A 57,671-nucleotide genomic window follows, 5' to 3' on the forward strand; every position below is an offset into this window, starting at 1 on the left:
AAATGGGGCTGACTAACGTGGAAATCATGATCCCGTTTGTTCGGACCGTGGCGCAGGCGGAAGCGGTGATTGAGGAACTGGCGAAACAGGGACTCAAACGCGGTGAGAATGGCCTGAAGGTGATCATGATGTGTGAGATCCCGTCGAATGCATTGCTGGCGGAACAGTTCCTGCAACATTTCGATGGATTCTCTATCGGTTCCAATGACATGACGCAACTGGCGCTGGGTCTGGATCGCGATTCCGGCGTGGTTTCCGCGCTGTTTGACGAGCGTAATGATGCGGTGAAAGCGTTGCTGTCGATGGCGATTCAGGCTGCGAAGAAACAGGGCAAGTATGTCGGGATTTGTGGCCAGGGCCCGTCTGATCATCAGGATTTCGCCGCCTGGCTGATGGAAGAGGGAATTGACAGCTTGTCGCTGAACCCGGATACCGTCGTGGAAACCTGGCTGAGTCTGGCAGAGCTGAACAAGGCTAAATAACGGTGTTAACCAGAGTCCCGGAAAGTGTCCGGGACTTATCTTTCCCACATCCATCTTCCCGGATATGTATTTTTCCCATCGTTGTTGTGATAACTCTCCTTATCACCTCCGTGCTTACCGTATTTACGACGCGCCAGTCAGAAGGTCGAAGTCACCCTGGACAAGTAAGGTGTGAGAGGCAATGAGGGGCTCATCGGACATTTAACCCGTGAATGGGCTGCTCTGAGGCAAAAAATCCCCAAAAAAAAGCCCATCACAGGGGATGGGCAAAGACTACACACAGCAATTCTTCACTTTACTCAGGGGAAAAAGGTTGTTTAAAAATCAGTGGTTTGATCTCAAACATAGGAAACATGTTATTCACAGCCGCTTCTGGCGTCTTTAAGAATCCTCTTATTAGTTTAAAGCTGATAATCTTTTAAACGTGTTTTTAGTGGATTTTGGCCGTCAATCAGTACAGAAAATAATCTTTCCGTTATCAAAACTGACTGGAATGGCGTGAAAATGCGGTTTTTCTTAAAAATCGCTTATGGAAATTTTCGTTAACAAAAGGGAATTGTGTGACGGTGGTTAACTGGCGTTAACCACCGTAAGGCAGGGTCAGGCAGTATGGTCGTCGTGCTCGGTGAGTTCTTCTACCACGGTTTCTGGATCGTCATCCGGTGCCGGAGCCTCATGCATCCATACTGATACCAGGCGATAGGATACCGCCAACACCACCGGTCCGATAAACAGGCCAATCATGCCAAAAGCCACCAGACCACCGATCACGCCGGAGAGGATCAAAATCATCGGCAAATCGGCACCCATGCGGATCAGCATCGGGCGCAGTACGTTGTCGAGTGTCCCGACCACGCAACTCCACACCAGCAGCACGGTGCCCCAGGTAGTATCACCACTCCAGTAGAGCCAGATAATCGCCGGAACCAACACAATCAAGGGGCCGAGTTGTACCAGGCAGGAAAGAATCATTACCACGGTAAGCAGGGTGGCATACGGGATACCCGAGATGGCTAAACCGATACCGCCTAATACGCCCTGCACCAGCGCTGTCACCACTACCCCCAGCGCGACGGCGCGGATGGCCTGACCAGCCAGTAACACCGCGGCATCGCCACGGCGTCCACCCATACGGTAAGCAAAATGCCGAATACCCAGCCCGACCTGCTCACCACGCCAGTACAGCAGCACGCTGAATAGCAGCATTAATCCCAGATGCAGCATAAAGCGGCCAAAATGACCCGCCTGGGCGACAAAGAAGCCGGTGGTGCGACCAATATAGGGCTGCAACTTGCTCATAATTGCTGAGCCACCGCCATCAACCAACTTGTGGTAGCTGACAAACAGTTTGTCACCGACCATCGGCACTTCTTTCAGCCAGTCAAGCTGTGGCACCGTCATATGGCCCTGTGTGGCCCAGGCAATAACCGGCGCGCTATTGTCGATCAGGCTATTTACCAGCACGGCGATGGGGATGATAAACAGCAGCAGCAACAGGATGGTCATGGCGATTACCGCCAGCGAGCGGCGTCCCCATAACAGGTGCTGCAACTTAATCATCAGCGGCCAGGTGGCGATTACCACCATACTGGCCCAGGCGAAACCCAGAATAAAAGGTTGAACTACCCAGAGGCAGGCGATGATCATCAGCAGGATGAACATCAGTGAGAACAGCATTTGCGGTAAGTCCAAACCGCCTTGCAGGTTTTTCATAACAGCCTTTTGACCTCAATTGAATCCTTCACAGTGGGGTTTACTGTCCCCAATCAATGATTACCTATTTCAGAAGGATTAAACAGAGAAATGCAGGCCGCTTTTTACGTTTCCTGAAAAAACAGCGAGCGACTGAAAAATGTGATAAAACGAATAATTCATAAGAATCGACTACGCAAACGTTTACAACATCTCGGTCACTCAATAATGATCCCACAGATTTCCCAGGCACCGGGCCTCGTTCAACTGGTGCTGACATTCCTGGCGTCCTTAAAAGAGCAAGGATTTACTGGCGATACCGCCACCAGTTACGCTGATCGTCTCTCACTTTCAACCGATAACAGCATTTATCAATTGCTGCCGGATGCGGCGCTCTTTCCCCGTTCCACCGCGGATGTCGCGCTGATTGCGCGTCTGGCAGGGGAAGAACGTTTTGCCAGCCTGGTGTTTACCCCACGCGGCGGCGGCACGGGCACCAACGGGCAGTCCCTGAATCAGGGGATTGTGGTTGATATGTCGCGCTACATGAACCGCATCCTCGAAATCAACACCGAGCAACGCTGGGTTCGCGTCGAAGCCGGGGTAGTGAAAGATCAGTTAAACGCCTGGCTGAAACCCTACGGTTTCTTTTTCTCCCCTGAGTTATCGACCAGTAACCGCGCCACCCTGGGCGGGATGATCAACACCGATGCTTCCGGGCAAGGGTCGCTGGTGTATGGCAAAACCTCCGACCATGTTCTGGGTCTGCGCGCGGTGCTGCTGGGCGGCGATATTCTTGATACCCGCGCGATGCCGACCGATTTAGCGGAGAAACTGGCGCAAACGCCAACCAAAGAAGGGCGCATTTATCAGCAGGTGATGACGCGTTGTCGTGAACAACGTGCGTTGATTCTGGAAAAATTCCCGAAACTGAACCGTTTTCTCACCGGTTATGATTTACGCCATGTGTTCAGTGACGATCTGCACACCTTTGATCTGACGCGCCTGCTGTGCGGTGCCGAGGGCACTCTGGCGTTTATCAGCGAAGCGCGACTCGATATCACGCCGATCCCGAAAGTGCGCCGGCTGGTAAATATCAAATATGACTCCTTCGACTCTGCACTGCGCAACGCCCCCTTTATGGTCGAAGCAAAAGCGTTATCGGTGGAAACCGTCGACTCAAAAGTATTGAATCTGGCGCGTGAAGATATCGTCTGGCATTCGGTTAAAGAGTTGATTACCGATGTGCCGGATAAAGAGATGCTGGGACTGAACATCGTCGAGTTCGCCGGAGATGACGGTGAACTGATTGAGCAGCAGGTATCGACCTTGTGCGCGCGTCTGGATGAACTGATGACGCAGCAGCAGGGTGGAGTGATCGGTTATCAGCTGTGTAACGACTTAGGCGGCATCGAGCGCATCTATAATATGCGCAAGAAAGCGGTAGGTCTGCTCGGAAATGCCAAAGGGCGCGCCAAGCCAATTCCGTTTGTTGAGGATACCGCTGTGCCGCCGGAGCATCTGGCGGATTATATCGTCGATTTCCGCGCTCTGCTTGATAGCCACGGCCTGAGCTATGGCATGTTTGGTCATGTCGACGCCGGTGTGCTGCACGTCCGTCCGGCGCTGGATATGTGCGATCCGCAGCAAGAGATGCTGATGAAACAGATCTCCGATGAAGTGGTGGCTTTGACCGCACGTTATGGCGGCCTGCTGTGGGGCGAGCATGGCAAAGGTTTCCGCGCGCAATACAGTCCGGCGTTTTTCGGTGAAACCCTGTTTAACGAATTGCGTCGCATCAAAGCGGCGTTTGACCCCGATAACCGCATGAACCCCGGCAAAATCTGTACGCCGCTGGGTAGCAACGAACCGATGATGCAGGTCGATGCGGTGAAGCGCGGTACATATGATCGCCAGATCCCGCTCACAGTGCGCAATGACTGGCGCGGCGCGATGGAGTGCAATGGTAACGGTCTGTGCTTTAACTTTGATACGCGCAGCCCGATGTGCCCGTCGATGAAAATCACCCGTAACCGCATCCACTCCCCCAAAGGCCGTGCCACGCTGACGCGTGAATGGTTGCGCCTGCTGTCCGAGCAGGGGGTGGATCCGGTGCTGCTGGAGAAATCCCTGCCAGAGCAACGCGCCAGCCTGCGTACCTTGATTCAGCGTACCCGTAACTCATGGCATGCGAAGCAAGGCGAGTATGATTTCTCTCATGAAGTAAAAGAAGCGATGGCGGGCTGCCTCGCCTGTAAAGCCTGTTCGACCCAGTGTCCGATTAAAATTGACGTACCGAACTTCCGCTCTCGCTTCCTACAACTGTATCACACGCGTTATCTGCGCCCGATGAGCGATCATCTGGTTGCCACGGTTGAAAGCTACGCGCCGCTGATGGCGAAAGCGCCAAAGGTATTTAACTTTTTCCTGAAACAGCCGTGGATGCGCGAGCTCAGCAAAAGCCATATCGGCATGGTCGATTTGCCGTTGCTCTCCTCACCGAGTCTGAAGCAGCAGCTGAGTGGCCATCCGGCGATGAACCTGACGCTGGAGCAACTGGAAGCGCTCGACAGCAACGCGCGCAAGGATTGTGTGCTGGTAGTACAGGATCCGTTTACCAGCTATTACGAAGCCCAACTGGTGACTGACTTTGTCAAACTGATTGAGAAACTCGGTTACCGCCCGGTGCTGCTGCCATTTTCACCGAACGGCAAGGCGCAACATGTCAAAGGCTTCCTGCAACGTTTTGCCCGCACGGCGGAAAAAACCGCGGACTTCCTCAATCGTGTGGCGCAGTTAGGCATGCCGATGGTCGGTGTCGATCCGGCTACCGTGTTGTGCTACCGGGATGAGTACAACCAGGTACTGGGCGAGAAGCGCGGTGATTTTAATGTGTTGTTGGTCCATGAATGGTTGCAGACTGCGGTGGCGGAACGTGCCGTGCAAAACACCGGGGGCGAGGCCTGGTATCTGTTTGCCCATTGCACTGAAGTGACCGCGCTACCCTCAACACCCAACCAGTGGCAGGACATCTTTGCCCGCTTTGGTGCGAAGCTGGAAAACATTAATGTCGGCTGCTGTGGTATGGCGGGCACCTATGGACACGAAAGCAAAAATCTGGAGAACTCGCTGGGGATTTACGCGTTGTCCTGGCATCCGCAGATGCAACAACTGCCGCGTCAACGCTGTCTCGCCACCGGTTTCTCGTGCCGTAGTCAGGTGAAACGCGCGGAAGGCAATGGCATGCGTCACCCGCTTCAGGCATTGCTGGAACTATTGTAAACAAATTGTAGAATTCCAGGAGACGTCAGGACGCAGCTGGATTAGAATATCCAGCCTGCGTGACGGACGAAATCACTTTGCAGGCTGGTGGCTTGATCCCACTCGCCGCTCAGCGCCAGTTGATGACACAAGCGAGTCAGCGACAGGCGCGCCAGTTGATAGGCCTGAATACGGAACAAACGGTCGCGATCGGCATTGCCCATCTCCTGCACTAAGCGGTGATGGAGTTTGCCCATGGCGTGTAGATAGCTTTGGTCATCGCCATTCAATTGGCAGATTTCCGCCATATCGAGACAGGTGTCATTAAAACGACGCAGTTGTTCGATTGTACAATCGGTGCGGTTGAGCTTTGCCTGAGCCATATAGAAGTCAACGGTGATATCACGTACCGAAAACTTATATTCATCGATTTTGTGTTGTAACCAGGCTGAGACGGAAAGCGTCATGTCGCCACCTTAATGGGTTAATGATAATCATTATCATATTCAACCACGTCAGGAATGCAATTCCCTAGAGAAATTTTATTGATTTACTTTGCCTGTTACTCAAATCGGCAATAACAATTTCTTCACATTAAGGAAAGGCGTAACCTATCAATCAGCGGAAAATCGTAAAGTGACAAAATGAAATTTTGCGATTTTTTAACAGGTTACAATTGTATCGGCGCGGCAGTTTTCCCCGCCGCAAAGCAGTGTGAAGCGACTATGCTTAACAAAGCAACAGTAAAAAATAGCACGAGATGATTATCCCTGCAAAACAAGAGGTTGAAGTGATATCTGATATCACTACCATAGGGGGATAGCCTGAAAAGGCCCAGACTTACGAGGTAGCACTATGTCATCAGTAAATGCAGCTTCTTTTTCACCCGATGATTTCGTCTGGAAGGGGCTGACGCTGACCGAATCGGCAGCAAAACAGATTCTTAACCTGGTCGCACAGGATCCTGAAGTCAAGGGTCTGCGGGTAGGAGTGAAACAGTCCGGCTGTGCCGGTTTTGGTTATGTCATGGACCTGGTGAAAGAACCTGCCGCTGACGACCTGCAGTTCCCATACTTCGGCGCAACCCTGTATGTGCCGCTACAGGCCATGCCGTTTGTCGATGGCACCGAAGTCGACTACGTCCGTGAAGGCCTGAACCAGATCTTTAAATTTAACAACCCTAAAGCTCAGCACGCCTGCGGGTGCGGTGAAAGCTTTGGCGTCGAGTAAGTGAAATATGTCACGACACAGCGAAACATCTGACGATGTACAAATGTGGGAAGGCAAGCTCAACTACAAAGAGGGCTTCTTTACCCAACTGCAAACCGAAGAATTTGCTCATGGCCTCAATGAGGACGTGGTACGGGCAATTTCGGCTAAGCGTAACGAGCCAGAGTGGATGCTGGAGTTTCGTCTAAAAGCCTTTCGTGCCTGGCTGGAAATGGAAGAGCCGCACTGGTTGAAAGCGCATTATGAGAAACTCGACTACCAGGATTACAGCTATTACTCCGCGCCCTCCTGTGGCAACTGCGATGACACCTGTGCTTCTGAGCCAGGTGCGACTCAGGCTTCCGGCAGCGCCCCTGCCAGTGAGTATCTGACGCAGGAAGTGGAAAATGCCTTTAACCAGTTGGGTGTACCGGTACGTGAAGGTAAAGAAGTGGCGGTTGATGCGATTTTCGACTCCGTTTCGGTTGCTACCACCTATCGTGGCAAACTGGCGGAGCAGGGCATCATTTTCTGCTCCTTCGGTGAAGCGATTCAGGAACACCCTGAGCTGGTGAAGAAGTATCTTGGTACCGTGGTTCCGGCCAACGATAACTTCTTTGCAGCGCTGAACTCTGCGGTAGCGTCGGACGGCACTTTCGTCTACATCCCTAAAGGCGTGCGCTGTCCGATGGAGCTGTCGACCTATTTCCGCATCAACGCGGCAAAAACCGGGCAGTTTGAACGTACCATTCTGGTGGCGGATGAAGACAGCTACGTGAGCTACATCGAAGGCTGTTCTGCACCCGTGCGTGATACCTATCAGCTGCATGCGGCGGTGGTGGAAGTGATTATCCACAAGAACGCCGAAGTAAAATATTCCACAGTGCAGAACTGGTTCCCGGGCGGAGAAGGTGAGGGCGGTATCCTCAACTTCGTCACCAAACGCGCCCTGTGTGAAGGCGACCACAGCAAAATGTCGTGGACGCAGTCAGAAACCGGTTCAGCCATCACCTGGAAATACCCGAGCTGCATTCTGCGCGGTGATTACTCCATCGGTGAGTTTTACTCCGTGGCGCTGACCAGTGGTCATCAGCAGGCCGATACCGGCACCAAGATGATCCACATCGGTAAGAACACCAAATCGACCATTATTTCGAAAGGCATCTCGGCCGGTAAGAGCCAGAATACCTATCGCGGTCTGGTGAAAATCATGCCGACCGCCACTAACGCGCGTAACTTTACCCAGTGTGATTCGATGCTGATTGGCCCGGATTGCGGTGCGCATACCTTCCCGTATGTGGAAGCGCGTAACAATACCGCGCAGCTGGAGCATGAAGCCACGACATCGCGTATCGGTGAAGATCAGATGTTCTACTGTCTGCAACGTGGCATCAGTGAAGAAGATGCGATCTCGATGATCGTTAACGGCTTCTGTAAAGATGTTTTCTCCGAGCTGCCACTGGAATTCGCCGTGGAAGCGCAAAAATTGTTAGCAATCAGCCTTGAGCACAGCGTGGGCTGATGGCCCGTTGCCGGAAGCAATGTGAAGGAAAGAGTATGTTAAGCATCAAAGATTTACAGGTTAGTGTTGAAGACAAAGAAATTTTGCGCGGCCTGAACCTCGAAGTGAAGCCGGGTGAAGTGCACGCCATTATGGGACCGAACGGTTCCGGTAAAAGTACCCTGTCTGCAACCCTGGCTGGCCGTGAAGATTATGAAATCACCGGCGGTTCCGTAACTTTCAAAGGCAAAGATCTGCTGGAGCTGGAGCCGGAAGAGCGTGCGGGCGAAGGCATCTTTATGGCGTTCCAGTATCCGGTTGAAATTCCGGGCGTCAGCAACCAATTTTTCCTCCAGACCTCTGTGAACGCGGTGCGTAAATACCGTGAGCAGGAAGAACTGGATCGTTTCGATTTCCAGGACTTTATCGAAGATAAAATCCATCTGCTGAAGATGCCGGAAGATTTGCTGACCCGTTCAGTTAACGTGGGCTTCTCCGGTGGTGAGAAAAAGCGTAACGATATTCTGCAAATGGCGGCACTGGAGCCGGATCTGTGCATTCTCGATGAAACCGACTCCGGTCTGGATATCGATGCATTGAAAATTGTGGCAAACGGCGTCAACAGCCTGCGTGACGGCAAGCGTTCATTCATTATCGTCACCCACTACCAGCGCATCCTCGACTACATCAAGCCTGATCATGTGCACGTTCTGTATCAGGGCAAAATTGTGAAGTCTGGTGACTTTACGCTGGTGAAACAGCTGGAGGAGCAAGGCTATGGCTGGCTTACCGACGAAGAGTGATAACGCGCTGCAACAGTGGCATCACCTGTTTGAGTCGCGCGGTGACGTGCGTTCTTTGCAGGCACAGCAGCACTGGCAGCAACTGATGCGTCTCGGCTTGCCGACGCGCAAGCATGAAAACTGGAAATACACCCCGCTGGAAGGTCTGCTGGGGCAGCAGTTTGTGCTGCCGCAACCGCAGGAAGTGACGGCGGAGCAGGTGGAAGCCCTGGCGCTGCCGATCGAAGCGGTACGTCTGGTGTATGTGGATGGTCGTTTCCAGGCTTCGCTCAGCAGCCGTGACACTGGCCTGTTTGAGATCCAGCATTCGCAGGCCGCTGAACGTCGTCCGTTGCCGGCCCCGATTCAGCCGGAAGTGTTCCTGCACCTGACGGAAAGCCTGGCAGAAGAAGCGACCAGCATCCGTCTGGCGCGTGGTAAAGCGGCGGCATTGCCGTTGTATTTGCTGCACATTACCAGCGGCCAGGACGCGGGTATGAATACCGTACATCACCGCCACCATCTGCAACTGGAAGCCAGCGCAGAGGCGGAAGTGATTGAGCATTACGTCACCCTGAATGATGTCGCCCATTTCACTGGCGCACGTTTCACCTTTGACGTGGCTGAGAATGCCAAACTGTCGCATATCAAACTGTCGTTTGAGAGCGATAAGAGCTACCACTTCGCGCATAACGACGTGGTGATCGGCCGTGATGCGCAGGTCAGTACTACCAGCTTCCTGCTGGGTGCCGGGTTGTCACGTCACAACACCAGCGCACAGTTGAACGGTGAGAACACCAACCTTGCTATGAATAGCCTGGCGTTGCCGATTAACCAGGAAGTGTGCGATACGCGCAGCTACCTGGAACACAACAAAGGCTACTGCATGAGCCGTCAGATGCACAAAACCATCGTGCGTGACAAAGGCCGTGCGGTGTTCAACGGCATGATTAAAGTGGCTCAGCATGCGCTGAAAACTGACGGACAGATGACCAACAACAACCTGTTGATGGGGCGTCTGGCGGAAGTGGACACCAAGCCGCAACTGGAAATCTATGCTGATGACGTCAAGTGCAGCCACGGTGCTACCGTAGGCCGTATTGATGATGAGCAGATGTTCTACCTGCGTTCGCGTGGTATTGAAGAGTCTGCGGCTCAGCGTATGATTATCCATGCCTTTGCCGCTGAGTTGACTGAAAAGTTAGAGAATCCGGTTCTACGTCAGGCGGTGTTGCAGCGCATTGCTGCGCGCATCCCGGGAGTTGAGTCATGAGTTTCGATCTCGAACGAATCAGAGCGGAATTTCCGATTCTGAAACGCGAGGTCAACGGTCATCCGCTGGCTTATCTGGATAGTGCGGCCAGCGCACAGCGTCCGCTGGCCGTCATTAATGCGGAAAGTCATTTCTACCAGCACGGCTATGCGGCCGTGCACCGCGGCATTCACTCGCTGAGTGCCCAGGCCACTACCGATATGGAAAACGTGCGCACTCAGGCCGCGCGTTTTCTTAATGCCTCCTCCCCGGAAGAGATTGTTTTCGTCAAAGGCACCACTGAGGGGATCAACCTGGTGGCTAACAGCTGGGGTGGCAGTCAGCTGCAACCGGGCGACAACATCATCATTACCGAGATGGAGCATCACGCCAACATCGTGCCCTGGCAGATGGTTGCTGCGCGTACCGGTGCGGAAATCCGTGTGCTACCCCTCAATGAGCAAGGTGAGCTGGCGCTGGAACAACTGGCAGGGCTGATCGACAGCCGTACCCGTTTGCTGGCGGTGACCCACGTTTCTAACGTATTGGGCACGGTCAACCCGGTGAAAGCCATTGTTGCCCAGGCGAAAGCGGCGGGTGTGGTGACGTTGGTGGATGGTGCCCAGGCGGTGATGCATCATGCGGTTGACGTGCAGGATATCGGTTGCGATTTCTACGTCTTCTCAGGGCATAAGATCTACGGTCCGACCGGGATTGGCGTGCTGTATGGCCGCAAAGCGCTGCTCGATATCATGCCTCCGTGGGAAGGTGGCGGTTCAATGATCGATCAGGTGCTGTTGCCCACCGGCACCACCTGGAATACCGCGCCCTGGCGTTTTGAGGCGGGGACTCCCAATACGGGTGGGATCATTGGTCTGGGTGCAGCCCTGAAATGGATCACCGATCTCGGGCTGGACACCATTCAGCAGCGTGAGTCGATGCTGATGCGTTATGCGCTGGATAAGCTGGCCTCGGTGCCGGATCTGACCATTTATGGTCCGGTCGAACGCAGCGGCGTGGTGGCGTTTAATCTTGGTAAGCACCATGCATTTGATGTGGGAAGCTTCCTTGACCAGTACGGCATCGCCATCCGCACTGGCCACCATTGCGCAATGCCGCTGATGCGTCATTATGCGGTACCCGCCATGTGCCGTGCCTCTTTTGCGCTGTATAACAGCGAAGAAGAAGCCGACCGTCTGGCGGCAGGTCTGACGCGAATTCATCGTCTGCTGGGCGGTTGAGCAGATTCAGGAGTATCAAATGGCAAATTTGCCAGATAAAGAGAGACTGGTGCGCAACTTCAACCGTTGCGCTAACTGGGAAGAGAAGTACCTCTACATCATTGAACTCGGGGCAAAATTACCAGAATCGTCCGAAAGCTTATATCAGCCGGAAAACGTGATTTCCGGGTGTCAAAGCCAGGTGTGGATCACCATGACTCCACAAACGGATGGTACTATTGCTTTTGAGGGCGACAGCGATGCCGCCATTGTTAAGGGCTTGATCGCCGTGGTATTTAGCCTGTATCAGGGGCTGAAAGCGGCAGAAATCCTGGACCTTGATGTGCGCTACTGGTTTGAACAATTAGCACTCACCCAACACCTTACCCCCTCACGTTCGCAGGGGCTGGAAGCGATGATTCGCGCTATCCGTCATAACGCTCAGACCCTCAGCTAAGATACACTCTCCAGACCCCGGCCAACCTGACCGGGGTCTGTTTCTTCCGACAAAGAGAAAATTGCATGAGACCAGCTTTACGTTTGGCCGGTGCATTGCTGTTGTCCTGCTGGGGACTCTCTGCACCTGCGCTTGCCACGGAATACCCTCTGCCCGAGGCGGGCAGCCGCTTAATTGGTGAAAATACCCTGACTGTGGTGCCGGATGATAAGCGGCCACTGGAAAGCATTGCCAGCCACTACAAGATTGGTTTGCTGGGGATGCTGGAAGCAAACCCTGGCGTTGATCCCTGGTTGCCGAAAGCCGGGACTCAGCTCACCGTCCCTTTGCAGATGCTGTTGCCAGACACGCCGCATGAAGGGATTGTGATAAACCTTGCTGAGTTACGTCTTTATTACTATCCCAAAGGGGAAGACCGGGTCATTGTCTATCCGATTGGCATTGGTCAGCTCGGCGCAGCGACGCCGGTAATGGTAACCAGCATCAGCCAAAAGATCCCCAATCCGACCTGGACACCCACACCCAATATCCGCAAACGCTACGCCAAAGAAGGCATCACCTTGCCGGGCGTGGTCCCTGCCGGCCCTGATAACCCTATGGGGCTGTTTGCCATGCGTCTGGCACGCGGTACCGGGCAATATCTGATTCACGGTACCAATGCGGATTTCGGTATTGGTATGCGCGTTAGCTCCGGCTGTATCCGCTTACGTCCGGAAGATATTGAAGCGTTGTTCGCCAGCGTGCCGAAGGGGACGCGTGTGCAGGTGATCAATCAGCCGGTGAAATATACCATCGAACCGGATGGTAAGCGCTATATCGAAGTGCATCAGCCGCTCTCTCGCACCGATAAAGACGATCCGCAGACTATGCCGATTGCCTTAACTGCGCCGATGAAGACCTTCATCAATAGCCCGCAAAGCGATACTGCGTTGATTAAGGCTGCGCTGGAACGACGTTCAGGGATGCCGGTGCTGGTAAGCAGTGGTGAACCGGTGACGCAGGATACGGCGATGCCGCAGGTGGTGCAGTCTCAGCAGGGGAATGAAGCGGGGCGTGCGACTATCAGTGAGGCCAGCGGAACGACAGTGACCAAACCCTGACGGTGAATTCAGTACAAAAAAAATGGCGCCATAATGGCGCCATTTTTAGTACCAGAACTCTTACTTACGGTAAGAGTGAGCCTGGTTGTCCAGACGCTGGTTAGCACGAGCTGCGTCATCTTTAGCAGCCTGAACGTCAGAACGGATTGCGTTCACGTCGTTGCTCAGCTGGTCAACTTTAGCGTTCAGAGTCTGAACGTCTGAAGACAGCTGGTCGATTTTAGCGTTGCTTGAGCAACCAGCCAGCAGAGTTGAACCCAGGATTACCGCGCCCAGTACCAGTTTAGTACGATTCATTATTAATACCCTCTAGATTGAGTTAATCTCCATGTAGCGTTACAAGTATTACACAAAGCTTTTTGAGTTGAGAATAAATTTTTGCTGAGAACACGCTTAAACTTGATCGTTCGCTCAAAGAAGCATCGTTTAGCAGAAGATGATAAAAATATTTAGCTAAAACAGAGATATTTAATCGGATTAGCCTTAATTTTCCGGGTTTTTGAATAGTTATTATCGATTGGTAATTTCGTGCTTTTGTATTAGACCCGGAATAAAAAAAGCGCCCGAAAAGGGCGCTTTTTAATAAACATTCAAGCGAAAATCAGAGTACGTGTACAGATGCCGTGTTGGTGGTGCCACTTGGAACCAGTGCACCAGAAACCATCACTACCACGTCGCCTTTTTGCGCATAACCGCTCTCGAGCGCCATTTCTTTGCCAATACGATAGAAATCGTCAGTTGAGGCAATTTCTTTAACCAGGTGGGTTTCAACGCCTTTGCTCAGAATCAACTGGCGTGCGGTGGTGGCATTGGTCGTCAAGGCCAGGATGGTCGCATCCGGGAAGTATTTTCTGATGGCTTTGGCTGATTTGCCGCCTTCAGTGGCGACGACGATCAGCGGAGCTTCCAGCTTTTCAGCGGTCTCAACGGCACCACGGCACACGGCTTCCGTGATACGCAGTTTGCGTGAGTCCTGGAGCGAATCAATGCGTGATTTCATCACACGGTCGGTACGTTCACAGATGGTCGCCATAATAGTGACCGATTCCAGCGGATACTTACCTTTGGCGCTTTCACCAGACAGCATCACCGCATCGGTACCATCGAGGATGGCGTTTGCCACGTCGCCAGCTTCAGCACGGGTTGGACGTGGGTTTTTGATCATGGAATCCAGCATCTGAGTGGCGGTAATCACCACTTTGCGTGCTTTGTTGCACTTCTTGATCATCATCTTCTGCGCGAAGATCACTTCTTCAACCGGGATCTCTACGCCGAGGTCGCCACGGGCCACCATGATGCCGTCAGACGCTTCGAGAATTTCGTCGAAGTTGTTCAAACCTTCCTGATTCTCGATTTTAGAGATGATTTGAATGTGTTCGCCGCCGTGTTGTTTCAGATGCTCGCGAATTTCCAGCACATCAGAACGTTTACGGATAAAGGACGCGGCAACGAAATCGACACCCTGCTCGCAACCGAAAATCAGGTCACGCTTGTCTTTTTCCGCCAGAGCCGGCAGCTGAATGGAGACACCTGGCAGGTTAACGCCTTTATTCTCGCCGAGGTCACCGTTGTTCAGCACTTTACATACCACGGTGTTTTCAGTGACTTCGATAACTTCCATGCCAATCAGGCCATCATCAACCAGCACGGTGTTACCGATTTTCAGATCTTCAGTGAAACCCGCATAGGTGACGGCGACGCGCTCGCTGTTGCCAATGACGGACTGGTCAGTGGTGAAGGTAAAGGTCTGGCCAGCTTTTAATGGGGCATCATTGCCGCCTTCCAGTTTCATGGTGCGGATTTCAGGACCTTTGGTGTCCAGCAGAATCGCAGCCTGACGACCGGTTTTTTCCATGACAGCACGCATGTTGGTAATGCGCTGACCATGTTCGGCATAATCCCCGTGAGAGAAGTTCAGGCGCATGACATTCATGCCTGCTTCCAGCAGTTGAGTCAGCATCTCTTCCGATTCGGTTTTCGGACCGATAGTACAAACGATCTTGGTCTTTTTCATGTCAGCTTATCTGTAAGTTGTGATGGATGATAAAGGTTGGGATTCGATGCGCAGGCACCGAAGTGGAAATTCGTTTGGTGTTGATAAGGGCAATACAGAGTAAGAATAGGAGACGATAGCTAAGCGTGCAGGGAAGTTATGCGGTTCGCGAGAGAACCGACCAGGCGGTGTTGCGCAAATAATTTGAGTTCTCGCCATTAACACGTTAGCGCTGAAACCTTTCAAGTGGGACAACGCGGCATAGTATAGTCGCTAAGTATGCGAAAACCAATATGAAAGCAGTAAGATAAAACGATACAGATCAAGGAAGAGAGAGTTGCGCAACAGGAAACTGAAAAAGAGTGGTGCGCTCTAATGGACTCGAACCATCGACCCCCACCATGTCAAGGTGGTGCTCTAACCAACTGAGCTAAGAGCGCATTGTACCCGTGATACTTCAGGGTGAAGAAATGGTGCGTCCGAGTGGACTCGAACCACCGACCCCCACCATGTCAAGGTGGTGCTCTAACCAACTGAGCTACGGACGCACTTGGTGCGCTCTAATGGACTCGAACCATCGACCCCCACCATGTCAAGGTGGTGCTCTAACCAACTGAGCTAAGAGCGCAACACGCTGTCAGGGCGACAGCGGGGACGAATATTAACGGCAGGCAGATGAGCTGGCAAGGGGAAAAAGCGATTTTTCATCATGACTGACCAGCATCTGTGCTATGCGTCGTTTTTTTAGGCGTTGCGGGCCTTTTCCGGCCCGCTCAGCGACTTAGCGTGCTGCTCGCGTAAGAATCACCTGCGCAGGGAGGCGTTGCAAACGGCGAATGCGCCATAGCATCATCACTGCCGCCGAAGTCAGTCCGACAATAAAGCCACACCAAAAACCGGCAGGGCCAAGTCTTGGTACGACCAGATCAGTCAACGCCAGAATATAACCCACCGGCAGCCCCAGTACCCAGTAAGCGACGAGGGTAATAAAGAAGATAGAACGCGTATCTTTATAACCACGCAGGATACCGCTGCCAATCACCTGAATCGAATCAGAGAACTGGTAGATGGCTGCCAACAGCATCAGTTGCGCCGCCAGGGTGATCACTTCCGGGTTCGCGGTATACAGCGCCGCGATATGATGGCGGAAGGTCACGGTAAACAACGCGGTGAGAGCTGCCATACTGATGCCGACCCCTTGCGCGGTCCAGGCCGCGACCCGCGCCTGTTCTGTGGAACCCTGACCCAGGCGATAACCGACGCGAATGGTGGTGGCTACCCCGAGCGACAGCGGCAGGACAAACATCAGTGAGCTGAAATTCAACGCGATCTGATGCCCGGCGACTTTGACAATACCGAGTGGCGAAACCAGCAGCGCGACCACGGCAAACAATGTGACCTCAAAAAACAGCGCCAGTGCGACCGGCAGGCCAAGGCCAAACAGGCGTGACAGAATGACCCGCGACGGGGTGGAGAAGGCGGTATTCATACGGATATCGCGCATGCTGCCCATACGTTTAAGCCAGAAGCGCATTACGATAAACATTACCCAATAGACGCTGGCGGTGGCGACGCCACAGCCCACGCCACCCAGCGCTGGCATGCCGAAATGACCATAAATGAACACATAGTTGAGTGGAATATTGGTCAACAAACCGAGGAAACCCAGCACCATACCGGGTTTGGTTTTCGACAAACCTTCACACTGGTTACGCGCCACCTGAAAAAACAGGTAGCCAGGCGCACCGAACAGCAGGGCATGGAGATAGCCTTCGGCTTTGGCGGCCAGCAGTGGATCAATATCATGCATGGCATGAATCAGATAGCCTGCGTTCCACAGTACCACCATGATCAGCAGCGCGACAAAAAACGCCAGCCAGTAACCCTGACGGACTTGTTCCGCGATGCGCTCACGTCGTCCCGACCCATTGAGTTGCGCAACGGTAGGCGTCAATGCCAGCAGCAAACCATGACCAAAAAGAATGGCGGGGAGCCAGATAGATGTGCCCACCGCAACGGCGGCCATATCCGTGGCGCTTACCGCACCGGCCATAATGGTATCCACGAAACCCATTGCGGTCTGAGCAACCTGAGCAAGGATGACCGGGATCGCAAGGGCCAGCAATTGACGCGCTTCTGTTAAATACTTCTGCACGTATCACCTGCATTTTAATAATAAGAAGAGAACGGGGAGAAATCCCCAAAGAATGCGCGGCCTAGTGTACCGGTCTGTTGACGCTTAGCCAAACTTTGTTCGCATTTTGTTAAAACGATTGTGTAAATTTCACGCGCCGCCAAATTAAACCCGAACGGGGCAGCTGTGATAAACTAGCGCAAACTTCGCAGAGGCTGAGATTATGTTTACTGGAATTGTACAAGGTACGGCAGAGATTGTTGCAATCGAAGAAAAAGAGTTGTTTCGCACCCATGTCGTGAAACTGCCGGAAGAGTTATTGCCGGGGCTGGCGCTGGGCGCATCAGTGGCGAATAACGGCTGCTGCCTGACGGTAACAGCGATTGACGGTGACCAGGTGAGCTTTGACTTAATCAAAGAAACCTTACGGATTACCAACCTGGGTGAATTGCAGGTGGGTGATGTGGTGAATATTGAGCGCGCTGCAAAATTCAGCGACGAAATTGGCGGTCATTTAATGTCCGGCCATATTATGACCACCGCAGAAATCTGCAAAATTATTCAGTCAGAAAACAACCGTGAGGTGTGGTTTAAATTACAGGACCCGGCGCAGATGAAATATATTCTGCATAAAGGGTTTGTCGGTATTGATGGTATCAGCCTGACGGTGGGTGATGTGACCAGGAGTAAATTCTGTGTGCACCTGATCCCGGAAACGCTGGAGCGCACCACGCTTGGCGCGAAGAAGTTAGGTCACAAGGTGAATATCGAGATTGATCCGCATACCCAGGCTATTGTCGAAACCGTTGAGCGCGTGTTGGCACAACGTGAAGCAGCCGCTCTGGCGCAGCAGCAGTCCGACGAGAGTGAATAACCTGGCATTCGTAGCGGCGCGATTTATCGCGCTGTTTTAAAAGCGCGTGATTAGTCACGCCGCTACAAAAGGGAGGTTAACGCGCGACGCGCAGGCCGCCCTCAGCCCCACGGCTGAAAACCACTTGCCACAGCTGAATATCACGCGCGCGGAATGCACCAGCGCAGGCATTGAGATAATAGCTGAACATGCGTTTAAAACGATCACCGTATTTTTCTGCCAGCTGCGGCCAGGCGTCAAGAAAACGCGCATGCCAGGCCATTAGCGTGGTGTCATAATCCGCGCCGAAATTGTGCCAATCTTCCATCACAAAATGTGACTCACTGGCATTAGCAATCTGGCGTACGGAGGGCAGGCAACCATTCGGGAAGATATATTTATCGATCCAGGGGTCAACATTCATATCGGTTTTAATTGCCCCAATGGTATGCAGCAGAAAAATACCGTCCGGCTTCAAATTACGATCCGCCACCTCAAAATAGGTCGCGTAATTTTTGGGACCGACATGTTCGAACATGCCGACTGAAACGATACGGTCAACTTGCAGATTCAGGTCGCGATAATCCTGCAACAGAATGGTGACGTCCAGACCGGCACAACGCTCCTGTGCCATCTTCTGTTGCTCTGCCGAAATGGTGACACCATGCACTTTCACGCCATAATTGCGTGCGGCAAACTCTGCCAGTCCACCCCAACCACAACCAATATCAAGCAATGTCATGCCGGGTTTCAGTTGCAGCTTGCGGCAAATCATATCGAGTTTGTCTTGTTGCGCCTGTTCCAGCGTCTCGGCCTCTTTCCAGTAACCACAGGAGTACTGCATAAAGGGATCAAGCATCAGAGAAAACAGGTCGTTTCCAAGATCGTAATGCTCTTTACCGACAATCCAGGCGCGTTTTTTCGATTGTAAATTGGTCAGACGCGCGGCTGCGATACGCAACGTGTCTTTAAAATGATGCGGTAATTGTTGATCCAGGTGGTGCTTCAGTACGCGGTGGAAAAACATGTCGAGATTTTCACAGTCCCACCAACCGTCCATATAGCTTTCACCTAAGCCCAATGAACCTTCTTGCAGGACCCGTTTAAAAAAATCCGGATGCTTAACCTGAATATCCCAGGGGCGAGTGCCATTAATGGCAATATCAGCCCGTTCCAGTAATTCATGGGCGATACGAAACCAGTGGTTTTCTTCAAGGCTCACTTCTTCTATACACGATGAACTCATAGCTTCTCCATCACCTTTCCGATTTCAACCTGAGAAAAGAATAGTCAATTTCTCCAGGCTTGTGAGAGAACTCACGGAAAATCCGTGCGCCAGATATCCGACGTTTTACAGAGGTATGAATCTGAATAGAAATGTCTGGCACAACACAGGGGAGAATATCGTGCAGACGCCATCCCAGCGACAGAGTCGCTTAATAGTAATACATTTATGTTATTGATTTGTTACAGAATTGCTGACCCACGCAGTATATGCTTACGTGGGTCAATATTCAACGACTTATCGTTAGGATGCTAACTAAAGTTGTTGCGTCAGTGATTATCTTCGCAGGCTAAGGAGTTGTGAGCAACATCACTTTGTGCGTTTGCCGTACGTTGCCAACCGAAACCGGCCCAGGCGAGTGCAACGGTAGCGAGCATCACGAGGCTGGTGCTATGCAGCGCTTGTTGTAATCCAGCGGAAACGACCAGGCTGGCGACAAAACATAATCCGAGTTGTAGCAAATTTTGCAATGAAGCAGCTTTGCCTGTTGCCTGGGGGAAGGGCAGCAGGGCACTGGCGACCACAATCGGATAGATAGCCCCATTTGCCAGCGCCATACCACAGAACGGCAACAGCAATGCCCACAGCGCGGGGGCGGAAAGCTGCGCAACCGCAAACAGGCTAAGAATGCTCAGGCTGTAGATCACCAGTAACCACGGCAGCAGTTGTTTCCCCTGAAAACGATTCAGCAGCGCGCGGCAGCCAAATCCACCGATCAGGAAGGCGATAGTTTGCGGCACATAACTCAGGCCAATATCTGCCGGTGATAAACCGGCATCGGCGAGGATAAAGGGCGAGCCGGTCAACCAGGCAAAAAAGCTGGCGGAACAGGCAGAGTAGATCAATACGTTGCCGCTATAAGTACGCGATACCAGCAGCGTCAGCCAGCCAGGCTGCGGCGCTCGCATGGTGTCGGCTCGTACGGGATTCGCCAGACGCAGGGTGCCAATAAGCAACACCAGGGTTATCAGTGTCAGCAGCAGAAAGATACTACGCCAGTGAAAATGGCCCATCAGCCAGGCACCGAGTAACGGGGCGAGCGCCGGAGACAAGGCGACCAGCGGCATAATGGTTGCAAAAACTTTGTTGGCCTGGTTTTGCGGATAACGATCCACCACCAGCGCCTGCCAGCTAACAGCGGCAGCGCAAACACCCAGCGCCTGCACAAAGCGCAGCGCCAGCATCAAACGGACGTCGCTCACCCACAGCATGCCCAGACAACCCAGGGCAAAAATCGCTAATCCCGCCAGCAGAACCGGTTTACGTCCGAAGCGATCTGACAGCGGTCCCCAGAAGACCTGCGCACAGGCAAAACCACCAAGGAACAGACTCAGACTGGCGCTGATGGTACCGGGGGCGGTAGCAAAATCCTGCTGCATGGCACCGAATGCCGGCAGGTACATATCCGTAGCAAGAAAGCCCAGCATGCTGAGTAAAGCAAGATAAGGCAGAAATCCTTTTGATGACAACATGGTAATTCTCTTTAGACAGGAAAACGCGGAGGAGTGTAAAAGCGTGCGCCAGGTTTTGTGAAACGCTAATATTTGCGCGGTGCTATCAAAAAATTTGCAGGCAAAAATATGTGGTCTGAATATGCGCTTGAAGTGGTAGATGCGGTGGCCCGCAGCGGTAGTTTTAGTGCGGCAGCACAAGAGTTACATCGGGTGCCTTCTGCCATCAGCTACACGGTACGGCAGCTCGAAACCTGGCTGGCGGTGCCGTTGTTCGAACGTCAGCATCGGGAAGTGGTGCTGACGGCAGCCGGGGAGCATTTTGTCCGGGAAGGGCGTAGTGTTATCAAAAAAATGCTGGCGACGCGGCGGCAGTGCCAGCAGTTGGCAAATGGCTGGCGTGGTCAGCTGAGTATCGCGGTGGATTGCATCGTTAAACCTCATCGCACCCGACAACTGGTGAAGGATTTCTACCGCCACTTTCCCGACATGGAGCTGATTATCAGTTATGAAGTGTTTAATGGTGTCTGGGATGCACTGGCCGATGGGCGGGTCGATGTAGCGATTGGGGCCACTCAGGCGATCCCGGTCGGTGGGCGTTTTGCCTTTCAGGATATGGGCGCGTTGAACTGGCGCTGCGTGGTCAGCCCCGATCATCCGTTGGCAAAAAGTACCTTGTTGGATGACGAGACGTTGCGGGCCTGGCCTTCTCTGGTGCTGGAAGACACTTCGCGGGCGTTGCCGCGGCGCATGACCTGGACGTTGGATAATCAACGCCGGCTGGTGGTGCCGGAATGGGAAACCGGCGTCGACTGCCTGCTGGCGGGACTTTGCGTGGGGATGGTGCCGGGCCATTTAGCCCGGCCATTACTGGATAGCGGAGCATTAACCGAGTTACCGTTACCCACGCCGTTCCCGGATAGCCCATGCTGCGTCAGTTGGTCGGAACAACGGAACTCGCCAGCTCTGGGTTGGTTGCTGAGTTATCTCGGCGATGCCGAAACGCTCAACTATGAATGGTTGAGCGAAACGGAAACCTAGCGGCGGTAGTCGCGGAACGGGCCGTCAGCGACTGAACGGCGTTCAATTAGCGTTGGCTGAACTTCAATGGTTTGCGGTTCTTCACGTTTGCTGGTGATACGATCCAGCAGCATTTCCAACGCTTTTTCACCTAACTGAGCTTTGGGTTGATGAACGGTGGTCAGCGCCGGCGTGAAATAACGTGCGTTGCGCACGTTGTCATAGCCGATCACTGAGATATCCTGCGGGACCCGCAGACCCATTTCATCCGCAGCACAGATCGCGCCCATCGCCATGATATCGCCACCGCAGAACACAGCAGTCGGGCGTTGCTTCTGATTGAGGATCTGCTGCATCGCCTGATAACCGGATTCCGGTTCAAAATCGCCCTGCACAATCCACTCGGGCCGCACGGTGATGCCTGCCTCATTTAGCGCCTGCATGAAACCGGCATGGCGGCCACCGCCGGTGTTGCGCTCCATTTGTCCGGGGATGGCACCAATGTCACGATGACCGCGTTCAATCAGGTAACGCCCGGCGAGATAGCCGCCCTGAAACGCATTGTCCTGCACCGTATCGGTAAAATCGCCACGCGATGCGCCCCAGTCCATCACCACCATCGGGATATTACGGTTCTCTTCCAGCATGGTCAGCAGGTCGTCAGGGTATTCTGAACACATCACCAACAGGCCATCGACACGCTTCTGCGCCATCATCGACAGATATGCGCGCTGTTTTTGCAGGTCGTTATGCGCATTGCCCAGGATCAGCGTGTAGCCGCGATCGAAACAGTGATTTTCCACCGCCTCGATAATCTCGGCAAAATAGGGGGCTTCACTGGAGGTGGCCAGCAGCCCCAGCGTTTTGGTGTGGTTGACTTTCAGGCTGCGCGCCACGGCGCTGGGCGAGTAATGCAGCTCTTTGATCGCTTCCCATACGGCGTTACGCGTCTCTTCCGCGACAAAACGCGTTTTGTTGATGACATGCGAAACCGTGGTGGTGGAGACACCGGCGCGTTTCGCCACATCTTTAATTGTTGCCATGAAAATGGTACTCCCGGGCTTATCGCAACTAACTGATAAGTATATTGTTAAACGTTTGCGTCTGCTAATGGTTTTGCGCCCCGATTTTCGGGGCGAATGGCGAAGAAAAAGACATTAACACCTGGTCAATAACGCTTTAACTTGCCGCAAACACAGCGTGCGCAAAATCTGTTGCGCAACGAAAGGCGGCGATTCTAGCAAGCTGGCGCGGATAAGACGAGATTTTTGCCGGAGGCTGTGAGAAAATTACGATAACCCTTCATTTATTGTGACTAAGGAGTTGTGATGAGTACAGACCTGAAACTGGCGCTGTTTACCACTGTGGGCGCGCTACTAATGATTATCGTGTTCAGCTTCACCGCGATCCTTCATTAATAAAAAAGCCGGACCTGAAAATCAGGGTCCGGCTTGTTGTTTTATCGGGTATCGGGCGTTTTTTAGCGGATAGTTTTGGGGGTCATCATACGGCGTGCCCCGACGTAGTGTTTCAGCCAGTAATCCTCACCCAATGCACTGATTTGAATATCTTTACCGGTACGAGGCGACTGGATAAATTTGCCATTACCAAGATAAACACCGACATGATCGGCAGTGCCGCGATTATTGATGCGGAAGAACACCAAATCCCCTTTCTCCAGCATATCGCGCTTAATCGGTGCCGCATCCCGCAGGTGATACATTTCGTTGGCGGTGCGCGGGAATTTATATTTGACCAGGTCTTTGTAGGCGTACCACACCAGACCGCTGCAATCGAAACCGGTATGCGGTGAAGTGCCACCCCATTGGTATGGTTTACCAATCTGCCCCATCAGCTTGTTCATCGCGGTTTCGCGTGCTTTCTGATAGCGCTGACGGTGAGAATTGCTCATCTTGATGGTGGTCAAATCGCGGTCATCGTCCTGCTTCGCGCTTCTCTTCGCCAGACGTTGGTGACCATATTTTTTTGACGGTGATTTCAGCAGGGCTTTCTTGCTGCGGGTTTTATGCAGCGCCGTTTCCATTTTCGGCTGTTTTTTCAGCTTTAGCTTCTGAACACTGGTAGCAAGACGGGATTTTTTGGTGCTGGTTTTTACCGGACGTCGCTTGCGACGCTCATCTTCGCGCGCACTTTTTTTCTCAGCGTTATGCAAACTGGCATTGATGGGCGCATGCGGTGACGCAGAAGCCACATTAAAAAACAGTTGGGCGAAAGCCAGCATAAAAAGCGTAATGAGTAAACGCATAGTCCGGTACAGGTTAAGCAGTCTGAAGAAACAGCCCGCAGCTATGTTAGAAAAATCTGATCAACGATCAGCACCGAGATGATTCTAATCCAGTTTTTTTCTAAAAGGTAAGGCATTTTTCTATTAATGTGTTAGCAGAGTTGATATGGGGCAAAAATGAGCGATTTCAGCTGGTTAACCCAGCAGATATATTGCTAATTATTAATCGGTTCATGCTTAATCATGATATGAAAATGTTATTTATGGCACCGGAACTTAACAAACATGGCGATTGATGTGCCTGAACCGCAAAATCCCGTTTTAGTGCGGGGGTGAAATCGCTACAATAAACAAACACGAAGTGAGGAATTAAGGAAGGCAAAAATGAGTACTGTTGAGAAAATCCAGCGCCAGATCGCAGAAAACCCGATCCTGCTGTACATGAAAGGTTCGCCGAAACTGCCAAGCTGCGGTTTCTCTGCACAAGCGGTACAGGCTCTGTCTGCCTGTGGTGAGCGCTTCGCGTATGTTGATATCCTGCAAAACCCGGATATTCGTGCCGAGTTGCCAAAATATGCCAACTGGCCGACCTTCCCACAGTTGTGGGTTGATGGCGAGCTGGTCGGTGGTTGCGACATCATCGTCGAGATGTTCCAGCGTGGTGAACTTCAGCCGCTGATTAAAGAAACTGCTGAGAAGTATAAAGAAGCAGAATAAGCGTTAAGGCCGACAGTCGTCGGCCTTTCTTTTGGTCACTCGGCGGAGTCTTCTTCCGACAGTTCGTCACTGAACGCCAGTGGCCAGCCCCCCAGACGTTTCCAACGGTTCACTAACTCGCAAAACAGGATGGCGGTTTGTTCGGTATCGTACAGGGCGGAATGCGCCTGGGTGCTATCAAAATCCATCCCTGCCGCTTTACAGGCTTTTGCCAGCACCGTCTGACCCAATACCAATCCACTTAATGCCGCAGTGTCGAAAGTGGCAAACGGATGGAATGGATTACGCTTCAGACTCACGCGTTCCGCAGCCGCCATCAGGAAGTTGTGATCAAAGGTGGCATTGTGCGCCACGATAATCGCACGATTACAATGGCTGTCTTTCATCCCTTTGCGCACCATCTTAAAAATGGCATGCAGCGCATCATACTCGCTCACTGCGCCACGCAACGGGTTGCTGGGATCAATCCCGGTAAATGCCAGTGCTTCCGGGTTAAGAATCGCGCCTTCAAAAGGTTCAACGTTGAAATGAAGCGTCTCATCACAATGCAGCCAGCCGTCATCATCCATCTTCAGAGTAGTGGCGGCAATTTCTAACAGGGCATCGGTTTTGGCATTAAAACCGGCAGTTTCGACGTCGATCACCACGGGATAAAAGCCGCGAAAGCGTTGATGGAGAGCGTTTAAGGCGTTCGATTCAGACATCAGGATCTCATAGCAATAAATGGGGCAGCGCGCATTATGGCAAAAATTGCGGGAGGGTGCAGCAGGAGAGGTGGGTCAGCCGGTAAAAGTACAGGCTGACCTTGCAACAGGTTAGTTGCCGATGCCGTGTCCGGCATGTTTGTTTTCGATCAGCTCGATTTTATAACCATCGGGATCTTCAACAAACGCAATAACCGTGGTGCCGCCTTTAACCGGACCGGCTTCACGCGTCACTTTGCCACCGGCATGACGGATTTGGTCACAGGTGGCAGCAACATCATCAACGCCCAGCGCAATATGACCGTAGGCGTTACCAAGGTCATAGCTATCCACGCCCCAGTTGTAGGTCAGTTCAATCACCGCACCTTCGCTCTCTTCGGTGTAACCGACAAATGCCAGCGTGTATTTGTATTCCGTGTTCTCGCTCTTGCGCAGCAGACGCATACCCAGCACTTGGGTATAAAACTCGATTGAACGTTCCAGATCGCCAACGCGTAACATGGTGTGAAGTAAACGCATAACATCCTCTTTTAAAAAGCACAAAAGCTAAGTATAGCGAGTTAACGCTACGAAAAAACAGCGCTGCCGCACATTGGGGCGGCAGCGGGGAGATTTTACAGAGTAGGGTAGTCGGTATAGCCTTCCGCACCACCGCCGTAGAAACTCTCCGGGCGTTGTGGGTTAAGCGGCGCATCGTGTTGCAGGCGCGCAACCAGGTCCGGGTTGGCGATAAAATCACGGCCAAACGCGACGGCATCGATCAGACCACGCTGAATCAGGTCATCTGCTTTCTCAACGCTATAGGCACCGGCACCAATGATCACCCCTGGGAACAGGGCGCGAACTTTCTCGCGGAAAGCATCGCTGTAGGGCTGACCGCCAGCCCAGTCCGGTTCTGACAGATGCAGATACGCCAGCTTGCGTTTACCCAGTTCCGAGATGTACCACAGCGCAGCGGCTTCTTCATCCGGACCGTTTTCCAGGTTCTGGAAGGCACCAATCGGCGAAATGCGGATACCAATACGGTCGGCTGACCAGTTGGCAATAGCCGCATCCACCACTTCCAGCGCGAACCGACCACGCTTCGCAATCGAACCGCCGTATTCATCAGTACGTTGGTTCGAACCAGGGGCGAGGAACTGGTGCATCAAATAACCGTGCGCAGAGTGCAATTCCAGCAGATCAAAATCGGCTTCGCGCGCATTGGCTGCTGCCTGACCAAAATCTGCCACAATCTGCTTAATTTCTGCCACGCTCAGTTCGCGCGGCAGCGAGGTATCTTCACGATAGACGCTGCCATCAGCGTGGCGTAACGACGTACGCGTACCGGCGGCCAGGGCGGAAGGAGCGACGGGTGCCAGACCGTTTGGCTGCACACTATGATGAGAGATGCGGCCGGTGTGCCACAGCTGGACAGCACTGTGACCCCCTGCGCCATGAATGGCTTCGTTAATTGCTTTCCACGCGGCGATTTGCTGCTGCGTATGCAGCCCCGGCGCACCTGCATAACCTTTCGCCTGGAAAGAAATTTGCGTTGCTTCGGTGATAATCAGACCCGCGCTGGCGCGTTGCTGATAATACTCAGCCATGAGCGGAGTCGGAATGTCGCCTGGCTCAATGCTACGCAGACGCGTCAGCGGGGCCATGAAAACGCGGTTAGGTACGGTAATCGCACCCACTTTCAGTGGGGAGAACAGCTGTTTACTCGCCATGTTGACTCCTGTATTAGACCGGTCGTCTAGAAATTGCGGTTTTTAAAATCAGTGGCTACTCAGCCACTGCTCAATGGTTTCGAGCGCCAGGCTGATGGGGCCAGGTTCTCGTGATATTTTGCTTTGCAGGCTGGCACCCAGCCAGAGCAAATAACAACGCTGGGCCAACTGTTGCGGGCTCTGACCATAAGGCAGCGCCTGCTCTGTAGCCACTTCTTGCAGGCAGCGAGCGTAAGCGCCAATTACAGCATTCGCGCCCTGTTGCAGTGCATCGCGCATCGGCTCAGAGAGATCGCACACTTCGGCAGAGAGTTTCACGCCCAGGCAACCCATAATATGGCCCTGCTCGATAAATCCGTGTTCAGCGCTACGGAAGTGTTGCAGGAAGCGCTCTCGTGCTGTTGTGCCTGGTTGATTCAGTTGGCGCTCAATCATTTGCAAATGGTGAACAAAATAACGCTCCAGCAGGGCGACGCCAAAGGCTTCCTTTGAGCGGAAGTAATGATAAAACGAGCCTTTCGGTACTTCCGCCAGCGTCAGCATCTCGCTGAGGCCCATGCCGGTGAAACCACGTTGCAGACAAACCTGCTCGCCGGTCGCGAGCAGGTGTTCTCGGGTTTCGTTGCGTTGTTGAGTCTTGTTCATGTGTCGCAGAGTAGTAGACCAGTCAGTCTAATGCAATCTTTAACTCAACGTCTGGCACGATCTGATCATGTCCAGCCTGGGTTGATATTCGCCGGTCTGGATGTTGAACATGCCCAGCAGGGTATGGAACAGGTTATCCTGTGATACCGGAGTCTCCGCTGCCTGTTGACGTAAACACCCCTGATTAACGTGATACGCGGCGGCGTAACCGGGTGACATCCACATCAACAATGGGATATGTGTTTGCTGTGAAGGAGCAAACATATAGGGTGCACCGTGCAGATACATGCCGTGTTCACCCAGCGATTCACCATGATCGGAGAGATAAACCATCGCCACGTTGAAACGGTCACTTAACGCTTTCAGTTTGTCGATAGTACGACTCAGCATGTCGTCGGTGTAGAGCAGCGAATTATCATAGGTATTGACCAGGGCCTGATGATCGCAATCCTGAATCTGATTGCTGTCGCAGGTTGGCGTAAAGCGGCGGAATTGGCTGGGATAGCGCTGATAATAAGCCGGACCGTGGCTACCCATTTGATGGAGCACGATAATCCCGTCGTTGTGCAAACTGGCGGTATAGTTATCGAGGTTATGCAGCAACACATCGTCGAGACAAAAACCGTCGTGACAATATTGTGTCAGATTCCACATTGTCATGTCGGTATGGGGCACACGGTCGCAGGCACCTTTACATCCGCCGTCGTTTTCGCGCCACAGCACGCTCACCCCGGCATGCGCCAGCACATCGAGTAGGCCTTCCTGATGGTGTGCCAGATTGGCGTCGTATTGTTCGCGCGGCATGTTGGAAAACATGCAAGGTACGGAAACGGCGGTTTCAGTGCCACAAGAAGTAGCGTGCGGATAATAAATAACTTGCTGTTGTTTTAACTGCGGGTTGGTGTCGCGTTGATAACCGCCGAGGGAAAAGTCTTCCGCACGGCCGGTTTCACCCACCACCAGCACGACCAGGGTTTTTTTCTGTTCGGCCGCGATTAACGGGCCTTTGTGTGCATCCTGGCCAATTTTGACCAGTTGCTGGCTACCCTGTAACCAACGTTGATCGACGTAGTGGCCGGTGCCGCTAACGATATTCGCCGGAGTGATCATTTTAACCAGGCCTTTGTTGTTGCGGATCAACGAGGCATAGTCTTTATAAAACAGCACGGCCATCAGCAAAATGATCAGCAGTGCGCCAAGTGCACCCGCCAAACGTTGCAACAAACTCCACCACCAACGTTGCCCATTCTGAATACGAATGCTGCTGATAACGGCGACTGGCAGAATGCCCATCAACAGCATCCAGACCACCCAGGTTCGGCTGATTAATGCACCGGCTTCTTGTGCATTCGACTCAAACACGTTTTCGATCATGTTGGTGTCAATGACCGTGCCAAAGCTATGCATAAAGTAGTTGGCAGCGGCACTGGTCAGTACCAGTACGATCAACAGGGGTTTACGGATAAATGGCCAGGTGATCAGGCTAAAAATAAAGTAGAACGCCGAAATCAGTACCACAGGGATACTGGCGGCAAACAGATAATCATGCAGTCGATCGTAGGTGATAATTTGCCAGGCGCGGAAGACAAACAGGCCATTTAAGACGATGGCAAAGAAGAGAGCAGCACCAAAATTAAACCAGGTCGAGTGACACTGTAACTTATTCGGGAATTTCATGGAAACTCTATCAGAAAACGGAATGTCGCCAGAGTAGAGACAAAATATGAGGAAAACCTTAACGAAAGCTCAATGCAGTTACCGGCGGTACGACCTGTTTGGTAAACAGGAGTTACCCAATCTGGGTAAGGATAATTAATTGCGTGGAATGTAGACCAGGGGCGTTTACTCTTTGCACAATGCCACTAAGCTGTTATCAATATGCTGCAAACCCATGACGTCGGAGTTGAAGTGGCCGAGCAACTTGAGTTTTTTCCCGTCCCCAGTCCCTGCCGCGGCATTTGCCAGAGCGATGAACGCGGCTATTGTCGTGGTTGCCTGCGCAGTCGTGAAGAGCGGTTTAACTGGATGCAATACAGCGATGCGCAGAAACGTGATGTGCTGCGTTTGTGCCGCCAGCGTTGGTTGCGCTTACAACGTAGCCAGAAGAGTGAACAACCTGACGAACCGCAACAACCCTCACTGTTCTGAGCATCTCACCAGGTTACTTTCCGTTATACTGCCGATTCATCATTCGGAATTGTGTTTTAAGGGAGAACCTTGATGCTACAACCGCAACAGATTGCCCCGCAGGGACCGACATTTTCACCGCTGATCATGGGTTACTGGCGTTTAATGGAGTGGGGTATGACGGCCCAGCAATGCGTACAATTTATTGAGCACCATTTGTCGCTGGGGATCACCACCGTTGACCACGCTGATATTTATGGTGATTACCGTTGTGAAGCCACGTTTGGTGAAGCACTGAAACTGGCGCCAGGTTTGCGCGAAAAACTGCAAATCGTCACCAAGTGTGGCATCGCTACGCGTGCCAAAGCGGAACATCAGATTGGTCATTACATCACCGAAGCGCGGCATATTTTGCAAAGTGCGGAAAACTCGCTGCGGCACTTCGGTACTGATCACCTTGATCTGTTGTTGATTCACCGTCCTGACCCTTTGATGGATGCGGATGAAGTGGCTGAAGCCTTTCTTGCTTTACATCAGAGCGGCAAGGTACGTCACTTTGGCGTCTCCAATTTCACACCGACACAGTTTACGCTGTTGCAGTCGCGGCTCCCTTTTACTCTGGCGACGAACCAACTGGAAATTTCGCCTCTGGAGCAGTCGACCTTGCTGGATGGAACCCTGGATCAATGCCAGCAGTTACGCATGCGACCGATGGCCTGGTCGTGTCTTGGCGGCGGTCGTCTCTTTAACGATCCGCATTACCAGCCGCTGCGGGATGAGCTTCATCAGATACAGCAGGAAATCGGTGCCAGCAATATTGAACAGGTGGTTTATGCCTGGGTCATGAAACTGCCAAGTCACCCCTTGCCCATTATTGGTTCCGGCAAAACGGCCCGTGTCAGTGATGCGGTCGCCGCCTGTCAACTTACGCTCGATCGCCAGCAGTGGTTCCGCATTCGCAAGGCGGCGTTGGGTTACGATGTGCCCTGAAGCGTAAAAAAGCGTCAAAATCCGGCAGCCAGAACAAAAAGCGTCCAGGCTTACAGGGAAGCTAACCATAAGGAGATGTTATGAATAGAATCCTGATTGCTGTTCTGGCGCTGTTAACGAGCGGCGTTGCGCAAGCAGCGTCGGAACAGGTGACGCTGCATACGGTTACCGAGCACGGTATTGGTGCGGCTATAGGGAAAGTCACCCTCAGTGAAACGCCCTGGGGGCTGGAGTTTACCCCCGAACTGACGGGCCTGGCGCCGGGTGTGCATGGTTTTCACATCCACGCAAAAGGCAGTTGTGAACCGGGAGAGTCGGGAGGTAAAACGGTAGCGGCGGGTGCAGCAGGTGGGCATTTTGACCCGGGCAACACCGGGAAACACCTCGGACCCTATGCCAACGGTCATCTCGGCGATCTGCCGGCATTATTCGTCACCGATAATGGCAACGCTGACTATCCGGTATTGGCTCCGCGCATCAAATCCCTGAATGAAATCAAAGGGAAGGCATTGATGGTGCATGTTGGAGGCGATAATCACGCCGATCATCCCCTGCCGCTGGGTGGCGGTGGCGCGCGTTTTGCCTGCGGTGTGATTTAACACGGTGGCGGCAATTTCCCTGCCGCCCTGATTTGCGTAACCAGACGTTTCTTCATTGATTTTTGTATTGTTCCCGTGGTTTTTTCCCGCCTATGATACATAACAGGGAAAAAAGCGCAGGGGCAGGAATGAAAACCAGTGGGATCATGTTGTTATGTGCGTTGCTGGTCGGCTGTGACCAGCCTAATGATACGCAATTGCGGCTCGATGCCAGTCGACAATTGCAACGTGTGATTGACCGCAACCCATTACGTGCCAGTTGTGAGAATATTGCCCGTGGGCGCGAATGGCTGACACAACGAACGCTGGAAAAGCTGGAAGAAAAAGGCTGCCAGGAGGTGTTGCGTAGTGCGACCGAGACGGATTTCATCCACGCTGAGACTTTCCACCACAATCTGACGATGGTATGCGGCGCGATTGAGGGCAAAAGTTTTACCGGCACGGAACTGACGCGGCGCTTTATCTATTCGCCCGAGGAGAAAGCGCTGGTGGTTGAACCCATGTCGGAGCAGGATAAAACCCGTTTCGAAGGGCGAAAAACCCTGCAACAATTGCAGGCTGATTTCAATCGCCAGCAGCAGCAATATTGCCAGTAATCACCCCGGCAGCGCTTGTTTCAATTGTGCCAGCGAGCAACGCAAACGCCACAGAATGCCAGCCAGCGTGTTGGCCTCGCTATCCTGTTCAACCGGAAGCTGCGCAATCATCGCCTCCAGTTCATCCAGCGTTGCCTGCAAGGGCATATGATGCACACCCCGTATACTCATGATGCGTTGTAAATCTTCCAGACTGCTGTCGCGCATCGCTGCCAGCGTCTGAGAGCCAGGCTGCCACTCACGCAACTGCCAGACAATATGCGAACAATTGAGCAGCACCACGCCCCAGCGTAGCAGCCACGCGCGTGCCTGCTCATCACGGCTATTACTTAACTGGCTGATATGATGATAAATCTGTGACTCGAAACGGCTTTCGCTCAGTTGGGGATGACGTCGCAGTTGATCAAGAAAGGCATGACGCAGGGCGCGGATATGGCGACGGCTACGCCGGGCATCGGAACTGGGACGCAGTACCTGAAAGGCCAGCCATGCCAGCATCACGCCGCAGACCTTGGCCAGATTATCGTTGAGGAAACTCTGATAATCCCAGTCTGGCGGGTTGCTGACCGCAATAAAGGATCCCATAAACACGATAAATTGCCCCCACATACCCGCGCGGGTTTTCTGCTGCAACTTGAACAGTTGAAGGGTAGTCAGCAAAGGGAACAGCACCAGCAAAAATTGCCACAGTGCGCTGATTTGGACCATCAGGCCAAACTGCAACATAAAGCTAAACACCGACAGCCACAGCAGGGTTTTCAGCAGCAGCGAGATGCTGCCCGTTGGCGAGGGGGCGGAAGAGTAAAGCACACAGGCGATTGCGGTCAGTGTCAAAGCCGCTGCACCGGAATCCCATTGCGTAGCAATCCAGAACGCACATCCCAACATAATCACGCTGAAGGTGCGAAGTGCGCTCCATCCTGCTTCGGCGCTATCGCTTTCGCGTGCCAGTGACGGAACGCGTGGGGGCTGAAATCGGGTATCCGCATCTGCTCGTTCGATCAACCTGATCCAGCGCTGGACATTAAGGTACACCCAGCAAAAGTAGCGCAGGCGCTGCACAAAGGCGCGTTGGCGGTAATCGCCCGCTGCGGCTGGGATAATGCCGCGCAGAATCAACGCCAACTGATATTTATCGCATTCCGGCTGTGCCAGTTCGTGCAACAGTTTTTGCATGGCATCAAACAGCGACTGCGGTGCCTCTGGCCAGTTCAGTAACATGCGTCGCAGGCTGGAGAGCACGCTGGTCAGGCGCAACTGTTGATGTAACACATAGTTCAGGACGTTATTTTGCCGCCGAAAGCGGTAGTGGCTCCAGAACGCCTGAATACGTAGCAGATTCATGGTCAGGATCTGACTGATCACCGTCTCATGCGCACTACGAACATTGTCGGTGCTGCCTTGCTGCAACAGCAGCACGGCGTGTTCGAGCAATCTGGCATGCATCTGGCGCAGCGACTTCATCAGCGTATGCCCATCTGAAGTACTGGGCAGAACCATCATCATTAATCCGGCACATAAAATACCGGAAATTACTTCACAAACGCGTGCCTGGGTAATAGTCCATAACTCACTGATATCGGTGATATTGACGCTGCTGAAGGCAATAATCGCTGCGGTATAACCGGCAAGCGAAAAAGCATAGGCCACATTGTTTTGATAGTGGTTGGCAATCCAGGTACATAACGCCAGCCAGCCTGCCATAAAAAAGGCAAACAGCCAGGGTTCATTCAGCGTGTGCCCGGCAATCAGTAACGCGGCAGTGGCACCCAGTAAACTGCCGACGATACGTCCCAGACTTTTGCTGATGGCCCCCCCGACGGTAGGAAAACTGACCACGGCGGCGGAAGTCATGGCCCAGTAAGGCTGATCCAGTTGCAAGGCGTAGGCCATCGTTAGCGCCAGGCACATGGCGATTGCATTGCGCAAGGCATAGCGCCATTCACTCTGGGTGGCTTTGATCCACGGCAGATTGCGCCACGCCAACCACTGTAAATTCATCCGTGGCCTCAGCGCACAATCGAAATGGTACAGGTGGTGCCCGCCACCAGTGGAATATCCTGTGGAATGGTATCCAAATGAATACGCACCGGAACCCGTTGCGCCAGTCGCACCCAGGGGACATTGGGTTTGATATCCGGCACCAGGCCGCTGTCACTGTCGACACTCTGGTCATAAATCGCTCGCCCGATGCTTTCCACTCTGCCTTGCAGGCGTTGACCGTTGCTGTACAGCACAATATTCGCGCTGGCACCGGGCTGGATGTGACGCAGTTTGGTTTCTTCGAAATACCCCATCACATACCATGAATGACTGTCCACCAGTGAGAACAACGGTGTGCCCGCTGTGGCGTAATTACCTGGGCGCAGCGCCAGATTACTAATCCAACCATCCGTGGGGGCGCTGATTTTGGTCTGTTCCAGATTCCAGCGTGCCTGATCAAGTGTCGCCTGGGCTGCTTTGGTACTCGCTGCGGCAGCATTAGCGGTCAGATGCGCTGCATCAAGATCCTCCGCTGAAATCACATTACGGGGCAGATTGCTGCGCCGGTTCAATTCATGCTGGGCTTTCTGCTCATCCGACTGTGCTTTTGCCAGCTGTGCCTCAGCATTATCCAGGCCGATCTGCCAGGGTACCGGGTCGAGCGTCAACAACGTATCGCCTTTGTGTACAAACTGATTATCTCGCACCGCCAACGCAACAATGCGGCCAGAAACCTGGGGGGTGATATCAACCAGTTCGGCACGGACCTTGCCATCACGCGTCCAGGGCGATTGCATGTAGTAATTCCACATCCACCAGCCCGCCAATAAAGCCAGGGCAAACACCACCAGTGTGGAAAAATATTTAAAGGGATTGAATTTCATGGCGATTTATCCGAGGCTCAGTAACCAGAGTGCGGCGCTGACGCACAGCACAAACAAGGAAAGATCCATTAATGTGGGATGCCAGATATCACCGGAATACATCCAGCCACGCAGCAACGGATGGATCAGTAGCCAGAAAAAGAAACCCAGCAGTACCGCTTTGAACAGCGGTGGGAAGAACAGAGATGCACCAAAGACCAGATCAGTGAGTGGCGCGTTAGCGGTCAAGGGGAAAACAGACACTTGTCATCATCCTTAGTAAACCCAGATTCTCTCAATGAAGCGTAGATGAGTGCGTGTGTCAGCTGGCCTGGGATTTGTTTTTTGTCCTGTAAACTCGCAGAATAGTGTAAAATCTGGCTTGATAGCTAGCAAGCTAATTATAAGGAGATGAAATGGATACGACACTCGGAACAGATCTGTCTCGACTGGTGCGCATCTGGCGTGCCTTGATCGATCAGCGTCTGAAGCCGCTTGAGTTGACGCAAACACATTGGGTGACGTTGCATAATATTCATCAACTCCCGCCAGAGCAGTCGCAGATTCAGCTGGCGAAAGCTATTGGTATTGAGCAACCCTCTCTGGTACGCACGCTCGATCAACTGGAAGAAAAGGGATTAATCACCCGTTCAACCTGTGCAAATGACCGCCGTGCAAAACGCATCAAGCTAACCCGGCAGGCTGAGCCTATCATCGAGCAGGTCGAGAATGTGATTGATGCGACCCGTGATGACATTCTTAGCGGTATCAGCCTGGAAGAGGTAAACCAGATGGTGACGCTGATTGCCCGGCTGGAGAAGAATATTCTCGAGTTACAAAATCGCGAGAAATAAAAACCCGCCCCTTTTGGGGCGGTGTCATTTTGAAGTCAGGCAGCCTTAAAACAGAAAAAGTTTGTTGATTTCACCGTTCAATTTTCTCTGCAAAGAAAATCGGATGTTATAAAGCTTTTTCCTGTCGATTCCCAACGAGTCGGCGATATCCTTCAGGGTGTATTCCCGCGACAGCAGATTCAAGACTTCGACCTCCAGGGTTGTCAGACTGCCAGGTTTGACACCGTTACCCCACCGGCCAATGAGAACATCTTTAATTTTTTTTGTGATGGACTGTTTGCAATCACTGGAGTAGATCACGGTGGCAATGCGTTGGTTGTTCTTCCACCACCAGGACGCGAGATTATCCATCCTGTAATCAGATAACAATATCAACCCACTTCCGCTTTTGACTAAGTGGGAGATCCAGTGTGGATCAGAAAACAGTTTGATGTTGTAGTGTGAAAAATCAACAAAGATGAAATTGAAATTCAGATGATTATGTTGTTTATCGAGCAGCGCAGCCTGAATCCCAACGCGTAGATAATAATTTCTGTCAGGCCAAATGCTGTATTTAATGCCAGGTGAATTCTGCATTTCCAACAACTGGTCGGAGATCGTTATCACCTCACCATCATCCTTGAAGTTTTTATTCTGTTCATTTTGCATTGGAATCAACAATCCCTGTTTCATTTCCATTGTGAAGTCTAACCAGGGGGCATGATACAAATCATGAAAAAATACAGCAAGACAGAAGTATGATATCGAAAATTTCTTTCACTGGATAAAATCCTAATGGTGATGGATGATGTAATAAAGATGAGGGAAAGGATACGTATTGTTTTCCACAGGATAATGACTTGTCTAAAGTTATGGGGCAGTCAGGAAAATAAGAATATATCCTGGGTTTAAGTGTTTGCCATGATGATTCTTGCGAATAAAACACGTAAAATTAGCACGAAAAGCTAAATGTACCAAGGGTGGTCGAATGTGGCAAAAGGCAGTGTTACTTATATGTTTCCTTTATGCTAATTGATAACGGTAACTATCATCACCTCAGCGGTCCTGGCCAGCCAGGGAGGTTCTTTTCTCTTTCCATTCCAGAACTTAATTTTCAGACGATAAAGAGTTTTAAGATTATACAAAGTAGATACTAAGATAGTGGACTGTTTTTATCTTATCAATGCCAGTGATGTTGTTGTTCGTGAAGAAGCATTTTTCATTAATATGTTGTGTAACGATTTAAATCAGAGCTAAATGGGTAAAGGTTTTCTTAAAGGAAGTGGTAATTATCTCAATTATCTCGCAATATCTGAGATTGCAACGAATAATTTATAATTTTAAATAAGTTCCCGTTGTGTCATATACTTATTTTACATCTTGAAATTTTCAGTTACCCTTCGCTTGACATTCTTTTTTAAAAGATGAAAAGTAACGCCAAGACCGAGTAACTTTGTAAGTAATAAAACCATAAAGCATATAAATCTTACTAGAGAATAGGATAAACCCATTGGCTGAATGTCAGTGAGAATTTAGTAATACTCTTACAACACCAGGATGTAATCTGATAATTAATTTCAGAGGCATGTTTTTGCTTGCTCAATAATATGAGCAATCCACACGCATACACCTCTTTGACGTTAATAGTCACACTCACTTATACAGTAGGTAAAAATGAAGATTCAGACAGGCTTAATGAAGTTCAGCCCATTGGCCTCAGCGATTTTGCTGGCCCTGCCAGTTATGGTGAATGCTGCCGACCTCAGCATGCCCAATGGTAACATCAACATGGCTAATGGGGTGCCGGTAGTCAATATCAATGGGGCTAACGGCAATGGCATATCGCATAACATTTATGACAAGTTGAATGTTGGCAAAGAAGGTTTGATTTTCAACAATAGCCAGAATGGTGCGAACACTTCTCTGGCAGGTCAGATTGCCGGGAACAGCAACTTAGCCTCAGGAACAGCAAAAGTCATTCTGAATGAAGTCACATCAAAGAATAAAAGTAATCTGAATGGCCAGATGGAAGTTGCCGGAGATAAAGCCCATTTGATCATTGCTAACCCAAATGGTATCAGTTGTGATAGCTGCGGTTTTATCAATACCGATAAAGTCACCATGACAACCGGCAAAGCAGACCTTAATAACGGTGAATTACACGGATACTCTGTCAATGGTGGTCTTATTACGACAAACGGTTTAACCAGTGATTCGCCAACGGCGATACTGGCGCGTTCCATCGTAGTTAATGGTGATATTAATGCATCAGGCCAGGAACTCACATTGATTGCGGGTAATAACTACGTCGATACGTCAAATAAGGTGACGGGCACAGTGAATGCCAGCGGTGGAAGAAATAGTTATGGTATTGATGTCGCTAAACTTGGTGGTATGTACGCCAATAAGATTAACTTAATCAGCACCGAAAATGGTATCGGTGTGCGTAACGCAGGTGTGCTGGCTGCGGGGAGTGGCGGCATTCAGATTGATACGAATGGCCGTCTGATCAACAACTCAGCTCAGATTAAATCAACAGGAGCCATCGCGGTAAAAACCAAAGGTGCGCTTGAAAATGTTACCGGTAAAATCGTCAGTGATAAAACGATATCGATAGATACCAATAAAAACGGGATTAACAACAGCCGGGCGGGCAATATTATGTCTGGTGCTGATATATATATCAGTAGCGGTGAGTTTAACAATGTTAATGGTAAGGTCGCGGCGGCTGGAACCCTGGCAATGAACACCAATAATGCGACCCTGACCAACTATGGTAAAGGTAATAGCGTTGGGATCGAAGCGGGTGTTGTCGTATTGCAAACCGGTGCATTAAATAACAATAATGGCCAAATTAAAGGCTTTTACGTCGGTTCCGAATCATCCAATCTTAGTAATAATAACGGTATGATTGAGTCATACAGCGATGTGGATATTTCTACCAGTGGCTCGGTAAATAACACGTCGGGTTTGATTCGTGGTGCGAACGGCCATGTCAAAATTGATGCCTCAAAGGGCACACTCACTAACAGTGGCACCAAATCTGCGGATGCCGCAAGCTCAGATTCACTGGGGATTATTGCGGGTGAGGGGGGCATTCAGATTTCGGTTGCTGCCCTTAATAACAGTAATGGTCAGATTGCTTCAGCAGGGGATATTGGTTTCCTGACAAAGTCTAATGTTAACAATGTTAATGGTAAGATTGCGACTAAGAAAAGTGTGTCAATTAAGGCGGCTTCTCTTAGCAATGCACAATCCAGCATTGTTGGTCAGACAGGGGTTGATATTGATTTGACCGGCGATGTTACTAACCACATTGGTATCATTTCATCTGAATATGGTGATGTGAATATCCGGGCACGGCATGTGAATAACAGTGGCGGCTTGCTGTTGGGACAGAATATCAGTCTGGATGCGGTTCATGATGTGAACAATGATACTTCACTTATCGTGGCGCAAAAGAAACTGACCATAAACGCGGGTGGCACTGTTGCCAATCAGAACGGCAACAATTTTGGTGACGTCTGGGGGCTCTATTTTGGCATGCCAAACCAGAAAGGTGGGATGATCGGTAATGGTGGTGTAGAAATCACTGCCAATACTTTAAACAATAACAACAGCCGTATTATTGCGCAGCATGCCCCTCTGACACTGGCGATAACCGGTGCGCTGTATAATGACCGCAGTATGCTGATTGGCGCGGGTGCATCAAGCATTAAAGCTGGAAGTCTGAGCAGCAATTACTCGACCATCCATTCAACAGGCGATTTATCTATCGATACCCGTAGTCTGTCTTTAGCCAGCAGCGGTAGCATCATCGATAATGATGCAACCGGTATCATTGCTGCGGATGGCGCACTGACGTTGAATGTAGCCAATAATTTTACCAATTACGGTTGGATCACCGGTAAGCAGAAAGTCAGCGTTAACACTGCGGGTGTGTTGTACAACAGGAATACCATTTATTCAGATAACGAAACCCAGGTTTACGCTAAATCCGCCGTATACAACTTTAAAGACATGGTGGCTGGGTTAAAACTAACGGTTAGTGCTACCGAAACGGTTTATAACTCCGGTAATATGTTTACTGAAGGCCATGCCAGCATTACAGGTAAACGCGTTTATAATGAAGGCAATTCAGCAGTCATGGGTGGTCGTCAGGGACTGGAACTGGAAACGGACACTCTTATTAACAGCGGGAAAGTCGTAGGGCTGTAATCATTAAGCCGGATAAAAGCAGCAGGAATGCTGCTTTTATCCCGAAAAAAATGTTATGAAAAATACCCTCAGACCATTACTGACGTCTCTTATTTTGGGCGTGAGCGAGCAGGTGGCAGCAGAAGTGGATTTAAATCGCCTGGTTAAAGCGCAGCAAGATCTTGAAAATAGCACCCGTCAGGAGAACAAGCTGGTAAAGAAAGACGTTTATTCAAAAGTGGAAGGTTCTGTCATCAATAGTATAGATTTTCCTGCGGAGGAAAACTGTGTAGAACTGGATGCTTTAATTATAAATAATGATTTTCTCAATGACGCCAACATTAAAAAAATAAAATCGCAGATTGCAGGGCGTTGCCTGGGAACAGCAGGGATTGAGACGCTGGCAAATACATTGCAGGATTATTATATTAACGCGGGCTATGTGACTACACGTATACAGATTCCCAGCCAGGATCTGGCAACCAGGAAGTTAGTCGTCGATGTTGTGCCCGGAAGGATTGAAAACATCCTGATAAAAGATAACGATATCAGAAAATGGATATTACCCTTTACATCGGGGCAGATCCTTAATGTCAGGGACATCGAACAGGGTGTGGAAGTTCTGCAAAAAGTTCCTGGGTTAAACATCGAAATCAATATCGAACCTGGTAGTAAGGCAGGTTACAGTAATGTGGTGATGAGCACCGGGCGCTTGACAAACTGGAACGCACGAACCTGGATAAATAACTGGGGTGATAAGGCAACAGGAAAATATTTGCTCGGTGGTGCAGGTTATCTTTACAACCTCAGCAAGATGAATGATGTGTTCTGGTTGTCAGGCACCACAAATGCGGATCGTAAATCGGGGCGATATAACAGCATCAGTTCATATTACTCAATACCTTATGGTTATTGGGATTATGAAATCTTTTACAGCAACAGCCATTCCCGGCAACTGATTAATATTGGTCCATATGGATTCAATTATATTGGCGATAGCGAGAGCCTGAGTTTAAAGGCCGCACGAACCGTTTACCGTGATCGGGATAAGAAGGTGGCGCTGAGCGCTGAACTATTGCGCAGGAACGTGGCTTATAAGTTAGAAGATGTTGAGTTGGCGTTGCAAAAGCGCAATATGACTAACCTGCGTTTAGGGATTAATTTTAAGAGAAATATGCCAGGTACGATACTTGACACCACCTTGTCTTATCAGCGGTTTTTCCCGTGGTTGGGCGCCGAGGAAACGCCTGATATGCAATCCGGTGATGTCAGTAAACAAAGCAATGTTCTAAACCTGGATATTAATTATACGCGGTTAGTTAATGTGTTATGGACTGACGCCTATTATGAACTTCGGTTAGGTGCACAGTATTCTCCAGATGCATTAACTTTGCAGGACCAGTTTAGCATTGGCGACCGTTGGAATGTGCGCGGATTCGAAAATAGTGCCGGGCTTTACAGCGATAAGGGTATCTATAGCCAAAATACGCTCAACTTTATTACGGGATTCTCAAACCTGGAATGGTATCTGGGTACGGACTTTGGTGCTATTTTCAAAGGAAACAACCAACGTGACGGGATTGATTATCAACAGTTATTGGGTGCGACAGTCGGCTTGAAAGGCAGTATTAAAGCGTTGGGTTATGATGTGTCATTATCTAAACCTTTACTCTATCCACAGTCTGTCAATGCCGACAAAGTAAATTTTAATCTTAATATTTCTTATCAATTTTAATTATCAAGGAATGATCATGTCTGTTGGTACGGATATCGTTGAAGTTGAACGGATTAAGAATGCTATTTTACGTACAGAAATGGCTTTTCTGAAACGTGTTTTTACTGATGAGGAAATTGCACAAATCGGCGTTGAGTATCCTGATTATGAAAGAGCATCAGGGTTTTGGGCCGCAAAAGAATCCATTGTCAAAGCGACGGGGTTAGGTTTTCGCAATGGAGTTTGTTTTCATGATGCCGAAATTAGTCACGATGAAAATGGCGCGCCTTACTTCAAGCTGCATGGCCGATTAAAGGAAGTTATTACTGAAAAAGGATTTACAAACATAACCTTGAGTATTTCGCATTGTCGCTTGTACGCGATTGCCGTGACAATTTTGACTTAATTTATAAACCGAATTCCAGCTATGTATAAATATCATGATCTTATCAACAAGAACGTCTTAATAACCGGTGCCAGCGGTGATATCGGTTTGAGCATTTGCGCCGGTTTTTTGCAGCAGCAATGCCATGTCTATGCGTTGTATAAATCCAACGCAGCAGATCTACAGCAGCTCAAAGATACGCATCCACAGGGAGAACGCCTGCATATTCTCCAGTGTGACCTTGCGAATCAGGAAGCAGTGAAGCAGTTATGCCTGTATCTGAGCGCACAAATCAGCAAGCTGGATGTGCTGGTGAATAACGCCGGTATTGTGCGAGACGTACTTTTCGCAGCAATGGATAATGATGATTTTAATACGGTGATTGATACCAATTTAATCAATACTTTTGTTCTGACGAAAGAAGCGCTTTTGTTATTAAGAGCTGCTGAGACTGCGACAATAATCAATGTTGCTTCTATTGCTGGACTTATTCCGAGCGTCGGACAGAGCAATTACAGTGCATCAAAAGCTGCACTGCTTGGCTTTACCCGTACGTTGGCTGCGGAGCTGGCACCCAGAGGGGTCAGAGTCAACGCAGTAGCGCCAGGTATGATTGAATCTAAAATGGTGAAAAAAGTATCACGTACTGTGGTGCGTGATGTCACGGCCTCCGTCCCCCTGAGGCGGCTGGGGAAGTGTGAGGAGGTGGCAAATACCATTATCTACTTAAGCTCCTCAGCATCCAGTTATATTGTTGGCCAGACCATCGTTATCGATGGTGGCCTGGTGATGCGGTGACTTATGTCGAAATATACTATTCCTTCACAGATATTTCTCGAGATGGGTGGCTGGCGTCAGCCACTTATCATGGTCGACAGGATCGATGATTACAAGCATGGTGAAAGTGGTTACATAAAAATAATAAAACATGTGACCTTTAATGAACCTTATATCGCAGGGCACTTCCCGGAAGACCCTATTATGCCAGGGGTACTTATTGCAGAGATATTCGGCCAGGCCAGTGAGTACTTCTCTTTTTTGACCGACATTTGCGATATCTGGCAAGAGAGATATCAGCAAGAAATGAGAACGTTACGGGATATTCATGCAAAAATTACAGACGAAAATTTGCGTTCAATCATCCGGACACGGCGTTGTCAGGTGCGTGGTGTGCTCGCTGCACAAAATTTGAAATTTAAAGATATTGCCCGGCCTGGGGATACGATTGAGGTCAGCAGTAAACTTTCATTTTCAGACAGCAATGGCTTCAGACACTATGCGGTTTCTGCTCATGTTGGCAAGAAACTGATAAGCCAGGGCGTAATTATTAACTATCGGGAAGTAAAATAACTCATTACGGTGAACACAGATGAATACGATGCAAGAAAATATTGAAGAGCGTAAAGCCGTTTTACTTACCATTAAGACCGAGATCATTCAACGTCTGCATATACAGAAAAATGTGGCGCAAATTGATGATGACACCCCTTTATTCGGCAACGGACTAAAACTGGACTCAGTCGACGCTACCGAAATTTTGGTGTTATTGGATAAGAACTTTGGCATTCGACCAGGTGAAGGTGAAGACCCGTCTTATATGCGTAGCATTAACAGTCTGGCTTCATTTGTATTGCAGCAGAACCAGCATCACTAATTTTCTTACTTAATTAATACGGGTTATTTTATGAGCGCTCTTTATAAAATGCATTTGGCGAAGAACGCAGTAATGGGCGTTTACAATGGTAAATCAGTGCCATTGTCTTACACCTCCCAGGTGGAGGCTTATAAAGCAGTACGAGAAAACGCCTTACTGGTAGATTATTCACATATGTCGATTGTGCGTGTCATGGGTGATGATGCATGGTCACTGGTCAACCATCTGGCCTCGGCAGATGTCTCCGTCATACGCGATGAACAGGGTATTTATTCCTTGCTGTTGAATGAAGATGGCACTGTTTGGGGCGACGCTTACATTCTTTGTACTGATGAAGGGTACTATATTCTCTCTGAGTCACTTTCTGTTAACGATATCATTGAACGGCTCAATGTAATTTTAGAATACAGAGTCGATCTGGATATTCAGGACGTGCCAGAAATCACTGCGATGGACACTCAAGAGTGGGGCGCTGTTTTGTTGGAAGGACCCTACGCCTGGGAACTGCTCGCTGAAATCTATGGCTTTGATATTATTGGTTTGCCGTACCACGAATATATGAGCACTGATGATGGCTTAATCACTTTCCGCTGTGGCAGACACGGTGAGTATGGTTATCTGCTGGTCGGTGAGCAACAGCAACTGGTTGGAGTCTGGCAACAATTGCTTGATAAAGGTGACAAGTACCAACTGAAGGCTGCTGGTCTGGACTATCAAGAGCTGGTGCGGATTGAAAATCCTTGTTGGGATGCATCCATTTATCAAAACTATAGCTGCAACCCACTGGAATTACAGATGCAGTGGGCGATTCAATACGATAAAGAAAATTTCATTGGTAAATCGGCTGTTGAAGAATTTTCCCGTAGGGGGGCAGAACGGAAATTAGTGGGTATGGTGCCGCTCGTTGAGGGTGGTGATATCACGGCTGACGATAAGGTGCTGGCCGATGGTGTAGTAGTTGGTGTAATTATAAAAGGGGGTTATTCACCAGCAAGAAAATCTTATATTGCACTGGCTTTGATTGATAGCGATTATGCCTGGTCAGATATTGCCGGCTTTGCTATTCGCACGGCGCATGGTGATATTAATGCCGCTACGCATAATCTCCCTTTCTTATATAACTTCAGTATGTTGGTTAATCCAACCGAACACAGTTTTATCGACACAACCAAGCCCAAGAGCGCGCTGTCAGGCATAAAAGTTTAGTGAATTCATGATGAAGACAAACAGAAAAAGAGTGGTCATCACCGGGATGGGCATATTGTCATCCCTGGCCGATAATATTGCTGATTTCAGGCAGGCATTGCTGAATAAGCAATGTGGCGTTACTGACAGTCTGCGTTTTGCGCAATGGTTTGAAAACGCCCGCGCGGCGGAAATTCTTCATGCCATCGATTATTCCGCGATCCCGGGCGATATCCTGGAAACACAGGATAACGCTTCATTGTGGGCGTGGAAGGTCAGCAAAGATGCATTAACGCAAGCCGGGCTGGTTAATGATCAAACCCACCTGGACAACACCGGATTAGTGATTGGTGTCTCCTCCGCCGGAACCGAGGCGTTTTTACCGCTGTTTGAACAGCGCATGCATGATTTCTCGCTGAAGAAAGCCATTTACTCCGGTGGTTTCTCTTCATGCTGCGCCAGCGTGGCAACGCTGCTTGGCCTGAAAGGGGGCACGGAACTGGTTGCCACCGCTTGCACGGCTAGTCCTAATGCCATTGGTATCGCCTTTGATCTTATTCAAAATGGCAAAAATAAAACCATGTTGGCAGTGGGTACTGAGCCGATTTATCTGCCAACGTTTGCCGGATTTTATGCTCTGAACGTCATGCATCCTGAGTCGTGTTCGCCTTTTTCAGGCCGTTCGGGTATGTCGATCGGAGAGGGCGCGGGAGCCATTGTCCTTGAGGAGTATGAGCACGCGCTGGCCCGAGGGGCCACTATCTACGGTGAAATTCTCTCTTATGCCACCTCTTGCGACGCTTACCACGAAACCGGCCCGGACCCGCGCGCCAGCGGAGCAGTTCAGGTGATGAACAAAGCGTTGCAGAACGCCGGTATCACCGCCGATGAGATCGATTATGTGAACCTGCACGGTACCGGGACCGAAGCCAACGATCGCATCGAAACGCTGGCGATGAAGAAGGTGTTTCCGCGCATTGAGCAACTACCGGTCAGTTCGACCAAATCTTTCCTTGGCCATAATATCGGGGCTGCCGGAATTGTTGAATTGATCGCATGTCTGGTGACGTTGCCACAAGGAAATCTGTTACCGACCCTGAATTTCACTGCACCGCGAGCCAACTGTGATCTGGATTATGTGCCGAACGAATTCAGAGAAAAAGACGTGACGATTTTCATGAAAAACAATTATGCCTTCGGTGGTAATAACTGCTGCATGATTGTCAGTACTCGGGCGGGGACGACGCCGGTGACCTCATATCAGGCGAAACGCGTTGCTATTACAGGCATCGGTGCAGTTTCAGCCATCGGCCATAGCATCAACGAAATTCTTGAGCATTGCTGGACGCAGGAAAAAGCCGTCAAGTTAAGCCCGGTGGCTTTTTATGACGATACGCTGGCCGAAGCCAGAGAGTTATTGGATGTTCTTCACGAAACCGGCCAGTTTACCGCACCGCATAACGAACCCAATTTTAAAACCTTTCAGGTACAAAACCTGGAACCGCGTAAGCATCTTCGCCGCTTCGATGCCCGCAAAGCGACGCGCGCCGCTACTTTCGCGCTCATCGCTCTGACTGAGGCGTTGAATCAGGCACAACGCAAGATCAAACGCGACGGTGAGGCGTTGGGATTGGTGATGGGAATGTCGCGTGGTCCACAGGAGACAACCTACAAGTATTTGCAGAGCCTGAAGCCGGACCCTCGTAAAGTGCGCACGTCTGAGTTCCCTGGATCGTTGATGAATGCGATCACCACCTTCTGTGGCATCTCCGAAGGTATCAAGGGCTATACCACCACGTTGGCCAATGGACAAAACGCCGCGCTGGGTGCCCTGGCGTATGGCTACGAGATGGTCCGTCAGCAGTTGCAGGCACAGGTGCTGGTCGGTGGGGCTGACGAATATTTCCCTTCTATGTCGCTCTATATGGATGCGGTGACTGAGAAAATTCAGATGAAGTCAGAAGCCTGTGAATACCAGGTCTACGGCGATAATCCGCAAGGTTTTGTCCCCGGAGAAGGGGCATGCATGCTGCTATTAGAAGATCTCGATGCGGCTTTGGCACGTCATGTCGGCGTTCAGGCAGAAATCATTGGCTACGGGAAATCTAACGGCAACAGCTATTTTGACCCGCAGCAGACAGATGAAAAGGCCGATGCAATGACTCTGGCTATTCAACGGGCATTTTCTGATGCCGGGGTGTCAGCGGGAGAGATTGACCTGGTTTGCGGTACCTCAAATGGCGCAGCGGAGAGCGTTAAGGTGGAACTCAACGCGATTGAACGCATTTTCCGCCATGATAAACCGCAGGTGCCAGTGGTTAACTACAATGCTTTCTTTGGTTTTGTTGAGTCTTGTGCAGCATTATTGAATCTGGCGGTGATTGTCGACTGTATTAAAAAGCAAGCGGTCCCGGCAATTCCCTATACAGAAACGTTCTGTGATGAGCGTATTAACTTTGTTCGTACCCCGTTGCAGCAAAAGATTGGTTTGGTGCTGCTGGTAGGTGCTAATGAAGGTGGCAACTTCACAGCGTTTATCATTAAGGGATAATATTTTGGATAATTCCACCATTATCTCTGGCTATAGTGCAAGGCTGGCATTTGCGGAGAACAGCAAAGAATTAATTGAGAAGCTCAGGCAGGGAAAATGTGCGGCTAAGACAAATTGGTTCGCGACTCAGCAGGCTGCTATGAGATGTGGAATAAAAGAAAATAAGTCAGTTGCCCGGCTGGCATCGAATCCTCTCAGTCTGACTGAGCAGTTATGTCAATTAATTGAGCAAGCACTGGAACACGCCATGCTCGATACGCATTGTCTGTCAGGGGATAACGTCAGAGTCTATCTGACTGGACTGGGACCGCGGGTTGATGTGATCGATTATAAAACCTTTTATGATCACAACGATATTGAAGACGTGACGCTCAATAAATCCATCACACATTTACATGTGGCTGAGATTTGTCAGGATAAACTGGCGCATGAGATCGCAAAGAAATATCGTCTTAAATTCAGCCCGCCCAATTTGCAGTGTACCAGCAACTCGTCACTGGCGGCGGTGCACCTGGCGATTCAGGCGATTGCGAGTGGCGATATTGACCTGGTAGTGGTAGTGAATAGTTCGCAGATTACGACTCAGGACATCGCTTTTCTTGTCGGTCAGTCGATGCTGGAAAGTGAGGAAGCACAACCTTTTGGGGAAGTCAGCAAAAGTGTGTTATTTGCGGAAGGGCAAAGCGGCATCGTTCTGGAAAGCGTCAGGCACCGGCATGCGCGTGGGCTGACCGGAGGTGTTCGCTTGACGTCTGATTATGCGCAAATCACTTCAGGCAGAGGGAATGACGCCGGGCAACTCAGCGTTAACCTGATGAAAGTCATGAATAAGGTGATGGAACAGGCCGGAATTCGTTACGAACAGTTATGCGCGATTCTGCCGCACGGCAATGGTTCGGAGGGGACGGATAAAGCCGAAGCGCAGGCCCTCGCTACTTTATTGGCGGAACATGCGCTTCCTGTCCTCGCCTATAAAGGACAGATAGGTTATAACCCAACCGGTTCGGGCATTATCGATTTAATTATCGGTCACTATAGCTTATGCAGCGGCGAGTTGATTTCACCAACAGGTAAGTCAGTCATACGCGAAAATATGGTGCAACATGTGTGGCTGAATAAAGGTACGATAAAACATAATAAACATCATCTGCTGAAAACGGGACTGGGTGTCGATGGTTCAATTATCGCGCTGGTGATGTCAATGTGTGATATGGACGCGTAATAAGAGACGGGATGTCGTATGTATTTATCTTCTTTCTCTATGCTGGAACCACAGGACGGTATATATATTTACTATCCTTGCTGGTTAAACGTATGGGAATCTCATCTGTATAAACAGGCGCTGAAATCAACCGGTTCACACGCATGGGGGTTCAGACGCTTTGGTACGCATAAAGATGCCTATATTAGAGAAATGATCAGAACGCCGCCTTACAAAGCTTATATCGATGCTATGGAGCAGGTTTCTGAAGCAGCATTGCAGAAATTAACGGCACGGGAGCGCATGTTATTACTCAAGTCACGCACGGCGTTTATATATGTCGATAGCTGGGGAGAATCGGCCCCCTTTGAGGATATTTCCAGTGCATTACATACAGCAACGATCGATACATTACCAAAGAACTTAGTGAAAAAGTTTTCGGTGACGGACTTCACTTGCAAAATCAGAGGGGAAAAACAGTCTCTGGTACAAGCAATGCAGGTTGCAGAGGATTATCTTAACTGGCAGGTGTTTGATTATGTGGTGATCTGCGCGGCTTATCGGGCAGTACCGGTGCTGGTGTTTTCTGAAGAAGATATTCGCTGCCCAGAAAAGGGAAAAAACAGACGGGAAAGCGGTGTAATGAATTTGTCGGTTGAGCGCGTGGGATGCTTTATTTTTAGTCGTCGGGAAGCAGAGTTGAGCGTTAATTGTGGTGGGTACTCAATTCCTGATGACAACAGAAAACTGATCAGGCAATTGGTTGAAAATCATCAGGATATTAACCTGTTTTCTTTTTCTGGGTTAAGGAAAGGGGCGGCGGAGCAGGAATTATTAAAAAATGGCAACAGCTCGGTTTTTGATGTCATTAATCTTATCGATACCTATGGCGGCAGCGGCTGCCTGTCGCCCGCATTAAGCTGGATATATCTTGAGCAGCAGGCAAGGGAGCACGGAAAAATGCGCACCCTGGTTCCCGATAATTTCGGTGGTTATAACTGGTTTGACACCCGTTACTAATCGACAGCATCAGGGAATGATGATGAAAAATAACATAAGAGCCTTGCCGGCAATACAATTGATTGATGTGTGTAAAAGCTACGGATTTGCTGAAAACAAAGTTGATGCACTAAAAAATGTTAATCTTGAAATCAAAAAAGGGGAGTTCCTGGCGCTTTGTGGGCCTTCCGGTAGCGGCAAGAGCTCGCTATTAAATGTTCTGTCGGGGATTGACCAGCCTGATGCCGGAATAACGCTATTTCTCAATAAATCGCTCAATGAACTGCATGAAAACCAACTCTCTGCGGTCAGAAGCAGGCATTTAGGATTCATCTTTCAATTTTTCAATCTGATTCCGGTGTTAAGTGCATTTGATAATGTCTATTACCCATTAATTCTTAATGGCCATTTCCCCAGGAAAACCGCGCAAGAACTGGCATGGCATTATCTCGATAGCGTAGGCATCCGCGCGTTAGGCGATCGTAAACCGGGGCAACTTTCTGGCGGTCAGCAGCAACGCGTGGCCATTGCCAGAGCATTAGCAAACCAGCCGGATGTGGTGGTAGCCGATGAACCAACCGGAAATCTTGATATGGCAACCGGCGATGCAATTCTTGATCTGTTATTAAGGATTAACCAGGACACGGGCACCACATTTATTATCTCAACGCATTCAACGCAACTTAAAGACCGGGCCAGACGCGTTATAGACATCGAGGATGGGGAGTTAGTCAGTGATTCTATTCGCTAAAGTTATGTCGCTAATTTTTGCCGGCTTATTAGTGGCTCAACCGGGAGGGGCAATAGCTGCGCCTGTGCGCACGGTGGAGAAGGTGATACAACAGGGCCTTCCCGACCAGCCTGATGCATTATTAAAAGTCAGCCGTGCTTTGTTCGATGACTATCAGCAGCATCACGAAGCGGTCGCACTGATTTTTCACTCTTATGCCCTGCTGCGGTTGGCAAATCATTTTGAAGCAGTCAACGATTATGTTAATGCTTCTGAATACGCCAAATTGGGTTTTTTTTATCTCGACGAAGCGGTAGACACACATGAAACAAACTTTCGTCTGCGGTATTTAAGAGCGCGAGTTGATGCGTATCTGCCAGCGAAACTTGGGCGCTGTGTAGTCACATTACAGGATACAGAGATACTACTGCGGCAAGCGAAAGCCTTCGATGCCGCAATTCAGGCGCAAATTAATGTTATGCGTTATCGGGCATTATCCAGTTGCCGCGATCATACACGCGCCAATGCGCTGTTGACCGCTATGCAGAATGGCACCCTGAGTGAGCGAAAGTTATTGGCACTGGGCACTGACAGCACACCGGAGTGGGATGCTCATGAACTGGCTCAGATTTTAATGCCTTTGGTGAAAGGTGAATAAATGAATTTGGCTATAATCTTGACCAGTACGGTTATTTTAATGGTGTTCAGTTTTGTCATATATAGTCTTATTTTCACCCTGCAAGATGCAAAATTCGCGTTCTTAAATCTTTTAAGACATAAAAGGCGGTCATTCTCGACGCTGTTTGCTATCACGTTGGGTGGCGTAGCAATATTTCTTTATGGTGGTTTTATTGATTACGCCTTCTGGATTTTACAACAGCAAACGGTGCGTACAAATATTGGTCATGTTCAGCTCTACGATCGAACATATTTTTCCTCTTCGAACAAAAGCAAAAGTATCATTGAAAATTATCAAGGGTTGAAGGCTGGAATTATGCAGAATGATGAGTTGTCAAAGTATATTGCGACTATTGCCGGTCAACTGGAGTTTTCCGGTGTCGTCTCGCAATATGAACACCAGGCATCCAGTTACTTTTCTGCATTTGGCCTGGAACCTCTCCCTGCCGTAAAACTGGGTTCTTTTGATACATTGATCTCCGGCAGCGATCTTTCACGCATTAAAAATGACGAGATTACGCTGGGCAGTGGTCTGGCAACCTCTCTTCATGCGGGTTACGCAGATTGGGTGGATATGTTAACGGTGAATAGCCACGGTGGGCAAGGGGCATTATCACTTAAGGTACGTGGCGTATTCTCCTCGGGCATTAAAGATTATGATGATGTCGCATTAAAAATACCGCTAACCACAGCACAACGATTAATGGATACGGATGGCGTTAGCAAAATTGTTATTCTCCTGAAAGATGAACGTCACCTTGTCGAGTTCAGTCGTCAGCTGGAAAAATACATTAATGATCATCATTTACCGTTGATTGTTAAAGACTGGAAATCGCTGTCGTTATTTTATCAGCAGGTAGAAGGGTTATTGTCGGCTATTTATTTCTTTATCAAGGTCATTGTTGGCCTGATCGTTATATTTATGATCAGCAATACGATGACTATGAACATTCTCGAAAGAACACGGGAAATTACCACCTTAAGGGCGATGGGACTCAGGCCATTTCATATCACCCGTTTGTTCTTACTGGAAGGAACCTTTATGGGTGGAATCGGGGCAATATTTAGTCTGCTTATCGGGTTTACGTTGGCGGGCATGATTAATCTACAAGGGATTGCCATGCCTCCGTCACCGGGTCAGACGCAAGGCTACAACGCCTTTATTAAAACCGACAATGTCGAGTTGATCTGGATTACGTTGGTGCTGCCAATATTGACGGCATCACTGGCAACGTTATTACCGGCGTTGAGAGCATCACGACTCAATATTGCTGATGCATTTAAATCAGCTCAAGGATGATTGTATGAAAGGTTGTACCGCTTTATCGCTGCTGTTTTTTATATCGACTGCCACATGGGGAGAGTCTGCACAGGATATTATCCGGCTGTCGGATGCTATCCGTTCACCGGATAAACCCTTTCGTTACACGGTGACGGTACTGGAATACCCTTCAGGGAGCTCAGAACCCAGAAATAAGCAGATTCTGGATATATCCATGCGCTTTCTGAAACCTGAGGGTAATCGTCAGGCTGAAGCGCGGTCGCTGGTGCGTTTTATCTTTCCAGCGCGCGATAAAGGCAAAGTGATGCTGTCGGACTGGTATGATCTATGGTTCTACACGCCGGAATTGCGTCGTCCTGTTCCGATCTCCCGACAGCAAAGGTTGTTAGGGCAGATCGCAAATGGCGATGTCATTGTCACTAACTTTGAAGATGCTTATAACGCAAGGCTGCTGGATGAACAGCCTTGCGGTGTTCATATTTGCTACCAATTGGATCTGCAACGTAAGTCATCGCAAGTGACCTGGCCGAAAGTGAAATACCTGGTCGAAAAGGGGAGCTATCGTCCGTATAAAGCCTCTTATTACTCGCTTGATGACAAACTGATGAAAGAGGTGGAGTACCGCGACTATAAACCGTTGCTGGGCAAGGTACGGCCGGCACAAATTGTCGTTACTGATACCCGTCATGGCAACGGTTATTCGGTTATGGAATACAGCGATCTCAGGTACGAATCGTTGCCAGCGTCACAGTTCACCCGTGAGTCTATTCAGCGAGGGGATCTTTGATGTCTTCTCTGCGCTGGTTGGTGCTCCCTCTCGCGATGCTGCCTGGAGAAAGGGTGTCAGCCTGTCTGTCTGACGCTAATATGGCGTTATTCGGTCAGATGTCTGCGGTGCGCAAAAGACCCGCGAGCTGGCAGATTGGCGGGAACGATCCCTGGCGCACTGATAATGGTTATACCGACCTGGTGGTGAAATACAGCAATCGCTGTTTATTCGTGGATGAGCAAATAAGGCTGAATGTCGCACTGTATGGGCTGACTTATTATCCAGTCAGGGATGGCGGGGTCTTTGAGCAAGATGATCAACGGGCGAGATTACTGTTTGACCGATTAAGCCTGACCTATAACCTGTCTGATACCGTCAGGCTGGAGGCGGGAAAAATAAGTAACAAAAGCGGCTTATTTTACCTTAAATCTCCAGCGAATCTGTTAAGTAATTACGGTGGTGGATTTAAATCGACACGAATATACCATCCGGCATTGAATCAGGTCTGGGCGGAATCATCCTGGGGATTTGAGCTGTCTGAGACGAACGAAAATAATTCGCTGTCACTTACCATCGCGCCAAAATTGGCGCAGGCGGGTAAAACGTATGAGTCTTCTGCTAACTGGTCAGCAACCCAACGTTCAAACAGCCGCGATCGTTATTTGTTGACCTATACCGATTACCGTTTTGCTGATCATACATCGTCGGCCAGCCTGATGTTCGGTGATGCAAACACGATTGCATTGGCAAACAGTTATAATTTATCTCAACAACTCACCTTCAATAGCGAACTGGCTTTGCACAGTAAACAGCGATGGCGACATCTGGATGAGGCAAAGGCTGAGCAGTTACAAAATTATGTTTTTCCAGATGCACTTTATCACACCAGAGAAAAGCAAGGTTGGGAGCTGGCGCTGGGAGTCCAATATACCACGGAGCGTTTTGACCACTTTGGCATTGGCTATTATTTTCAGAGCGAAGGCTATTCGGCACGGCAATGGAAAAAACAGACCGATGTGATCAATTTTCTTAGTCAGAAAACGCCCTATCCTTCACTGGAGAGGGCATTTGACGCCTATAAATATTTAATGGCTTCCGAGATCTATAACGCCAGCAGTAACGGTAACCTCCTGGGGAAACATTATATCAACAGCTATGCCACTATTCTTCTTAATGAGCAAGATCGTCTACAGCCCTGGTCGGCCATTAACCTGATGGATAAGAGTTCGATGACAGGAATAACTTATATCAGACAGCTTAAGTCATTAAATAACCAGATGGAGGTTTACACCGGGGTTTATATAATGGCTGGAAAAAACAATAGCGAATTCGGTCTGTTTGGCGAGACACTCGCAACGTATATCGGTTTTAATTATACATTTTAAGGTCTTATTATGGATGATAAACACGCGCCTGCTGTCGCGCTTATGTTTTCGGGGCAGGGCAATCCGGTTATCGGGATGGGGGCTGATTTATGGCATATCAATCAGCAAGCACGGCAGATTTGGGATTGTGCGAGCGATATTTCGCAGATGGATATTCGTCGTCTTTGCTTAAAAGGTCCAATGAATAAATTGGTGCAAACACCTTGCCAGCAAGTGGCGGTCACGGCGATAAATGTAACGCTGTATACTCTGTTGCTTGATAAACTCAATGTCGAGACAACAGTGGGTTGCTGCGGTCATAGTGTCGGCGAATACAGTGCGTTATATGCCGCGAAGGCTGTTTCCCTGGCGGACTTGTTTAAAATAATCCATTTCCGATCACAGTTGATGCACGAATTAAGCAAAGAAAATAGTGGGACGATGTATGTCGTGAAGGGTATCGATTATCACACAATGACTGAACTGATTGCGCGTTCGGATATTGAGTTGGATGTCAGTTGCGACAACAGTCCCCATCAACAGGTTATTGGCGGGACATCCGCTGCGCTCACGGCATTTGTCCCGCTATTGGCCCGGCATGGCTTTGATGCTTTCAAACCCGGCGTGAGTGGAGCCTGGCATACCCGTTTAATGGCGCAAGGGGTAAAGCAAATGCGCAATTTTTTAGCGACGGTGGAGATTAAACGCCCAGATTTCGACATGTTGATGAATGTGACGGGTTGTGCGGAATACGCACCGGAGAAGATTAAACACAATCTGGCGCTGCATTTAACCCATACCGTAAAGTGGACCGATTCGATGGCGCGCTTATTAAGCCATCCATTAACACCGGTGCTGATTGAGGTCAGTAACAAGGCCTACCTCGGCCATATGCTGAAGGATTTTCCTGGTTTTACATCGGAAATGACGCAACATTGTCGAACCATTACTGGTGCCTTATGATTCCAGATTATCAGAAATTTATCTCTTTTCAGGATAAGAGAGTTATTCCATTTTTCTTCGCTGTGATTCTGGTCGTTGTGGGTTTTTACTGGAAGAATAATGATTATCAATTAACGCAGCACAATGTTTGGCCGGTCAGCGCATTATTGGCTATCGTGCTGTTTAATTTCATTTATGACCTCAAGGCTTTTTGGGCGTATAGCTGTGTTATTGGTCGTGTCGATGTAAATGTTTTCTCTGAGAAGCCTTGTGGTAAGTTGCTGAATGTTGTCTCCCGTCCCGTAATCATCAGTACGCTTATGCTATGGATGTTCTGGATTATTGCAACTGGCTGGCTGTCATTGCCTGCAACGATGTATTCGGTTCTTTGTTTTTATATTACTTCATCTTGCATTGTTTACCTGGTATTCAGATGGCTCAGACCAGTGTATATTCGTCAGGTGCTGACTTCTGCTGCACCAGGTGTGAAATACCGACACCTTTATCAGTATGTTAGTGTCTGTCTCTTCACTGTCACGTTACTGAATGTCATCTCAGTTAGCCCTTTAGCACAGCAGGAAGGCTTTTCCTTGCGGGAGGGTTTCTTGTCCATAAGACTGATGGTGGCTATGCTGATTCTTTGTACTATTGTCCTGGCGATAAATTTAGCATTCGCTCGTATATCCAAAAGATATGTATTTTTGGGGCGTATCTTCTTAAAAGAAATCGACTTCTTCTTTTCAAAATCGGTTCCGTTCAGTCGTTTATCCTCGTGGCCATTAATCATCAGGATTATTATAGTGTTGTTCATTCTGGCGGTATGGATTGTTGCGGTAAGCACAGCACTTAGCCTGTTGCAGTGGCAAATCCGTTTTGAGTGGTACTTTTTGTTCTGTTTTCTACCTTGTATGGGTTATTGCTTTTTGCATACCTGGTGGCAATACCATCATGAGTTTATGATGGCTTGTGATATGTACTTTCGCTATGAAGCGTTTAACAAACGTAATCTTTGATCCTGATCAGCAGAAGTAGGTAATTCTATCTGCGAAATCTTTAAAAAGGTAAATAAAAATATTCTGAGAGGAATCTTATTTCTCAACAGTCACCACTCTGCGTAATTTACCCCGGTGAACAGGAGCGGCGGTAACACAAGGATGAGGTGAGCCTTTTTGGAACATAGGATCGTTGACGCGCTGAGCTGCATGGGATGTCGGCTTGGTTGTCGTGTGCATCACGACGAAACATTTAAAGTAGAGTTTTGTACGGATAAAAAGTTAGTACTTTGGCCTGAAGGTAATGATTATTTAAAACTGGCATTACATGAGTTAGTTTTTAAAAGTAATGGCTGTGAGCTGAGTGAGGACACTCTGATTGTTGATTTCTCACTGAGACATCTCGGTTTATTCATTAATGATGAGTGGCTAACGGTTTTCTCTGCGTGTGGCATGGAAATTGTTCTGATCCCTGACAGAAGAATGATGGCGATTGCGCATTATTGGTGGCGGAAATCAGCCAGTATCAAAGCTGTTATTCCTACCGATGCGGGGTTGGATTGTTTTATGGCCGATTTGAAAAACAGGCTCTGTGGCAGCAGGACTAAGCGGATTAAAGCTCCGGCAGCAACTGAACGAGAAATGCATGTGTTAAAGATGATATACAACGGCAGTACTGTGAACGAAATAGCCACCTTACTGGGTTGTAGCGTGAAAAGTGTTTATATCCATAAATCGACGTTAAAGAAAAAAATGGGTAGTGACATTATCTTTCATATGCTGCCGCAGCAGCACTAGTGTCAACCTTACGGGCATAAAAAATCCGGAAATGAAGTCCATTTCCGGATTCTGGCAGGGTGTCTTGATCGACTACGCGCGGGTTTAGCGCGGTGACACGGTAACCTGGCTGCCGTTAGATGCCATCACAACACGCTGGCCGACAGAGAAACGGGTGGCGGCCTGTTTCTGCACCACCATGATGGTGTTGCCGTCATCTTTACGGATTTCCAGTTCGACACCGTCACTCTTATTCAGGGTGCTCTGCACGCCCTGGCCAGCTACACCGCCGAGCACGGCACCGCCTGCGGTTGCCAGGCTACGGCCGCTTCCGCCGCCGATGGTGTTACCGAGGAAGCCACCTAATACGGCACCACCGATGGCACCAATAACATTGTTTTCGTCACCGCCCTGAATCTTGACCGGGCGAACGGAAACCAGCGTACCGTAAGAAACGCTCTGTACTTGTTTCGCTTCACTGGCACTGTAGACATCACCAGAAAGGGTGTCGTTACTCACACAACCTGCCAGCGTTAAGCCGGCAA

The 57,671-nt window shown here is 49.9% G+C and carries 55 protein-coding genes, 3 tRNA genes and 1 other RNA gene (2 of these 59 cut by a window edge); 36 read left to right on the top strand and 23 right to left on the bottom strand.

Annotation, left to right across the window (positions count from 1 at the left end):
• On the top strand, positions 1-482 hold the 3' portion of the coding sequence (gene ppsA, locus AC6I8T_RS08795; RefSeq protein WP_208725329.1) for a phosphoenolpyruvate synthase. It extends 1,903 nt beyond the left edge of the window; only the last 482 of its 2,385 coding nucleotides appear in the window; its start codon lies beyond the left edge, outside the window; its stop codon occupies positions 480-482.
• A 238-nt stretch (positions 483-720) separates the two neighbouring features.
• Here the strand turns inward: ppsA and rprA are convergent.
• Together rprA and ydiK are read right to left on the bottom strand one after the other, a co-directional pair.
• An RNA gene (rprA, locus tag AC6I8T_RS08800) (antisense sRNA RprA) lies at positions 721-828 on the bottom strand.
• Between the two features lie 254 nt (positions 829-1,082).
• Positions 1,083-2,195 (bottom strand): AI-2E family transporter YdiK, encoded by a 1,113-nt coding sequence (ydiK, locus tag AC6I8T_RS08805; RefSeq protein ID WP_021185261.1) that lies wholly within the window; start codon positions 2,193-2,195, stop codon positions 1,083-1,085.
• A gap of 207 nt (positions 2,196-2,402) precedes the next feature.
• Between ydiK and ydiJ the strand changes: the two genes are divergently transcribed.
• The gene (gene ydiJ, locus AC6I8T_RS08810) at positions 2,403-5,456 is read left to right on the top strand and encodes a D-2-hydroxyglutarate dehydrogenase YdiJ (protein ID WP_497833715.1); all 3,054 of its coding nucleotides are present in this window, start codon (positions 2,403-2,405) and stop codon (positions 5,454-5,456) included.
• Between the two features lie 41 nt (positions 5,457-5,497).
• Here ydiJ and AC6I8T_RS08815 read toward each other — a convergent pair whose 3' ends face one another.
• Entirely contained in the window at positions 5,498-5,902 is a 405-nt protein-coding gene (locus AC6I8T_RS08815; protein WP_013508839.1) for a hypothetical protein, read from the bottom strand.
• A 388-nt stretch (positions 5,903-6,290) separates the two neighbouring features.
• On the opposite strand from AC6I8T_RS08815, the gene sufA reads away from it, so the two are divergent.
• The 7 genes from sufA to AC6I8T_RS08850 all read left to right on the top strand — a co-directional run bounded on the left by sufA (position 6,291) and on the right by AC6I8T_RS08850 (position 12,956).
• Entirely contained in the window at positions 6,291-6,665 is a 375-nt protein-coding gene (sufA, locus tag AC6I8T_RS08820; RefSeq protein ID WP_021185259.1) for a Fe-S cluster assembly scaffold SufA, read from the top strand.
• Between the two features lie 7 nt (positions 6,666-6,672).
• Entirely contained in the window at positions 6,673-8,166 is a 1,494-nt protein-coding gene (sufB, locus tag AC6I8T_RS08825) for a Fe-S cluster assembly protein SufB (protein ID WP_013508841.1), read from the top strand.
• A gap of 35 nt (positions 8,167-8,201) precedes the next feature.
• Positions 8,202-8,948 (top strand): Fe-S cluster assembly ATPase SufC, encoded by a 747-nt coding sequence (gene sufC, locus AC6I8T_RS08830; protein ID WP_021185257.1) that lies wholly within the window; start codon positions 8,202-8,204, stop codon positions 8,946-8,948.
• Positions 8,923-10,200 carry a Fe-S cluster assembly protein SufD gene (gene sufD / locus AC6I8T_RS08835; protein ID WP_208725331.1) on the top strand — a complete coding sequence of 426 codons (1,278 nt, stop codon included), beginning with the start codon at positions 8,923-8,925 and terminating at the stop codon, positions 10,198-10,200. The genes sufC and sufD overlap by 26 nt, the downstream gene beginning before the upstream one ends.
• Positions 10,197-11,420: a cysteine desulfurase SufS gene (gene sufS, locus AC6I8T_RS08840; protein WP_021185255.1), complete on the top strand. Its 1,224-nt coding sequence runs from the start codon at positions 10,197-10,199 to the stop codon at positions 11,418-11,420. The genes sufD and sufS overlap by 4 nt, the downstream gene beginning before the upstream one ends.
• Before the next feature lie 19 nt (positions 11,421-11,439).
• Positions 11,440-11,856, top strand: a complete 417-nt coding sequence (sufE, locus tag AC6I8T_RS08845) for a cysteine desulfuration protein SufE (protein ID WP_021185254.1) — start codon at positions 11,440-11,442, stop codon at positions 11,854-11,856.
• A 65-nt stretch (positions 11,857-11,921) separates the two neighbouring features.
• Positions 11,922-12,956 (top strand): L,D-transpeptidase family protein, encoded by a 1,035-nt coding sequence (locus AC6I8T_RS08850; protein WP_497833716.1) that lies wholly within the window; start codon positions 11,922-11,924, stop codon positions 12,954-12,956.
• A gap of 60 nt (positions 12,957-13,016) precedes the next feature.
• Here AC6I8T_RS08850 and AC6I8T_RS08855 read toward each other — a convergent pair whose 3' ends face one another.
• The 6 genes from AC6I8T_RS08855 to AC6I8T_RS08880 all read right to left on the bottom strand — a co-directional run bounded on the left by AC6I8T_RS08855 (position 13,017) and on the right by AC6I8T_RS08880 (position 17,104).
• Positions 13,017-13,253, bottom strand: a complete 237-nt coding sequence (locus AC6I8T_RS08855; RefSeq protein WP_007374746.1) for a major outer membrane lipoprotein — start codon at positions 13,251-13,253, stop codon at positions 13,017-13,019.
• Positions 13,254-13,557: 304 nt separating this feature from the next.
• Entirely contained in the window at positions 13,558-14,970 is a 1,413-nt protein-coding gene (pykF, locus tag AC6I8T_RS08860; RefSeq protein ID WP_208725333.1) for a pyruvate kinase PykF, read from the bottom strand.
• Positions 14,971-15,312: 342 nt separating this feature from the next.
• Positions 15,313-15,389 (bottom strand) — tRNA-Val (locus AC6I8T_RS08865).
• Between the two features lie 31 nt (positions 15,390-15,420).
• Positions 15,421-15,497, bottom strand: a tRNA-Val gene (locus AC6I8T_RS08870).
• Between the two features lie 3 nt (positions 15,498-15,500).
• Positions 15,501-15,577: transfer RNA gene (locus AC6I8T_RS08875), tRNA-Val, on the bottom strand.
• A 153-nt stretch (positions 15,578-15,730) separates the two neighbouring features.
• Positions 15,731-17,104: an MATE family efflux transporter gene (locus AC6I8T_RS08880; protein WP_208725334.1), complete on the bottom strand. Its 1,374-nt coding sequence runs from the start codon at positions 17,102-17,104 to the stop codon at positions 15,731-15,733.
• A 202-nt stretch (positions 17,105-17,306) separates the two neighbouring features.
• Between AC6I8T_RS08880 and AC6I8T_RS08885 the strand changes: the two genes are divergently transcribed.
• The gene (locus AC6I8T_RS08885) at positions 17,307-17,957 is read left to right on the top strand and encodes a riboflavin synthase (RefSeq protein ID WP_021185250.1); all 651 of its coding nucleotides are present in this window, start codon (positions 17,307-17,309) and stop codon (positions 17,955-17,957) included.
• A 76-nt stretch (positions 17,958-18,033) separates the two neighbouring features.
• Here AC6I8T_RS08885 and cfa read toward each other — a convergent pair whose 3' ends face one another.
• A complete protein-coding gene (gene cfa, locus AC6I8T_RS08890) occupies positions 18,034-19,182 on the bottom strand; it encodes a cyclopropane fatty acyl phospholipid synthase (protein WP_021185249.1) in 1,149 nt (382 codons plus the stop codon).
• Positions 19,183-19,490: 308 nt separating this feature from the next.
• Positions 19,491-20,693, bottom strand: a complete 1,203-nt coding sequence (gene punC / locus AC6I8T_RS08895) for a purine nucleoside transporter PunC (RefSeq protein ID WP_497833717.1) — start codon at positions 20,691-20,693, stop codon at positions 19,491-19,493.
• A gap of 108 nt (positions 20,694-20,801) precedes the next feature.
• Between punC and punR the strand changes: the two genes are divergently transcribed.
• Positions 20,802-21,713: a DNA-binding transcriptional activator PunR gene (punR, locus tag AC6I8T_RS08900; protein ID WP_208725336.1), complete on the top strand. Its 912-nt coding sequence runs from the start codon at positions 20,802-20,804 to the stop codon at positions 21,711-21,713.
• Here punR and purR read toward each other — a convergent pair.
• Positions 21,710-22,735, bottom strand: coding sequence for an HTH-type transcriptional repressor PurR (purR, locus tag AC6I8T_RS08905; protein ID WP_021185246.1), 1,026 nt, complete (start codon positions 22,733-22,735; stop codon positions 21,710-21,712). The genes punR and purR overlap by 4 nt on opposite strands.
• 285 nt (positions 22,736-23,020) lie before the next feature.
• On the opposite strand from purR, the gene cydH reads away from it, so the two are divergent.
• The gene (gene cydH, locus AC6I8T_RS08910) at positions 23,021-23,110 is read left to right on the top strand and encodes a cytochrome bd-I oxidase subunit CydH (RefSeq protein WP_150105780.1); all 90 of its coding nucleotides are present in this window, start codon (positions 23,021-23,023) and stop codon (positions 23,108-23,110) included.
• Between the two features lie 62 nt (positions 23,111-23,172).
• Here the strand turns inward: cydH and AC6I8T_RS08915 are convergent, their stop codons facing one another.
• Positions 23,173-23,958, bottom strand: coding sequence for a C40 family peptidase (locus tag AC6I8T_RS08915; RefSeq protein WP_021185245.1), 786 nt, complete (start codon positions 23,956-23,958; stop codon positions 23,173-23,175).
• A 363-nt stretch (positions 23,959-24,321) separates the two neighbouring features.
• Here AC6I8T_RS08915 and AC6I8T_RS08920 point away from each other — a divergent pair, with 363 nt between their 5' ends.
• The gene (locus tag AC6I8T_RS08920) at positions 24,322-24,654 is read left to right on the top strand and encodes a Grx4 family monothiol glutaredoxin (RefSeq protein WP_021185244.1); all 333 of its coding nucleotides are present in this window, start codon (positions 24,322-24,324) and stop codon (positions 24,652-24,654) included.
• Between the two features lie 35 nt (positions 24,655-24,689).
• Here AC6I8T_RS08920 and rnt read toward each other — a convergent pair whose 3' ends face one another.
• From rnt to eptA, 5 genes are all read right to left on the bottom strand, one after another.
• Positions 24,690-25,358 carry a ribonuclease T gene (gene rnt / locus AC6I8T_RS08925; RefSeq protein ID WP_021185243.1) on the bottom strand — a complete coding sequence of 223 codons (669 nt, stop codon included), beginning with the start codon at positions 25,356-25,358 and terminating at the stop codon, positions 24,690-24,692.
• A gap of 111 nt (positions 25,359-25,469) precedes the next feature.
• Positions 25,470-25,877: a lactoylglutathione lyase gene (gloA, locus tag AC6I8T_RS08930; protein ID WP_021185242.1), complete on the bottom strand. Its 408-nt coding sequence runs from the start codon at positions 25,875-25,877 to the stop codon at positions 25,470-25,472.
• 95 nt (positions 25,878-25,972) lie between these two features.
• Positions 25,973-27,070: an alkene reductase gene (locus AC6I8T_RS08935; protein WP_021185241.1), complete on the bottom strand. Its 1,098-nt coding sequence runs from the start codon at positions 27,068-27,070 to the stop codon at positions 25,973-25,975.
• A gap of 48 nt (positions 27,071-27,118) precedes the next feature.
• Positions 27,119-27,715, bottom strand: a complete 597-nt coding sequence (locus AC6I8T_RS08940) for a TetR/AcrR family transcriptional regulator (protein ID WP_208725337.1) — start codon at positions 27,713-27,715, stop codon at positions 27,119-27,121.
• A gap of 39 nt (positions 27,716-27,754) precedes the next feature.
• Positions 27,755-29,392, bottom strand: a complete 1,638-nt coding sequence (eptA, locus tag AC6I8T_RS08945; protein WP_497833718.1) for a phosphoethanolamine transferase EptA — start codon at positions 29,390-29,392, stop codon at positions 27,755-27,757.
• 201 nt (positions 29,393-29,593) lie between these two features.
• Between eptA and AC6I8T_RS08950 the strand changes: the two genes are divergently transcribed.
• The 4 genes from AC6I8T_RS08950 to AC6I8T_RS08965 all read left to right on the top strand — a co-directional run bounded on the left by AC6I8T_RS08950 (position 29,594) and on the right by AC6I8T_RS08965 (position 32,027).
• Complete coding sequence (locus AC6I8T_RS08950) at positions 29,594-29,863, top strand: DUF1289 domain-containing protein (protein ID WP_021185238.1); 270 nt, start codon at positions 29,594-29,596, stop codon at positions 29,861-29,863.
• A 72-nt stretch (positions 29,864-29,935) separates the two neighbouring features.
• Positions 29,936-30,832, top strand: a complete 897-nt coding sequence (locus AC6I8T_RS08955; protein ID WP_208725339.1) for an aldo/keto reductase — start codon at positions 29,936-29,938, stop codon at positions 30,830-30,832.
• Between the two features lie 80 nt (positions 30,833-30,912).
• Positions 30,913-31,431: a superoxide dismutase family protein gene (gene sodC / locus AC6I8T_RS08960; protein ID WP_208725340.1), complete on the top strand. Its 519-nt coding sequence runs from the start codon at positions 30,913-30,915 to the stop codon at positions 31,429-31,431.
• A gap of 128 nt (positions 31,432-31,559) precedes the next feature.
• The gene (locus AC6I8T_RS08965) at positions 31,560-32,027 is read left to right on the top strand and encodes a hypothetical protein (protein ID WP_036626931.1); all 468 of its coding nucleotides are present in this window, start codon (positions 31,560-31,562) and stop codon (positions 32,025-32,027) included.
• Here the strand turns inward: AC6I8T_RS08965 and AC6I8T_RS08970 are convergent, their stop codons facing one another.
• Genes AC6I8T_RS08970 through AC6I8T_RS08980 form a run of 3 tightly spaced genes read right to left on the bottom strand, consistent with a single transcriptional unit; the run spans position 32,028 to position 35,137 of the window.
• Positions 32,028-34,028 (bottom strand): FUSC family protein, encoded by a 2,001-nt coding sequence (locus AC6I8T_RS08970; RefSeq protein WP_208725341.1) that lies wholly within the window; start codon positions 34,026-34,028, stop codon positions 32,028-32,030.
• A gap of 8 nt (positions 34,029-34,036) precedes the next feature.
• The gene (locus tag AC6I8T_RS08975; RefSeq protein ID WP_208725342.1) at positions 34,037-34,894 is read right to left on the bottom strand and encodes an efflux RND transporter periplasmic adaptor subunit; all 858 of its coding nucleotides are present in this window, start codon (positions 34,892-34,894) and stop codon (positions 34,037-34,039) included.
• A gap of 6 nt (positions 34,895-34,900) precedes the next feature.
• Positions 34,901-35,137, bottom strand: a complete 237-nt coding sequence (locus AC6I8T_RS08980) for a DUF1656 domain-containing protein (RefSeq protein WP_021185232.1) — start codon at positions 35,135-35,137, stop codon at positions 34,901-34,903.
• Positions 35,138-35,289: 152 nt separating this feature from the next.
• On the opposite strand from AC6I8T_RS08980, the gene slyA reads away from it, so the two are divergent.
• A complete protein-coding gene (gene slyA / locus AC6I8T_RS08985; protein ID WP_021185231.1) occupies positions 35,290-35,727 on the top strand; it encodes a transcriptional regulator SlyA in 438 nt (145 codons plus the stop codon).
• Positions 35,728-35,772: 45 nt separating this feature from the next.
• Here slyA and AC6I8T_RS08990 read toward each other — a convergent pair whose 3' ends face one another.
• A complete protein-coding gene (locus AC6I8T_RS08990; RefSeq protein WP_208725343.1) occupies positions 35,773-36,405 on the bottom strand; it encodes a response regulator transcription factor in 633 nt (210 codons plus the stop codon).
• Between the two features lie 975 nt (positions 36,406-37,380).
• Here AC6I8T_RS08990 and AC6I8T_RS08995 point away from each other — a divergent pair.
• The 18 genes from AC6I8T_RS08995 (at position 37,381) to AC6I8T_RS09080 (ending at position 57,147) form a co-directional block, all read left to right on the top strand.
• The gene (locus AC6I8T_RS08995; protein WP_208725344.1) at positions 37,381-39,924 is read left to right on the top strand and encodes a two-partner secretion domain-containing protein; all 2,544 of its coding nucleotides are present in this window, start codon (positions 37,381-37,383) and stop codon (positions 39,922-39,924) included.
• A gap of 55 nt (positions 39,925-39,979) precedes the next feature.
• Positions 39,980-41,638 carry a ShlB/FhaC/HecB family hemolysin secretion/activation protein gene (locus AC6I8T_RS09000; protein WP_497833719.1) on the top strand — a complete coding sequence of 553 codons (1,659 nt, stop codon included), beginning with the start codon at positions 39,980-39,982 and terminating at the stop codon, positions 41,636-41,638.
• A 16-nt stretch (positions 41,639-41,654) separates the two neighbouring features.
• Entirely contained in the window at positions 41,655-42,023 is a 369-nt protein-coding gene (gene acpS, locus AC6I8T_RS09005) for a holo-ACP synthase (RefSeq protein WP_021185227.1), read from the top strand.
• A gap of 21 nt (positions 42,024-42,044) precedes the next feature.
• Complete coding sequence (locus AC6I8T_RS09010; protein ID WP_208725347.1) at positions 42,045-42,800, top strand: SDR family oxidoreductase; 756 nt, start codon at positions 42,045-42,047, stop codon at positions 42,798-42,800.
• Positions 42,801-42,803: 3 nt separating this feature from the next.
• Positions 42,804-43,352 carry a 3-hydroxyacyl-ACP dehydratase FabZ family protein gene (locus AC6I8T_RS09015; RefSeq protein WP_497833720.1) on the top strand — a complete coding sequence of 183 codons (549 nt, stop codon included), beginning with the start codon at positions 42,804-42,806 and terminating at the stop codon, positions 43,350-43,352.
• Between the two features lie 19 nt (positions 43,353-43,371).
• A complete protein-coding gene (locus tag AC6I8T_RS09020; protein ID WP_208725349.1) occupies positions 43,372-43,656 on the top strand; it encodes a phosphopantetheine-binding protein in 285 nt (94 codons plus the stop codon).
• A 30-nt stretch (positions 43,657-43,686) separates the two neighbouring features.
• Positions 43,687-44,862, top strand: coding sequence for an aminomethyl transferase family protein (locus AC6I8T_RS09025; protein ID WP_208725350.1), 1,176 nt, complete (start codon positions 43,687-43,689; stop codon positions 44,860-44,862).
• Between the two features lie 10 nt (positions 44,863-44,872).
• Positions 44,873-47,392, top strand: coding sequence for a beta-ketoacyl synthase N-terminal-like domain-containing protein (locus AC6I8T_RS09030; RefSeq protein WP_497834285.1), 2,520 nt, complete (start codon positions 44,873-44,875; stop codon positions 47,390-47,392).
• Between the two features lie 4 nt (positions 47,393-47,396).
• Positions 47,397-48,614, top strand: a complete 1,218-nt coding sequence (locus AC6I8T_RS09035) for a beta-ketoacyl synthase N-terminal-like domain-containing protein (protein ID WP_497834286.1) — start codon at positions 47,397-47,399, stop codon at positions 48,612-48,614.
• An 18-nt stretch (positions 48,615-48,632) separates the two neighbouring features.
• Positions 48,633-49,613, top strand: coding sequence for an ATP-binding protein (locus AC6I8T_RS09040; RefSeq protein ID WP_208725351.1), 981 nt, complete (start codon positions 48,633-48,635; stop codon positions 49,611-49,613).
• Between the two features lie 22 nt (positions 49,614-49,635).
• On the top strand, positions 49,636-50,343 hold the full coding sequence (locus AC6I8T_RS09045; protein ID WP_497834287.1) for an ABC transporter ATP-binding protein: 708 nt from the start codon (positions 49,636-49,638) through the stop codon (positions 50,341-50,343).
• Positions 50,327-50,980 carry a hypothetical protein gene (locus AC6I8T_RS09050; protein ID WP_208725352.1) on the top strand — a complete coding sequence of 218 codons (654 nt, stop codon included), beginning with the start codon at positions 50,327-50,329 and terminating at the stop codon, positions 50,978-50,980. Before AC6I8T_RS09045 ends, AC6I8T_RS09050 begins: the two co-directional genes overlap by 17 nt.
• Positions 50,981-52,300, top strand: coding sequence for an ABC transporter permease (locus AC6I8T_RS09055; protein ID WP_497833721.1), 1,320 nt, complete (start codon positions 50,981-50,983; stop codon positions 52,298-52,300).
• Between the two features lie 4 nt (positions 52,301-52,304).
• Positions 52,305-53,069 (top strand): outer membrane lipoprotein-sorting protein, encoded by a 765-nt coding sequence (locus AC6I8T_RS09060; RefSeq protein ID WP_497833722.1) that lies wholly within the window; start codon positions 52,305-52,307, stop codon positions 53,067-53,069.
• Positions 53,069-54,436, top strand: a complete 1,368-nt coding sequence (locus AC6I8T_RS09065) for a hypothetical protein (RefSeq protein WP_497833723.1) — start codon at positions 53,069-53,071, stop codon at positions 54,434-54,436. Before AC6I8T_RS09060 ends, AC6I8T_RS09065 begins: the two co-directional genes overlap by 1 nt.
• 9 nt (positions 54,437-54,445) lie before the next feature.
• On the top strand, positions 54,446-55,378 hold the full coding sequence (locus AC6I8T_RS09070; protein ID WP_497833724.1) for an ACP S-malonyltransferase: 933 nt from the start codon (positions 54,446-54,448) through the stop codon (positions 55,376-55,378).
• The gene (locus AC6I8T_RS09075; RefSeq protein WP_497833725.1) at positions 55,375-56,370 is read left to right on the top strand and encodes a YcdU family protein; all 996 of its coding nucleotides are present in this window, start codon (positions 55,375-55,377) and stop codon (positions 56,368-56,370) included. Before AC6I8T_RS09070 ends, AC6I8T_RS09075 begins: the two co-directional genes overlap by 4 nt.
• Positions 56,371-56,526: 156 nt before the next feature.
• A complete protein-coding gene (locus tag AC6I8T_RS09080; RefSeq protein WP_208725358.1) occupies positions 56,527-57,147 on the top strand; it encodes a helix-turn-helix transcriptional regulator in 621 nt (206 codons plus the stop codon).
• Positions 57,148-57,231: 84 nt separating this feature from the next.
• On the opposite strand, the gene slyB is transcribed toward AC6I8T_RS09080, so the two are convergent.
• Positions 57,232-57,671, bottom strand: partial view of an outer membrane lipoprotein SlyB gene (gene slyB / locus AC6I8T_RS09085; RefSeq protein ID WP_013508888.1) — the 3' portion only. The gene runs 28 nt beyond the window's last position; 440 of the gene's 468 nt are visible here — the last part of the coding sequence; its start codon lies beyond the right edge, outside the window; the stop codon is at positions 57,232-57,234.

This window comes from Pantoea sp. X-Soil-OKNW-556 (genome assembly GCF_059730695.1).

Bases quoted from the DNA above. Each gene is read 5' to 3' on its own strand.
- ydiK (WP_021185261.1), bottom strand. From the start codon at position 2,195: ATGAAAAACCTGCAAGGCGGTTTGGACTTACCGCAAATGCTGTTCTCA.
- ydiJ (WP_497833715.1), top strand. From the start codon at position 2,403: ATGATCCCACAGATTTCCCAGGCACCGGGCCTCGTTCAACTGGTGCTG.
- AC6I8T_RS08815 (WP_013508839.1), bottom strand. From the start codon at position 5,902: ATGACGCTTTCCGTCTCAGCCTGGTTACAACACAAAATCGATGAATAT.
- sufA (WP_021185259.1), top strand. From the start codon at position 6,291: ATGTCATCAGTAAATGCAGCTTCTTTTTCACCCGATGATTTCGTCTGG.
- sufB (WP_013508841.1), top strand. From the start codon at position 6,673: ATGTCACGACACAGCGAAACATCTGACGATGTACAAATGTGGGAAGGC.
- sufC (WP_021185257.1), top strand. From the start codon at position 8,202: ATGTTAAGCATCAAAGATTTACAGGTTAGTGTTGAAGACAAAGAAATT.
- sufD (WP_208725331.1), top strand. From the start codon at position 8,923: ATGGCTGGCTTACCGACGAAGAGTGATAACGCGCTGCAACAGTGGCAT.
- sufS (WP_021185255.1), top strand. From the start codon at position 10,197: ATGAGTTTCGATCTCGAACGAATCAGAGCGGAATTTCCGATTCTGAAA.
- sufE (WP_021185254.1), top strand. From the start codon at position 11,440: ATGGCAAATTTGCCAGATAAAGAGAGACTGGTGCGCAACTTCAACCGT.
- AC6I8T_RS08850 (WP_497833716.1), top strand. From the start codon at position 11,922: ATGAGACCAGCTTTACGTTTGGCCGGTGCATTGCTGTTGTCCTGCTGG.
- AC6I8T_RS08855 (WP_007374746.1), bottom strand. From the start codon at position 13,253: ATGAATCGTACTAAACTGGTACTGGGCGCGGTAATCCTGGGTTCAACT.
- pykF (WP_208725333.1), bottom strand. From the start codon at position 14,970: ATGAAAAAGACCAAGATCGTTTGTACTATCGGTCCGAAAACCGAATCG.
- AC6I8T_RS08885 (WP_021185250.1), top strand. From the start codon at position 17,307: ATGTTTACTGGAATTGTACAAGGTACGGCAGAGATTGTTGCAATCGAA.
- cfa (WP_021185249.1), bottom strand. From the start codon at position 19,182: ATGAGTTCATCGTGTATAGAAGAAGTGAGCCTTGAAGAAAACCACTGG.
- punC (WP_497833717.1), bottom strand. From the start codon at position 20,693: ATGTTGTCATCAAAAGGATTTCTGCCTTATCTTGCTTTACTCAGCATG.
- punR (WP_208725336.1), top strand. From the start codon at position 20,802: ATGTGGTCTGAATATGCGCTTGAAGTGGTAGATGCGGTGGCCCGCAGC.
- purR (WP_021185246.1), bottom strand. From the start codon at position 22,735: ATGGCAACAATTAAAGATGTGGCGAAACGCGCCGGTGTCTCCACCACC.
- cydH (WP_150105780.1), top strand. From the start codon at position 23,021: ATGAGTACAGACCTGAAACTGGCGCTGTTTACCACTGTGGGCGCGCTA.
- AC6I8T_RS08915 (WP_021185245.1), bottom strand. From the start codon at position 23,958: ATGCGTTTACTCATTACGCTTTTTATGCTGGCTTTCGCCCAACTGTTT.
- AC6I8T_RS08920 (WP_021185244.1), top strand. From the start codon at position 24,322: ATGAGTACTGTTGAGAAAATCCAGCGCCAGATCGCAGAAAACCCGATC.
- rnt (WP_021185243.1), bottom strand. From the start codon at position 25,358: ATGTCTGAATCGAACGCCTTAAACGCTCTCCATCAACGCTTTCGCGGC.
- gloA (WP_021185242.1), bottom strand. From the start codon at position 25,877: ATGCGTTTACTTCACACCATGTTACGCGTTGGCGATCTGGAACGTTCA.
- AC6I8T_RS08935 (WP_021185241.1), bottom strand. From the start codon at position 27,070: ATGGCGAGTAAACAGCTGTTCTCCCCACTGAAAGTGGGTGCGATTACC.
- AC6I8T_RS08940 (WP_208725337.1), bottom strand. From the start codon at position 27,715: ATGAACAAGACTCAACAACGCAACGAAACCCGAGAACACCTGCTCGCG.
- eptA (WP_497833718.1), bottom strand. From the start codon at position 29,392: ATGAAATTCCCGAATAAGTTACAGTGTCACTCGACCTGGTTTAATTTT.
- AC6I8T_RS08950 (WP_021185238.1), top strand. From the start codon at position 29,594: ATGCTGCAAACCCATGACGTCGGAGTTGAAGTGGCCGAGCAACTTGAG.
- AC6I8T_RS08955 (WP_208725339.1), top strand. From the start codon at position 29,936: ATGCTACAACCGCAACAGATTGCCCCGCAGGGACCGACATTTTCACCG.
- sodC (WP_208725340.1), top strand. From the start codon at position 30,913: ATGAATAGAATCCTGATTGCTGTTCTGGCGCTGTTAACGAGCGGCGTT.
- AC6I8T_RS08965 (WP_036626931.1), top strand. From the start codon at position 31,560: ATGAAAACCAGTGGGATCATGTTGTTATGTGCGTTGCTGGTCGGCTGT.
- AC6I8T_RS08970 (WP_208725341.1), bottom strand. From the start codon at position 34,028: ATGAATTTACAGTGGTTGGCGTGGCGCAATCTGCCGTGGATCAAAGCC.
- AC6I8T_RS08975 (WP_208725342.1), bottom strand. From the start codon at position 34,894: ATGAAATTCAATCCCTTTAAATATTTTTCCACACTGGTGGTGTTTGCC.
- slyA (WP_021185231.1), top strand. From the start codon at position 35,290: ATGGATACGACACTCGGAACAGATCTGTCTCGACTGGTGCGCATCTGG.
- AC6I8T_RS08990 (WP_208725343.1), bottom strand. From the start codon at position 36,405: ATGGAAATGAAACAGGGATTGTTGATTCCAATGCAAAATGAACAGAAT.
- AC6I8T_RS08995 (WP_208725344.1), top strand. From the start codon at position 37,381: ATGAAGATTCAGACAGGCTTAATGAAGTTCAGCCCATTGGCCTCAGCG.
- AC6I8T_RS09000 (WP_497833719.1), top strand. From the start codon at position 39,980: ATGAAAAATACCCTCAGACCATTACTGACGTCTCTTATTTTGGGCGTG.
- acpS (WP_021185227.1), top strand. From the start codon at position 41,655: ATGTCTGTTGGTACGGATATCGTTGAAGTTGAACGGATTAAGAATGCT.
- AC6I8T_RS09010 (WP_208725347.1), top strand. From the start codon at position 42,045: ATGTATAAATATCATGATCTTATCAACAAGAACGTCTTAATAACCGGT.
- AC6I8T_RS09015 (WP_497833720.1), top strand. From the start codon at position 42,804: ATGTCGAAATATACTATTCCTTCACAGATATTTCTCGAGATGGGTGGC.
- AC6I8T_RS09020 (WP_208725349.1), top strand. From the start codon at position 43,372: ATGAATACGATGCAAGAAAATATTGAAGAGCGTAAAGCCGTTTTACTT.
- AC6I8T_RS09025 (WP_208725350.1), top strand. From the start codon at position 43,687: ATGAGCGCTCTTTATAAAATGCATTTGGCGAAGAACGCAGTAATGGGC.
- AC6I8T_RS09030 (WP_497834285.1), top strand. From the start codon at position 44,873: ATGAAGACAAACAGAAAAAGAGTGGTCATCACCGGGATGGGCATATTG.
- AC6I8T_RS09040 (WP_208725351.1), top strand. From the start codon at position 48,633: ATGTATTTATCTTCTTTCTCTATGCTGGAACCACAGGACGGTATATAT.
- AC6I8T_RS09045 (WP_497834287.1), top strand. From the start codon at position 49,636: ATGAAAAATAACATAAGAGCCTTGCCGGCAATACAATTGATTGATGTG.
- AC6I8T_RS09055 (WP_497833721.1), top strand. From the start codon at position 50,981: ATGAATTTGGCTATAATCTTGACCAGTACGGTTATTTTAATGGTGTTC.
- AC6I8T_RS09060 (WP_497833722.1), top strand. From the start codon at position 52,305: ATGAAAGGTTGTACCGCTTTATCGCTGCTGTTTTTTATATCGACTGCC.
- AC6I8T_RS09065 (WP_497833723.1), top strand. From the start codon at position 53,069: ATGTCTTCTCTGCGCTGGTTGGTGCTCCCTCTCGCGATGCTGCCTGGA.
- AC6I8T_RS09070 (WP_497833724.1), top strand. From the start codon at position 54,446: ATGGATGATAAACACGCGCCTGCTGTCGCGCTTATGTTTTCGGGGCAG.
- AC6I8T_RS09075 (WP_497833725.1), top strand. From the start codon at position 55,375: ATGATTCCAGATTATCAGAAATTTATCTCTTTTCAGGATAAGAGAGTT.